Here is a 55,578-nt window from a genome sequence, read left to right as displayed (position 1 = left end):
GCGGCCTTCCAGGGCGCCTACACCTGCTGACGCGGGGCGAAGGGCAGCGGACCCGGCAGGTTCTGCGCCGCGCCGATGCCCTGCCGACAGCCCGGCCGTCCTCGGTGACCGGCTCCCCCGCGGGGGAGTGAGCGGGTCACCGCCCACGGAGGGCCACCCGGCCCGCCTTCGAGGCCGTCGGCACGATCGGAACGACACGTGGGGTGGTCGAGGAGCACCTCCCTCGGCTGCCCCACTCCGCACCACATCACGCACCGCACCACCGCCCCGCACAGGGCCGCCCTCACCTCAGCGCCCCCGCACGCCGGTCAGCTTCCCCCACACGACGAGCCGGTACCGGGAGGTGAACTCGGGCGTGCACGTCGTCAACGTCACATAGGACCCGGCCGCCCGGTACCCGACGTACGGCTTCACGTTGCTGCGCGGCACGGCGGCCACGACCCCGCCGTCCCCCGCACCGGTCTGGGCGAGGGTCTTGTCGACGGTGTACGTGTAGACGGTGTCCCGGGTCTCGACGGTGACCCGGTCGCCGCGGCGCAGCCGGTTGATGTAGCGGAACGGTTCGCCGTGGGTGTTGCGGTGCGCGGCGAGCGCGAAGTTCCCGGAACCGCCGGGCTGCGCGGTGCCGGGGTAATGGCCGACGTACCCCTTGTCGAGGACGCCGCTCCTGCTGATGCCCTGCGCGACGGGTGCGGTGAGCCCGATGCGCGGGATCCGGATGACGGCGTAGGCCTGGGACCGGCGGGGCGCGGTGGCGTCGGCGGCCGGGGCCGCACTCCCGGCACCGCCCTTCCCGTCGTCCGTCGACACGGCGGGGCTGTCGTCCGCGGGCCGCTCCGGCTCCGCGCCCGCCCCCGACGGCTCGGGCGCCGGATCTCCCCAGTCCCGCTGGAGGGCCTGCACGGTGTGGGCGGCGCCGGCGCGGGCCTGCCGGTTGGTCCACCACAGCTGATGAGCGACGAGAAGCAGGAGAACGACGCCGAGCGTCACCACCAGCTCGGCGCTCGTCCACAGCCCGCGCACAGCGGCCTGCCGCCCTCGCGAGTTCCGCTGCACCACCACAGGTATCCGCTCACGCACGGCCCGCACGATAGGGCCAAGCCCGGTAACTCTCCAGAGCTGGGACAGCTCTCCGTCCCGCGGCCGTACAGCAGTACGGTGTGTTTCATGCGCCCCGACACGCCTGCCGACCACACCACCGAAGCCGAGCGCCTGCTGCGCACCGCGGCGCAGTACCCCGAGGACCACGAGCCGTTGCTCCTCCAGGCAGCCGCCCATCTGGAGCTCGCCGGCGACCGCGCCCGCGCCACGACGCTCTACGACGAACTGCTCAGCGCCCCCGGCACCGAACACCCGCACCTGGTCAAGGCGCTCAACGCCGCCAACCTGTGGGAGTACGGCCATGAGGCCGAGGCCCGCGCGATCATCGACGGCATCCGCGCGGCGGGCCCGCTGGAGGCGGCTCCCTGGGAGATCGCGGCGGAGACCCTGGAGGCCCACGACGAGCTGCGGGCGGCCCACGACTACTTCTCCACGGCCCTCACCCTGCTCATCGCACCGGGCGAGGAAGTCCCGTACGCCACCCAGTCGTTGCTGACCGGCCGCCACCGGGTACGCCGCCTGATGGGCGTCCGGCACGACGCCTGGGACGAGCTGGCCGACGCCCTGCACACGGCGGCCGTCCCGCTGGACGAACTCCACGACCCGAAGCGCCTGTGGGCCCTGGGCTCCTCCGACCCGGGCGAGCTGCGCGCCGAGATCACCCGCCTCCGCGCCGAACTCGGCACCTACCGCACCGCGCTCTCCCGCCCCTTCCCGGTGGCGGTGCTGCACTGGCCGGAGGCCGAACTGAACGAGCTCCTCACCGCGTACCCGAGCCTCGGCAGCGAGTACGCCTCCCACCCGGACCACCTGGCCCGCCTGGAGACGGCCCTGCGCGACCTCCACGCGACGGGCACCCCGAACCTCGGCATCGTGACGGGCACGGTCCCGTCGTACGAGGCGTTCGCCGCCTCGGAGGCCGCCTCCCCGGCCGACCCGGACCTGCTCCCCCAGTACGCCACCACCCTCGCGGCCCGCGGCCGCGCGGTCCCGTGGCCCCCGGCGAGGAGCGCGGCCTGCTGGTGCGGCACGGGCCGCCCGTACCGCGACTGCCACGGGGGCGCACTGTAGGAGGCGGGCCCCGGGGCAGCACGACCGCGTCAATTACCGGATGCCGGGGCCGGGCCCGGTTGTGTACGGTCCCGCCATGCCCACCACGCCCTCCTCGATACCTGAACTGCAGCGGCTGCGCGCCGATCACGCCCCGGCCCTCCTCACGTTCGAGCGGGAGAACCGCGCGTTCTTCGCGGCCTCGGTACCGGACCGCGGCGACGCCTACTTCACCGACTTCGCCGTCCGCCACGAGGCCCTCCTCACCGAGCAGGCGGCCGGCACCTGCCACTTCCACCTCCTGATGGCGGAGAACGGCGAGGTGCTGGGCCGCTTCAACCTGGTCGACGCGGAGAACGGCACGGCCGAACTGGGCTTCCGCCTGGCGGAGAGGGCCACGGGCCGCGGCCTGGCCACGTCGGCGGTCCGCCGCCTCTTCACCCTCTGCACGACGACGTACGCCCTGACCACGCTCCGCGCGTCGGCCACCGTCACCAATACCGCGTCACGATCCGTCCTGACGCGGACGGGGTTCGTCGCGACGGGCGAGGAGGTGCTGCTGAACGGGAAGCGGGGGTTGGGGTACGTACGGGAGCTGCCCCCGGAAGCAACGGCGCCCGCACCGGGACCCGCGTGATCGGATGGGAAGTGGCCGACTTACCTGTAGCCAAACGCGCACCGCCCGCCGATCATGGTCTCCTGAACTGTGGACCACTTCGGGGGAAGGCCACCAGATGAGCACGGACGACCCGGGCACGCCGGACAACACACGGGCCGACGGAGACCAGGCCCCAGGAGAAGCACTCCGCCCACCCGGCCCCGGCAGCGCCGGCAGCACTCCTCCTCCCGCCGCCGGTCAGATGCCCGGCACGGTCAGCGGCCTGCGCGTCATGATGATGACCCTGGCCGGCCTCCAAGCCGTACTCGGCCTCGCCCTCATCACCAACAGCGCCGACGTCGCGACCTCCCTCTGGAACGAGGCGCGCTCGGGCAGGGTGATCTCCACCGGAGTGCTACTGGTGGCGCTGGCCGCCTGGGGCATCATCACCGCCCTTAAATTCCCCACACGCCACCCCCGCGTACGCACTTCAGCCGTCGCGTACAGCTGGACGGGCCTCCCCTTCGCCCTGACCGCCTTCCAGGTGACCCCGATCCTCGGCGCGCTGGTGCTCATCCTGGCGATCCTGCTCACGGTCCGGCCGAACCAGCCGGAGAGCCGGGCTTGGTTCGGGGGGCGGGGGGTCTGAATCATGGCCACGCGATCAGGATCTGTCAGTCCCCCTTGATACAACTGCGTACATAGGTACCGCAATGAGGGGGACTCGGCCATGACCAACCAGGTTGCAGGGGAAACGGCGCCAGTTGCGGGACTGTACGAAACGTTGATCACCCAACGTCTCGAAGAGCGAATGAAGCAGCTCGACGCTGTGGGCTGGCGCGCCATCGACGCGGTGGTGGGAGGCGAGTCCACGCCTCACGTTTTGTCCCGCCACATCGCAAGCATCGTGCGCCGAGTGCTTCAGGGGCTGACACCAGCCGAGCAGGTGCTCGCCGCCAACCACATCCTGGAGTCCCTCAACACCCTCGAAGGCGCGACCGAGTGGGTCGACTTGGTTGTCGATGGACCGCGACAGCTTCTGGCGGTTGCAGAGCAGGAGGCGCCGGGTGTCTATGCCATCCGCCCCGCGACCCCGCTCTCCGAGACAGCGCTCATCACCAACTCACCCGAAGACCCCAGCTTGGGCTTCGAGCTACGAGCGGAACTGGCCACGGCGGACCGCGTCGACCTGCTGTGCGCCTTCGTGAAGTGGCACGGTCTGCGAGTACTCGAACAATCTTTGACATCTGCCCGCGATCGCGGTGTCCCCATCCGGGTCCTCACGACGACATACATCGGCGCCACAGAGCGTCGGGCACTCGACCGGTTGGTTCGCGAGTTTGGCGCTGAAGTAAAGGTCAATTACGAGCTCCGCTCGACTCGCCTACACGCGAAGGCATGGCTCTTCCGCCGCGAGAGTGGCTTCGACACTGCGTACGTCGGTAGCTCCAACCTGTCGAAGGCAGCGCTCCTCGACGGTCTCGAATGGAACGTACGCCTGTCATCGGTGGCGACCCCCTCAGTCCTGCGCAAGTTCGAGGCCACCTTCGACGCCTACTGGAGCGAGCGCTCCTTTGAGACGTACGACCCCGATAGCGACGCACAGCGACTAGATGAAGCCCTCTCCCACGCTAGTGGGGCTTCCGGTCCGCAGGGGCGTAACATCATCACCCTCTCTGGGCTGGAAGTCCGCCCGTACCCGCACCAGCGCGACATGCTGGAACGCCTTGAAGTCGAGCGCACTGTCCACGGGCGGAACCGCAATCTGCTCGTCGCGGCCACTGGTACGGGCAAGACGGTGATGGCAGCCCTGGACTACAAGCACCTGTGCAAGAAGCTGGGGCGGGACCCCCGTCTACTCTTCGTGGCCCATCGCAAGGAGATCCTGGAGCAGTCGCTTCGCGTCTACCAGAACGTACTGGTTGATGCGAACTTCGGTGAGCTCTTCGTAGGAGGCGAAGTGCCCGACGACTGGAACCACGTCTTCGCGAGCGTCCAGTCACTCAAGCCGCGGGCTCTGGAGCGCCTCGCCCCGGACCACTTCGATGTCATCGTGATCGATGAGTTCCACCACGGCACCTCGCCGACTTATCGACGGATCATGGACCACTTCACCCCGCAGGATCTGCTCGGCCTCACCGCCACACCCGAGCGGATGGACGGGCTCAACGTTCAGGATGAATTCTTTGACGGCCGGATTGCAGCCGAGATGCGGCTCTGGGAGGCCCTTGAGAACGAGCTACTGAGCCCGTTCCACTACTTCGGTGTCACAGACAACACCGACATGAGTGCCATCACATGGAAGCAGGGAGCGTACGACGTAGGCGCTCTCAGTAACCTCTTCACGGGCAACAACGCGCGGGCTCGACTCGTCGTCAAAGCCGTGAGGGACAAGGTCACCGACCCCGGGACAATGCGGGCTCTGGGCTTCTGTGTCTCGGTGGCGCATGCCCATTTCATGGCCGACTCCTTCCGACGCTCAGGCCTCAACGCCGTAGCCCTGTCCGGTGAATCCTCCACGCACGAGCGTAAGTCCGCGCTCGACGAACTTCGCGCCGGAACACTCCAAGTCATCTTCTCCGTCGACTTGTTCAACGAAGGGCTCGACATCCCAGATGTCGACACCCTGCTCCTGCTTCGGCCGACCTCAAGCGCCACGGTCTTCCTTCAGCAGCTGGGACGCGGCCTCCGCCGCACAGAGGACAAGGCTGTACTCACGGTCCTCGACTTCATCGGCCAGCACCGTAAGGAATTCCGATTCGAGGAACAGTTCCGCGCCCTGACCAACCTGACGCGAAACCGTCTCCTGACAAACATTGAGCAGGACTTCCCCCAGCTGCCCTCTGGCTGCCAGATCATCCTTGAGTCCAAGGCCAAGGCGATGATCATCGACAACATCCGGAACCAGATCGGCGTCAACGTCACCCAGCTCGCTCGCGAGGTAGCCGCGTACGCAGAGCCACGGCTAGCGGACTATCTCAAGGAGAGCGGTCGAGAGCTCAAAGAGCTCTACCGCGGCAACGGGAACTCGTGGACGGGTCTGCTACGCCGGGCCAAACTCCTCGACCCGACCGCACCCGACGGCGAGGCATCGCTCCTGAAGCGGGTATCGGCATTCCTCCATGTCGATGACCCGGCCCGCGTCTCCGCGTACACCAAGCTACTCAGCGACGACGGCCCCATGTACGACCAACTGACCACCCAGGAACAGCTGTACGCCCGCATGTTCTTCTTCTCCCTTTGGCCCCTGGGCGGAGAATTCACGAGCTACCAAGAGGGCTTCGACACCCTGCAAACTCAGCACGCGTTCCGAGACGAACTCCGCCAGGTCCTGGCCCACGTCCTCAACCTGGCCGACCACCTGCCGATCCCACTCCTCGGTATGCACGCCGGCCTGCCGCTGTCAGGCCACGCCTCATACAGCCGCGAAGAAATCCTCCCCGCGCTGGGACAGTCCACCGTGGACAGCTTCATGCCCGGGCACTTCCGCGAGGGCGTGAAGTGGTGCGAGAACATCCAGACGGATGCCCTTCTCGTCACCCTAGAGAAGGATGAAAAGGACTTCTCTCCGGAGACGCGCTACAAGGACTACGCCTTGAACGAGTCTCGGTTCCACTGGGAATCACAGAACCAGACGTCAGAGACGTCTCCGACGGGCCGTCGTTACCAGACCCACAAAGAGGACGGCTCGCATGTGCTGCTCTTCGTACGTCGCTACAAGAAGACCGACATCGGTGGCCCACAGCCCTGGATGCTGCTGGGCCCGGCTGAGTACGTCGAGCACAAGGGCAGCAAGCCCATGGGCATCACTTGGACACTCCAGCACGAGATGCCGGCTGACGTCTTGACATACTCAGCGATCACAGCCTGATGGCTCGGCGGCTAAGTGTCCATATTGACTCAGAAGGATAAAAACATGACAGACGCTAGCAATAGCGACGAAAACGGTTACGACGACCTTGACGGCGAAGAGAGCGAGTCCTCGGGCGACGTTTCCTCGAGTGACGTTCAGAGGGCAGTCGTTACCGACACGGACTGGACAACCGAGACGATCCTCAGCCAATTGCGCCGAGGGAACATTCAGCTTAATCCAAGGTTTCAACGACGCGACGCATGGGACAAGGCCCGCAAGAGTAAATTTATTGAATCCCTAATTCTAGGGCTCCCGATCCCTCAGATCGTCCTCGCAGAAGACAAGAAACGGCGGGGAAAGTTTATTGTTCTCGATGGAAAACAGCGACTTCTCGCCCTTCGCCAGTTCGCAGCGGGTTCTACTCTGGCCGCATCAGACGAGGAAGAAGCTTTCAAAGGTTTCGCCCTTACAAGCGTCGATGTTAGGCATGACCTAGCACGTAAGACTCTCGCGAAAATGGAAACCGACAGCGAACTTGATGACGATCTCAACGCGTTTCTTAACGAAACAGTTCGGACCGTTGTTGTTCGCCGGTGGCCGAATGAAGAGTTCTTGAACCTGGTCTTTCTTCGTCTCAATACAGGAAGCGTTAAGCTCTCCCCCCAGGAGTTGCGTCAGGCACTCCATCCAGGTGAATTCACAGACTTCTTGGACGATGCGGCATCTGATGGCGAGTGGCTACGCAAGGCATTGCGAATCAAAAAGCCAGATTTCCGCATGCGTGATGTCGAGATAATGCTAAGGTACTTCGCTTTCCGATACCGACTCAACGAATACACGGGGAATCTTAAAGCATTCCTTGATGGCACAGTGAACCACCTCAACGATGAGTGGGAGGACCGTGCGGAATATATCAAAACAAGTGCACTCGATTGCGAAGCAGCAATCAAGGCCACCTTCGATATTTTCGGAGAGAACGCATTTTACCGCTGGTCGCCTGGCGGGTATGAAGGACGATTCAACCGCGCAGTATTCGACATCATGACTTACTACTTCTCGAACGCGAAGACCGCCGCCGCTGCCGTTCAGCGAAAGGATGCTGTCGAGGCAGCCTTCCGGGAACTTTGCGAAGAGAATCGCCAGTTCGTGGAGTCGATCCAGACAACAACCAAGACACCCATCGCAACAAGTAGGAGGTTGACACTGTGGGGAGAGCGACTCCAATCAGTGATTGACGAGCCGGTGAAAACTCCGAAATTCAACGACAACCGTTTCTTCGTGTAAGGAGACCACAATGTCATCCTTGCGCTATAAGACGCTGTCCCGAAGGATTTCTGAACTCAGAGAGAACCTCCTCCCTCGCGCATTCGACGAGCTCGGCTTGTACTCAGACCGCGTGTACGAGCGGACTCGTGGATTCAGGGTTCTCGCGCACGCCGAATTCGAATCATACGTCGAGGATCGCGCAATCGAAGTCGTACATAAAGCCCACCTATCATGGAAGAAGAAAGGGGAGATCCGCCCCTGCCTGCTGGCATTGATGTCTCATCGCGAATCGAAAATGAACATCCCAGATTCGATCGCAGACCTTACCGACAGAACATCTTCTAGATTTCCGACACTCAACGCCCGGATCGAAGATGCAAAAGGCAGTTACACAACGTACGCCAAGAAGAAGAATCACGGAATCAAAGAGCGCAATCTACTACAACTACTACTACCTCTCGGTGTAACGAAGAGCGAAATAAACACTTCCTGGTTGAGTACGACTGAAAGCTGGGCTTCTGAAAGAGGAGAAATCGCACACACCTCCGCCAAGATGCAAGTTCAAATAAATCCTCGAACCGAATTGACTACCGTTCGGGAGATCCTCAGAGGATTCAAGAAAATAGACGATATCCTGAACACTAAATAATCATCTGAGAGCTTCCAGGACCGTCGACTTTCACGAGACACCTCCGTATTCAGGAATTCTGGCCGTAGCGAATACATGCCTGCCGTGTTACGTCAATTCTTCGCAGCTGCGACGGTCAAGCGTCTCATCAGTGTCGGTCTCATGAGCCTTCAACCAGAGGAGAAGTTCAGCGATCAAGCCCATAGCTGCTTCTGCGTTTTCAGAGTGGCCACCGCCGGGGTGACGGCGGCGAGGGCGGCACGTACGAGGTGCTCTGGCCGTTGAGGTAGGTGTAAGAAGCCTCAACCCATCAGCGCAGGAGCATCGTTGGCCTCCTCTCCTGCCGCAGCGGTTGTCAGGGCAGCCTGCCTACGCACGAGCGAATGCAGAGCTTGAAGACCTGCGGCACTGGTGAGCGCCACAGGTGACCAGGAATGGTCGCAGAGATACGCCCACGATCGTTTACGAGACAGCCGTTGGCGCGTGCCCAGAGGCGTGTGCTTACCGGTCGGACGAGGACCGAGCTCGCGGCACTCAGCAGGCTTGCCAGGGCCTCAAGTGAACCCGCGGCTTCCGGTCTCAGAGCACGAGATCGACTATCGGCATCGCCTCCTTAAGCCCCAGGTCAGCGGCCGGGGGACCCTTGCGGCCTGCGGGTTTAGGCAGACACTGGCACGCCCCGACTCCATAGCTCCTCGGCGTGTTCGGCGAACCGGTCAAACATCCCACCGTCACCCTGACGCCGAAGGTGAAGCAACGGCGAATCGTGTCCGACAAGTCGCGCAAGGTGCGGAGTGACCAGCGCCTGCTGATCGAATCGGAACACGGACAGCGACACGTGGTTGACAGCGTCCTCATGGCTGCTGAAGCGAGCCTCCACGCGGCTCGCGGCACCCAGGCGCCCCAAGTGCTCAAGGGTGATCCGGACACGCGTCGAAACACTCAGAGCGACATCCTCGACCACCTCGCGCTGGCGGGTCACCTCATCGTCTGGATCCCCCAACAGGAACCGGACGCGGCAACCCGTATCGATCTTCCTGCGAAGGGTATCGACGAAGGCCGGCTGCTCAAGCCAAAGGAAGTAGTTCGTGTATCCGGCCAGGAAAATCTGCTCCGCAGCCCCTTCGATCAAATCACCCCAAACGGTCGACGGACACGCGGACCGGTAGGGGTAGGCCTGAACGAGCTCCCGGTCATGGCCCGACTTCACCCGGTCCTGCACAGCCTTCGGCCAGATCATCTGTTCATCCACCTTCAGTGCCTGACAGGCGTCAACACGGTTTCTTGCGTGGGGTACCAGCTCAGCATCGGCCAACCATCGCTCAACAGTCTTCGGCGCAACCCCAATACGAGCCGCGAGCCTGCGAGGCGACAACTGGGCATCCGACATAGCTGATCGTAGAGCGGCATTCAAGACTTCCCCCTGCGACGTTTGGGCCTTCTTGGACGATAGCGACAGCCCGCCCAACTGTCCCTACAGTTGGCGGAGATACGTCCCATAGGGGCGGTCATCCTTCCGCCATGAAGACCCCGAAGCCGGGAATCACCCAGCCCTTCGAGCTCCCCGTCCCGTCTGCACCACCGGAACCGTGCGACAACTGCAGCGTCTGCTCCGACTTGGCCGAGCAACGACGGGCAGCCAGAGGCGCGGGAGACTACTCGCGCGCTACTGACGCTTCCGTAATGATCCGCAGGCACCCTCATGCGCCCCAAGGAAGCCGGTGACCGGTGTTGCCCGCCCCGGGGGGCCGGAGGGCTACGCAGCAGCCCTGGCGGCAAGCGAAGGCCTAAGGGCGGCTCTTGCGGGGCTGGGCCTCCCCGAACGCAGCTACCGCAGCATCCAGCCGGTGATGACTTCCACCGGCAGGCCGTACGTCTACGTTGGAATCTTGAACGCAGCGGCCGTCGAGGCGCTCACTGCGGTACTGCAGCGTGAACCCACCAGTGTGAGCCGCCCTGACGAGACGGCCACTATTTCAAACGCCCGACCGCCTCAGCAATCGCAGCGGGATGATGTGGCACACCCCCTCCACGCCAACACCCCCAAGCGGACGTCAGCCGGCCAGGGCGTGCGCCCCTCACCGCCACTCGACGCCACATACCCGCCCTCCATCCCGCAATACAGCTGCTCACGGAGGGAAGAACGTCCGGGGCCGGTAGAGCAGTAGTCCGCTGCGGATCGTCTACACGCCTGGAGTGGCGCGCCCTCGTCCAGGGCGAACCGCGAGCCAAGCCCTGATGGTGCTCTCCCGCCAGGCGGGAGAGCGGCCGAACTGATTGTCGGGGAGAGGGAAATCCGCGGGCCTGACGCGTAGATCTTCGGTCACGCGCTTGCGGGTGCGTTTGAGGTACAGGCGGACGGTGGCTGCCGTAATTCCCGCAACTTCCGCGACACCCCCGGTGTCGAGCAGTCGCTCGGATGGCGTGTCCATCTCTCCCCTTTACCCATGTCGTGGAGGCAAGGATACCGAGAGGTCGGCGGACGAAAGAAGCTCCGCCCCTGTCGTATCTTCTTGATTCGCCACATGTTTGACCCCGTCATGGGATCATATTTGGGTCTGAACCCTTCCATGCCCCACCCGTCTGCCATACGTCCCGCCATGTGCCCGGCGCTTCTGCCGTGGCCTGCCCTCCCTCCATTCCAGGACTGTGATGCGTCGTGTTCTCGACGCGGCCCCGTGCCGCGTCTCTCAGCCATGCCCGGTTCCGGATTGGCGGCCCGTCCCTGGCCCGTTGCAGGAGGCGGACGCGACGAGCGCCCGGCATGCGCAGCCCCGGGCGTGGTTGCGAGCTGTGGTGTCGCTGGTCGAGGAGGCCGGGCTCCATCCGAGGACCGGGCAGGCGACGATACGCATCGCACGAGACCTGGCCGGGCGGATGGATTACACCGCGGGCACCGTTCTGTACGACCTCGACGGAACGGCCGCGCGCTGCTCTCTGTCGAGGGCAACGGTCAAGCGTCACGTCGGATATCTGCGGGAGTTGGGGGCGCTGGTCTGGGTGCGGCACGGGTCGCGACGCAATCTGCGGCTTCCGGGGCGTCCATACGCGGGTACGGCCACGATCTACGCGGCCACCATCCCGTACGTCTACGACCGGGCGCACGGCAACCGGATCGAGGGTCAGGGGTTCGGGGCCCGGGTGGTCGGGGTGTCGGTGCCGCTCGTGCACACCTCAGCGGCGGACGGTTCTCGCTGTCGGACGCGTGAGCCCCAATCTCTCACTGCCCGCCCACGCAAATCTGTAGCTGAGGCAGACGAGAAGTGTAGAGACACCCCGCGCAGGCACGCGAGGGCACGGACCATCTCCCGCCCCGAACACTCGACGCCAAGAAGCCCGCTACAGGTCGCCGCCGACATCCGGATCGCCGCTCAGGTCCGGCCGCACGTCCCTTGGACCCAAGGCGAGGGGCTGCGTCGACTCGCTTACGCGCTGCGGCCGTTGATCGACCAGGGCCTCGCTGCCCACGACATCGCCGCCGAGCTGACCTCTTGGTGGATCAACTGGCGTCCCGCGCGGCCCGCCGCGTACATCTCCGCGCAGCTCCGTAACCGGACTGCTGTCGCTCCGTCCGAATCCCTATTGGCCGAGGCTGCCCACCCGCACACCGCTGAGCCCACCGGTAATCCCGCGTGGCAGGAATGGCTACGACAACGCGCCACGGCAACGGAGTTCCGCGAACCGCAGCGCACCGACCACGACCGCCGCCACGCCCGCCTTTACAGCTGGGACCGATGGGCGGAGATCGCCGACCACTACGCCACAGACCCCGACGACGCCCTGGACCTCTACGGCACCCGCCTGTGCGGCTACGCGGCCAAACGCGCTTCGGCCGCCACCGGCGACCTCATCGAGGTCGAACAACGCCGGCTCGACACCTACGAGCGCCCTCCCGCGTGAGCGGAGGGGCGACGCTCGTCCGGTACGGCGCTCCACCCCTGCGTCGGAGCCGACGCCCGGAGCACCAGGGGCTGGCGCCCAGGGCACCAGCGAAACCAAAGCGTCATCACGAAATATCGAGACTAGGCACACAGGATCCCCATATAAGTCTTAAGATCTCACCCGTCCGGCGCTCTGGGTGACTCACACCTCACGACCGGCGTGCATCCACGGCGCACCAGCAGACGTGGGACGGCAGCAATGATCGAGAACAGGAATCAGGGGCGGCATGTCTCTTCGGGATGCTCCGAGATCTTCGATATCCAACGGTGCCCAGGGCATGAAGAACGGAAGAAAGGCGCGCCGGGCCTACGGAGCCCTGGTGGTCGGGCTCATGGCCCTCTCCGTCAGCATCTCAGCGTGCTCCGGTGGGGACCAGGGCACGTCTTCGGCTGCGGCGAGCACATCGACTTCACCTTCCCTCACGGCCTCGGCCTCCCCTTCGGCCACGGTGTCGACGTCCCCGTCCGCCAGCGCTTCGACGTCCACGGCCGCGACCCCCTCGAAGAAGCCAGTCGTCATGGAGACGGTGAGCGACTACGCCGGGTGGAACCTCCGGAAGGCCGTGGCAGACGCTCGCGGACACCACGTCACGTCCGTGTCCTACGCCGATGCGAGCGAGCTGCGGCGTTCCGTGGTGCACACCTCCAACTGGAAGGTGTGCTCGCAGAGCCCATCCCTCGGCACCGACAGCACGCCCACCAAGCTCGCATTCAAAATCGTGGAGACAGGCGAGTCATGCGCGCACCCGCCGCGCTCCTCGTCCAGTGGTACGTCCAATAGTGGCGGGTCGTCGTCCAGTGGCAGCAGCGGAAGCGGCGGCGCCAGCTCGGGTGGAAGTACGTCGGCGGGCGGCAGCAACGCCACGACGCAGCTGTGCAGTATCCGGTCCAACGCCGGGAACTGCTACCACGCCGGACAGTTCTGCCGGAAGGCCGACGTCGGGGCGACGACCACGGACGCCGCCGGGCGAAAGATCGCGTGCGGCTTCGAAGCCGGCGCGAACCGGTGGCATTACTGAGTACGCCTGCAACGCGCCGGGCACGCACTTCGTCGCGCACCGACGGCCGCTGGTGCGTCGCCCAGCGCGCGGCGGCGGTGATGCGGAGCAGCACCGCGTCGTGGTAGCGACCGGCGAAGAACTGGTGCGGACGAGGTTGCCCCTCCCGCGAATCCCAGCCTGCGACAGAGTGCGAGGGAGGCGTCGTTGATGCGTAGACCTCGATCTCGCATTTGTAGTGGTGCTGCTCGGCGAACATGTAGGTGAGGACCAGTTCTGTTGCCTCGGCCGCATAGCCCTTGCAGCCGCTGTCCGCCGTGCGTGTCACCTGCGGCTCACTGCGGCACGTCCTAGTAGTGCGATGCCACCACGATGTAATAGCACGCGATAACCACGGCTATGCCGACAACTGCCGAGGCGACCAGCGCGCAGCCAAGCGACCCCGTCGCGGCGGCGATCGTCGCCCAGCCAAATCGCGTCGCGCGCTCGGCCCGCCGGACCGCGTCTTGGTACTCACTGTCGTCGTACCAGTCTCTGTCAGTCATTGCTCCCCCTCGACCGGAACCTACAGTCCGGTCATCGGCCTGGAATCCGAGGGTGCCGCTACTTCTGCCGTTCAAAGCGCTTCGCCGCGGCAGCATCTGCGTCGGGCGGCGCCCCGTGGACGTTCGATGCCTCGCAGCCGGGTGCAACTGAGTTGGCTCCGGGCGGTGTTGCTCCCAGATGGGGCGCGCTGCATGGAATCCAGTCATCGACGTACTGGGGGGACGAGAGTTGCAGTTGCCCCTGCTCAGCCGGCCTCCACGTACTCCCCGTCCACCACCGTGCAGTCCTCCAGCTCCTCAAGCCTGTCGTTCAGGTAGCCGATGAAGTCGGGTGCCGTGGGGCCACTCGGGCCCGTCTCGTGGTCCATGTCGATGATCTGGCCGACGGTTCCGTCGGGACCCGGTGACAGGTCCAGGGCGGAGCCGTTTCCGCTGCCGTCCGCGTCCAGCGACAACCAACCGGTGTTCCGCCAGCCGGTCTTGAGCGCCTGGGCGTTCTCGTCGTTCGCGTTGAAGTCCGCCAAGTCGTCGAAGGTGCCGTCCGCGAGTAGGTCCCGCCAGACCGTCGTCTCGCGGATTATCCCGGCGCAGGACAGCAGTTGGCCTGCCGGCCAGCCGCTCTCCATCGACCCGTTGTGTCTCCGGAGCGACAGCGTGACCGCCTCGGGCAATGAGACACCCAGCTCCGTCTCGACCGCCGTTATGTCCTCCGCGGTGGCCGGGGGCAGCAGGAAGTGGGCGGCGTCGCGCTCGACGTACCACTCCTCGATCCGTGCCCAGATCGACGAATCGGTTTCGGGGGCCTGTTCGGACATGGGAGTTCTCCTGATGTGGTGTGACGGTTCGGTCGGTCATTCATCGAGCCGTGGTTCGGGACGCCGTGGCGTTCAGGCCTGCGCCACCGCAGGGGAATCCAGCACCCTCGCGGTGAAGGCTGCCAGTTGGGCACGCATTCCCTCGCGGGTCGTGCGCTGTTGACCGACGAGGTGTTCGACCAGGTCGGCGCGGACGGCGGCCAGCAGGGCGTGGGCGGTGAAGTCGGCGTCGTCGAGTCCGGCGATCTGCTCCAGTGCGGCCCGGAGCGTGTGGTGCCACAGCTCGTAGTGCTCCGCCTCGTACGGGCTGTCGCGGCCGGTTCCCTCCAGCGCCAGTGCCAGGTGCCGGTTGTCGAGCTTGAAGCACAGGACGGCATCGAGGACAGCGGGTACGCGCTGGAGCGGTGGGGTGGTGGGCCCCAGGGGCGGCGCGCCTTCCTCGGTCGCCAGCCTGACCGGTGCGAGCCGCGCTTCGTACAGCGCGTGGATGAGGCCGGTTCGGTCACCGAAGCCGCGGAAGAGGGTCGCCTTCCCGACGCCTGCCGCTGCCGCGATGTCGGCCATGGTGACCGCCTCGGGACTCTCACAGCGGGCGAAGAGCGTGTCGGCAGCCGCAAGCACGGCCTCCCGGTTGCGAGCGGCGTCCACCCGCGGCTTGCGGTCGGTCATCGTTCCTCCGTTTTACAAAGCGGACCACAGGTCCGTATCGTGGAAGCGAAACGGACCGTCGGTCCGTATCGTACGGGACGGAGTCACCCATGAGCGCGAATCCCACACCTGTGGACCTGTACCGCCGCGGCCTGCGACTGCTGCTGGAGAAGGACATCCCCGCCTGGATCGACCTGTGGGCCGAGGGCGGGACCCTCGAATTCCCCTTCGCACCGGAAGGCTGGCCGAAGCGGCTGGAGGGCAGGGCGGCCGTCGCCGAGTACATGCGCGACTACCCCGACCACATCGACCTCCACGACTTCCCCTACGTCGAGATCCACCAGACCCTCGCCCCGGAGACCATCGTGGTCGAGATGCGAGGGGTGGGCCGCCTCGTGGACAGCGACAGCCCCTTCGACATGTCGTACATCGCCGTCGTCACCGTCGAGGACGGCCTCATCACCCACTACCGCGACTACTGGAACCCGCTCGCCCTCCAGGACCCCGCCACCCACTTCGCCGGGAGCAACCGATGACGGATTCAGCGAAGTTCACCCTGGTCGTCGGGGCCACCGGAACCACCGGCAGCCGCGTCGCCGCACGGCTGGTCTCCGCCGGCGTGCGGGTGAAAGCCGCCAGTCGGCGTGCCACTCCCGTGGACGGGGCCCGCCCCGTGCGGTTCGACTGGGACGACCCCTCGTCCTACGCGGGCGCCCTCGACGGAACGGACCGGGTCTACCTCATTCCGCCGCTGGGATCGTCGGACCCGGCAGCCGTCATGCTGCCCTTCCTCCGGCAGGCCCGGAGCGCGGGAGTCCGGCGCGCGGTGCTGCTCAGCTCGTCGGCGATCCCCGCCGGCGGCCCCGCCGTGGGGCAGGTGCACCAGGCGCTGCCCGGCCTCTTCCCCGAGTGGGCGGTCCTGCGGCCCTCGTGGTTCATGCAGAACTTCACCGGCGACCACGCCCACGCCCGCACCATCGAAGCGGACGGCACCATCCGCACCGCAACCGGTGAGGGCCGTGTCGGGTTCGTCGACGCCGACGACATCGCCACCGTCGCCGTACACGCGCTGACCGGGACACCCGCCCCGAACACCGACCTGATCATCACCGGTCCCGAAGCGCTGAGCTACGGCGACATCGCCGCCATCGCCTCCCGGGTCACCGGCCGGACCATCACCCACCACCAGCTGACGTACGAGCAGATGCGCGACCGCCTGGCCGCCGACATCCCCGCCGAGTTCGCCGCGATGCTCGCCGGGATGGACCGCGCCATCGCCGAGGGCGCGGAGGACCGCACCACCGACACGGTCCTGCGTCTCACCGGCCGCCCGGCACACAGCTTCCGGGCCTTCGCGGAACGGGAGATGGGCGGGCTGCCCAGCTGACAGCCTGACTCAGCGGGCAGTCGGAGCGTTGTGGAAGTCGACCATGGTCCGGACGGGGGGAGGCAGCCAGTCTTCGGACTTCTGGCGGATCCGCGTGAGCCGTTCCAGAACCTGAGTGCAGTTCGGGCGATGGGCAGGATCGTGCTTGAGGCAGCGGGTGATGACATCGACGAGGGTCGATGGCAGCAGTTCCAGTACCGATTCAAGGGTTTCGCCGTCCGGGAAGGGAACGGCGCCGGCAGCGTGGCACAGCACCATGCCGTAGGCGTAGAGGTCGCTGGCAGGTGTGGGTGCCTGCCCCGCGAGTTGCTCCGGGGCGAGGAAACCCTGCGTGCCCACGACGAAGTCGGTCCGGGTGAGCGAGGTGCTGTCCAGGGCTCGCGCGATGCCGAAGTCGATGACGCGTGGGCCCGCGGTGGAGACGATGATGTTGCTCGGCTTGAGGTCCCGGTGGATGATGCCGCAGGAGTGGATTCCCTCAAGGGCCTCGGCGATACCGAGAGCGAGAGAGTTCAGGGTTCTCGGCGGCATCGCGCCGTGCTGCCTGAGAACATCGTGCAGCGAGGGGCCGGGAATGTACTCGGTGACCAGCCAGGGGTTCTCGCCTTCCGCGTCCGCGTCGACCACGGCCGCGGTGTGGAAGCCGCCCACACGACGTGCGGCCTCGATCTCGCGGGTGAATCGCTGCCGGAACGTCGGATCGGACGCGAACTCGGCGTGGATGACTTTGACTGCGACCATCCGCTCGCCCGGGGACCGGCCGAGGAAGACCGTTCCCATTCCTCCCCGGCCCAGCCTCGCCACGAGGTCGTAGCGGCCGATTCGGCGGGGGTCCTCCTCCCGTAGCGGCTGGTGGCCGGGAGGCCGAGCCGACGGGGCGGGCAACGGTTGTGCCGTACGAGCCGCCTCCGCCCTGCCGGCGAGGATCGCCGCCACGTCCCGTTCCGTCTCCGCCTTCATCACCGCCTCCGCCCGGGTCGCCTCGGCGCGCAGGATGGCCGCCTTCTTGTCGAAGTCCGCGCGCATCTGCCCCTCCATCGATTCCTGGATGGGGATGGGCAGCTCGATCGACTTGAGTTCGAGGCGGTGGACCTGGATGCCCCACTTGCCGGTGTCCTCTTCGAGGACTCTGCGCAGAGCGGCGGCGATCTCGTCGCGGGAGGCGACCACCTTCGCCAGGCTCATGCCGCTGATGACGGTGCGGAGAGTCACGATGAGGAGGTACTCCATGGCGTTGGTGTAGCTCGCGACCTCGTACGTCGCCGCCCGAACGTCAGTGACGGTGAAATAGATGACGGTGTCGATGTTGACGACCAGACTGTCCTGCGTCGTCATCGGCTGCGGTGGGAAGGGAATGACCTGTTGACGGCGGTCGATCCGGTTACGGACGGAGTCGATGAACGGAAGGACGATGTGCAGGCCCTGGTCGAGGGTGCGGTCGTACCGGCCGAGACGCTCCACGACGGCGCTGCTGGACTCCGGGATGAGGTGAATGGCTTTGATCAGGGCTGCGACCACGAGCAGCCCCAGCACGATCGCACTGATGATCAACGCTTCCACGGTTGGCCCCTGCCCTCGTTCATCCCCTGCGCCCCGCCGGGCGCTCTCCCGGTCGGAGTCTCCCAGAATCCGCTTCACGGGGGTCAGTGAGTCGGGTAAGTGGCCCGCAATCATTGGCTTGTTGAGCGGAGACAGCCGGCGCGGCCCCTCATACAGGCCGGTGACGGCTCCACCGGGCGGCCGGCAGGCAGGGGCCGGCTCGCCCGGTGGACAACGAAGCCGGGAACCCTCAGCTCAGGCCGTTTCCGCAGCCACAACAGAACCTGGACGCGGCCGGGTTGACGGTGGAGCAGGAGGCGCACGTCTTCTCCTGCCGCAGCGAGGAGCCGCACTCGCCGCAGAAACTCCCGCCGAGCGCCTGCGCCCCGCAGGACGGGCATCGAGGCTGCGCCTGCTGACCGACGTTGAGGCCCTGCGTGAGGTTCGTGGTCTGGAGCTGGTCCGCGATCTGGCGGCGCCTGGCCTCGGCCTGGAGCTGGGCGATCTCCTCCGTGGCGATGGGGGAGCAGCGGGCGCACTGGCCGACCTGGCCGTTCCAGCAGATCTCTCCGCAGACCCAGTCGCCGCACCCTCGGCACTGGTTGAAGCGGTCGGCTATCTCGTTGACGGCCGTGCGCATCGCCTTGTCCTTGGCGGCGGAGTTCGTCCCGCGGTCCAGCAACCGGTCGGCGGCGTTGCTGATGTTGGAGAGCGACCCGCCGAAGAGGCTGCTCACACCGCGCACGAGGTTCTGGCCGGTTTCACGGAGGTCACGCTCGAAGGCGGACCGGTAGCCGTTGCCGCAGCGCTCGCAGTGGAACTCGAACTGGTAGCCCTGGGTGTTGGAGAGGTCGCGGATGTTATCGGTGAACGGAACGGCTTCAGACACGTCTTGTTCCCATTTCTACTTCTACTCTCTGTCTCGATCAACGGGTCGACCCGTCGTCGGCCTCGGCGTCGGCCCCGGCGTCGACGTCGTAACGGGCCGCTGGTCAGGAGCCGAGGACCAGCTCCGTGAGCGGTTCGAAGCCGTGCCGGGCGGCATAGCGGGGACCTTCCATGAGCAGCAGCGTGTTGATCAGCATCCCGCGGCCCATGAATCCGGCGATCTCCGGTTCCGTCGCGCCCGACGAAACCAGGAGCTGGTGGATCTCGCCGAACAGGCGTCGCGATTCCTCCCCGATCACCGGTTCGCCGGCGGCTGCGGAGAACGCGTGCGCGAAGACGAGCACGGCGGGCCCCTGTCGCAGGACGAGTTCCCGGTAGGCCGATCCAATGCGGGACGGGTCGAAACCCCCGTCCGCGAGACCGGTACGGAAGGCACGCAGGACCTTCTCGCCCGAGAACCGGTGGGTCAGCACGAAGAGGTTCCGTTTCGAACGGAACGCCTGCATCACGTAAGGCTGCGACACCCCCATCTCAGCAGCCACTTCGGCCGTCGAGGTCCCGAAGTAACCACGCCTCGCGAACGCGCGCTCCGCTGCCGCGAGGAGCTCGTCCGAGCGTGCCGGCAACCGCGCCGCATCGCTCACGCCGTCACCCACCCTGTCTCTCACATTGGCTGAAATATTATCAGGCGATAAGTGCGGACGCATGGCTCGCGAGCCACCGGATGAGACCCCCGCGAACCCCCCAGCGCCGACCGTCGCCACCCGGCGGTCACCGCCAACCCTGCCCGCTCTCTTGACGTGCCCCTGACCGAATGGCTTCATGGGAGCGCGCAAATATGGGAGCGCTCCCATGAAGCCATGGAACGTCTGTCGATGCTCAGCTCTTGATCCGTCCACCCTCTGGAGCCGCAGTGAGAACAGCAAGAAGCACGGCTGAGAACCCAGCGCGCAGGACTCCCGTCACCACCGTTCTGACCGTCCTGGCCACCCTCCTCGGGCTGATCGCCCTCGGCGGTCTCGCCCCGGCACAGGCCGCCACCGCCCCCACGCCCGCCGCCGCCACCGGTCTCCACATCAGCGACGGCCGGCTGCTCGAAGGCAACGGGAACGACTTCGTCATGCGCGGGGTCAACCACGCCCACGCCTGGTACCCGAGCGAGACCCAGTCGCTCGCCGACATCAAGGCGACCGGCGCCAACACCGTGCGCGTCGTCCTCTCCGACGGATTCCGCTGGAGCAGGAACAGCCCGGAGGACGTCGCCGCCGTCATCGCCCAGTGCAAGGCCAACCGGCTCATCTGCGTCCTGGAGGTGCACGACACCACCGGCTACGGAGAGGACTCCGCAGCCGGAACGCTCGATCACGCCGCCGACTACTGGATCAGCCTGAAGGACGTCCTCGCCGGCCAGGAGGACTACGTCGTCATCAACATCGGCAACGAGCCCTGGGGCAACACCGATCCGGCCGGCTGGACCGCTCCCACCACCGCCGCGATCCAGAAGCTGCGCGCCGCCGGATTCGCCCACACGATCATGGTGGACGCGCCCAACTGGGGGCAGGACTGGGAAAACGTCATGCGTGACAACGCGCAGGCGATCTACGACGCCGACTCCACCGGCAACCTGATCTTCTCGATCCACATGTACAGCGTCTACAACACCGCCGAGAAGGTCACCGACTATCTGAACGCCTTCGTGGACGCCGGACTCCCCCTGGTCATCGGTGAGTTCGGCGGTCCCGCCGATCAGTACGGCGATCCGGACGAGGACACCATGATGGCCACCGCCGAGCAGCTCGAGCTCGGTTACATCGCCTGGTCGTGGAGCGGCAACACCGACCCGGTCCTCGACCTGACGATCGGCTTCGACCCCACGCGGCTCAGCCCCTGGGGTGAGCGCATCTTCCACGGCGCCGACGGCATCGCCCAGACCTCCCGCGAGGCCACCGTCTACGGCGGCGCCCCGGAGGACGACACCGAGGCCCCGACCGCCCCCGGCGCTCCGGCCGCCTCCGCCGTGACGGCCACCTCCGCGACCCTCAGCTGGGCCGCCGCCACCGACAACGCCGCCGTCACCGGCTACGACGTCGTCCGCGTCAGCGGTGGCTCGGAGAGCAACGTCGCCTCGACCACCACCAACTCCGTCACCGTGACCGGCCTCAGCGCCGACACCACGTACACCTTCGCCGTCTACGCCCGCGACGCGGCCGGGAACCGTTCGGTGCGCTCGGCCACGGTCGGCGTCACCACGGAGGCGGGCGGCACAACGCCGGGTGTCGGCTGCTCCGTCGGATACCACGTCGTCGGCGAGTGGCCCGACGGTTTCCAGGCCGAGATCACCATCCGCAACACCGGCACCACCGCCATCGACGGCTGGACGCTCGGGTTCTCCTTCGCCAACGGCCAGACCGTCACCAACATGTGGGGCGGAACCCCCACCCAGACCGGCGGTTCGGTGAGCGTCGCCCCCGCCTCGTACACCTCTACGATCGCCGCCGACGGATCGGTCACGGTCGGGTTCACCGGCAGCCAGAACGGTACGAACACGGCACCGACCGCGTTCACCCTCAGCGGCGCCACCTGCACCGCGGCCTGACGCGGCCTCCTGACACGGCCGCCTCACTCCGCGTCACAGCAGCACAGCAGTAAGCAGCACAGCGCCGACCGGCCGGGCCACCGCCCCGTGCCGGTCGGCGCGCGAAACCTGCTGGCACTCCCCCGGCGCTCCTGATCCACTGGCCCTTCACATCCCGGAGGCCCGTATGTCCTGGTCCGAGCGCACGGTGATGCGGGACGGTGTCCGGCTCGTCTGCCGGGACCGGGGCGGGCCGGGACAGCCCGTCATCCGGCTGCACGGCCTGGCCGGCCACGCCGGTGAATGGGACACGGTGGCCCGGTCCTTGAGCCCCGGACTCCGGATCGTCGCGGTCGACCAGCGCGGGCACGGCGCCGCCGAGCGTCATCCGCAGGACGTCTCCCGCGCCGCCTACGTCTCCGACGTCGTCGCCGTGGCGGTGTGGGCGCCCAGCGGGAGCTGCACACCCCGATCCGCGGGTTCCTGGACGCGGTGATCGACCGCGCTCACTGAGGGACCTTGCCGCACCAGGTCTCCGCCCAGGCGGAGGCGCCGTACTTATTGGCCGCGCGCACCGAGACGCAGATCTCGTCGTCGGAGTACGGGCCCTTGATCGTGTAGTTGGTGCCGCTCGTGGAGTAGATGGTGTCGACGTTCTTCTTGGTGAAGACGCTGCCCTTGTTGGTGTAGTGGACGTCGTACCGAGTCGCTCGGGACACCGGTGACCAGCTCACGTTGAGCGGCATGTCGCATGCCCCGACACAGGAGTTGGTGTAGCGGAGCTCGTAGCCCTTCATGGCCGGCGGCGGGGAGCCGGTGGACGAGCCGCCCGAGTCGGACGAGCCTCCACCGCTGCTGCCCGAGGAGCCCGTGGACGAGCCGCTGGAGCCGGAGGCGTCACCTGTCTTCGAGCCCGAGGTGCCCGACGTGCCCGAGGAACCCGACGAGCCCGAGGACGAGCTGCCGGAGGCGGACGAGCCGCCTGTCTTCGCGCCCGCGGAGTCCCCGGAATCGGACGCCGCGTCGCCGCGGCCGGCTGAGGCCCCGCCGGACTTCTCCTGCTTCTCGCCCCCCTGCTCCGTGGCTCCGCTCTTGCCGCCTCCGCCGCCCTTGTCGTCCTTGCCCTTCCCTTGCGCGGACGGCGAACCGCCTTGCCCACCCGGTGAGTTGCTGCCTCCAGAGGTGGGGCTCACGCTGCTGCCCGGCGTCTGGGCGTGCACCCCGTCACTGCCGCCGCTCCAGGGCTGGAGGACGGCCACCGTGCCTCCCCCGGCGGCGAGTACGACGAAGACGGGCACCGCGATGATGGTCCGGCGACGGCGGGGACGTTTGTCGGGTCCCGCCTTCGTCTCGGGGCCCGCGTCGGCCGCCGGGACGACGGCGTCCGGCTCGGCGGCACGGACGACGGCGCCCGGCTCGGCCGACTGGACCACGGCGCCCGGCTCGGCCTGCGGGCGCAGGCCGACGGTCGCCCGGTCCGCAGGCCCCTCACGCAGTGGCTGTACCTCGGCGTCGAGCAGCCTGGCGGTCTGCCGGGCGATGTGGGTGAGTACGTCGGGCGGCAGCCATGCCCGTCCGGCCGCCACCGGCCCGACCCGGCCGGGGTCCGCCAGCAGTTCGTCCACACTGGGGCGCTGCTCGACGTCCTTGGTCAGGCACCGCGCGATGAGCGAGCGGAGGGCGGGATTCCCGACCGCCTCCAGGTCCGGTTCCTCCTGCACGATCCGGTACATGACGGCGTGCTGGTTGGTGGCCCCCTGCCCGAACGGCAGCCTCCCCGTCGCCGCGTACGTGAGCACGCACCCGACGGTGAACACGTCGCTCTTGGGCACGGCGCCGTCCCCGCGCAACTGCTCCGGTGCCATGAAGCCGGGCGACCCGATGATCATTCCCGTACTGGTCAGCAGCGCCTCGACGGAGGTCTCCATGGCCCGCGCGATCCCGAAGTCGATGACCTTGGTCCCGTCCGCGGTCAGCATGACGTTCGAGGGCTTCAGGTCGCGGTGCACGATCCCCGCGTCATGGATGTCCTTCAGGGCACGCAGCAGCCCGTCCGCGAGGGTGTGCAGCGCCGAGGCGGGCAACGGCCCGTGCCGCCGTACGACTTGCTCCAGCGAGAGGCCCGGCACATACCCGGTCGCCACCCACGGCGGGTCCTCGTCGGGCCCGGAGTCCAGCACCGGCGCGGTGTACCGCTCGGAGACCCGCCCCGCCGCCTCGATCTCCCGCCGGAACCGTGCCCTGAACCGCTCGTCGGACACGTGCTCCTCGTGGACCACCTTCATGGCCACGGTGCGCCCGCTGTCCGATCGGGCGAGGAACACCCGCCCCATGCCCCCGGCGCCGAGCCGGCCGAGCAGCAGGTACGGCCCGATACGCGCCGGGTCGAAGGCGGTAAGCGGTTTGAGGCCCCCGTCGACGTAGTCTTCCGGCCCGCTGCGGCCGTCCCCGTCCCCGTCCCCGTTGGCACCGCTCATGCTGATACGCCTCCCCGAACTCATATCAACTGATTGCCAGTTGGCCATCAGTTCAATGACGTTGAGAATAGGCGCATGGAGGTTCCGGCGAAGTCGAGGACGTGGGTGGGCGGCCGGACGGTTCTGTCAGTCGGTGACGGAGATTGTCACGGATGTGGTGGCGCATTCGTACGTCAGGAACAGTGCCCCGCTGTCCAGGACCTTGTGATCCGTGAGCGTCCAGCTCAACGGGTCGAACGTGGCCCGGTCGGAGAAGAGCGGGATGCCCGCGCCGAGGGTCACCGGGCTCAGCTTGACGATCAGCGTGTCGATCTCGGAGTACAGCGCGCCCGCCAGCTCTCCCCCGCCGACCAGCCAGATGTCCTTGCCCTCCTCCTGCTTCAGCTCCCTGACCCGCGCCACCGGGTCGCCGGACACGATCTCCACCTCGGTGTCCGGGCTCTCGCCCAGCGTCCGGGAGAACACGATGTGCCGCAGATGCGGGTAGGCGTCGGCCAGGCCGGCCCTGAGGCCGATCTCGTAGGACCTGCGCCCTTCGACGACCGTGTCGAAGTGCGTGCCCTGCGCCGAGATGGACAGCGCGGTACGGGCGGGGCCGGGCAGGGTCTCCGGGTACTCGGCGATCAGGTGCCCGATGTAGTCCTCCGGGACCGGCCAGAATCCGTCCGGTCCGCTGGGGTCGTCGCCGTCCGGACCGGCTATGAAGCCGTCCAGGGTGGAGGCGATGAAGTACACGAGCTTGCGCACGGAGGGCCTTTCGTCCACGTCGGCCGCCACGGGGTGGGCGGTCCTCGGCCGCCAGGATCAAACAGACTCGTCCAGCACGCAACGGGAAACCCGGCTTACACGCGCTCCCCTCCCCCTGCGGCCCCCGCACTCGGTTCGAACGTCCGTTCAGGCGCACGTCGACCGTCTGCACGACCTGCTCAAGGCGCCCTGACGCTCTGAAGCCCGGCGGGCGGGTACGGCACGGAGCGCCGTCAGCAGTGCGGAAGGCCGGGCGCCGGGTCCACGTTGGTGAAGACGCGGGACGCGGGGATGTAGCCGTAGTTCCCGCTGTCGTCGCCGTTGGTGTAGTACCAGACGTTGTTGTCGCCGCTGTGCTTCTCGCCGCGCACGTAGCACTTGAACCAGCTGTACGTGGTGCTCAGGGTGTCGACCTGGAGGACGCGGTTGCCACAGGTGGGCGACGGCTCGAAACAGGAGTGGTTCAGCAGTGCGGACGGGGCGTAGTTGCCGCAGTTCATGCCCGAACTGCCCCCGGAGCAGGTGTCGGCGTGGGCCGCCGGGGCTCCGAGGACGAGTGTTCCGGCGATCAGTGCGGAGCCTGCGGCGAGTCGGCTGGGGTTCTTGAGCGTGAGCATGGTGTCCCCCGTTTGCTCGGGTCGGTCAGTGATTGCGTCAACCCTGAAGCCGTGGCCACGCCCCCCGGCCGTAATTTCGACGAGCACGCAATGAGAGCGACGGGTTCCGGACGACGGCAGACCGCCCCCGGCCAAGCCCAGTCCAGCCGGGGCGGGCCGGGCCGGGCCGGGCCCTACAGTCTGCGCGCTGCGATCTTCTCCCCATGGGATCCACGGACGACGAGGTTCTGGGCCTTCCCGTCCCCGTCGTCCCCGTCCCACCACTCGACGAACTCGGCCGACATCTCCTCGGCGTCGAACCTGTCGGCAGCGCTGGGCCGGTAGTCCGTCGTCAGCTCGACGTCGAAGTCGAGCCCTGGAGTCCCCAGTTCCACGACCGTGATCGCGCTGACGTGGGTCGCGAGCGCGCGATCGTCCTCGTCCCCGAGCCATTCCAGGAATTCGGGAAGGAGGCCCTTCTCCCGCGTCCTCACGGTCACCGGGCCGTCAGGCGGGTCCTCGGCGCGCTCGCTCACCCCGTCCAGGCATCCCCCGACCCAGGCCCCCCGGTCCGCCTCGGCCGGCGGCCCCGCGTCGAGGGCCCGTCGCGTGCAGCCGCCCCATACGACTTCGGCGATCGACGCCCCCTTGCCGCTCGACTCCCGCACGGCCCGGCCCTTCTCGTACCCACCCGCGTAGGCGTCCCGTGCCGTCTGCTTCTCGTTCCTGACCGGCGCCGGCACCGTGCAGGACGACACGGTCGCGGCCGCGAGCACGCAGCAGGACAGGGCGAGACACCACAGGCGACGCGATGAATGCACAGTTCCCAGTCCTCTCCCGGTGCACTTCCGGTCTTCCGCCGGCCTTCTGCCGGTCTCTGATACAGATGGCGGGGAGAGCGGATCGGTGCCAGGACGGCGCGGCCTTCTCTTGCGAATCTCATCGGGGACCGCGGTGTTTCCCGCCCGGCCGGGGCAACGGCCGCGCAGAGTAGTGCGTATGACGACACCCGCAGAGCTGCTCCGCTCCTTCGCCCGCACCCGCGCCTCGCTCGACGGCGAGGAGGTCACGTACTGGTGGTCCGGAGACGTGTACGCCTGGTCCCCCGACGAGCCCTACCAGCGCGTCTTCGGCTTCGAGGGGCTCAACGTCGCCCGCCTGGTCCAGGATTCCGAAGCCGGACCGGACGCCTACCAACTGCTCACCCGCGAGGCCGCCTTCTACCTGGACCCCGCGAGCCGCGAGATCCTGGAGACCTGGCAGGACCTGCCGGTGGTGCACGTCTGGAACGACCCGGCGAACCAGAAGTGGCGCCCCTTTCCGATCCCGACGACCGAGCTCGGCGGCCAGGTCTGCTTCAGCCTGGAGATCCCGCTCGCCTACCCCTCGCCGCTGCCGGTGGCCCAGTACCCCGTCCACTCGTCCGGTGACACCTACAAGGCCCTGGAGCTCTTCCAGTTCTTCGCCGGCCGCGCCGACCTGGCCGGCCCGGCACCCAGCGTCCCGGCCACCATGTCGTGGACCCGGATGTCCCCGTGGCTCCCGTGGATGGCCCGCGGCCAACGGCCCGGCGGCCTCACCTTCCACTGCCGGGGCCGCAAGCTCGGCTCGTACACCGAGGTCCCCGGGCGGACCCGTGCCTACATCCGCGACCACCACCCGGAGTTCGCACGGGCCCCGGAGAAGTGGAGCGAGCCGAACGAGACCAGCTGGACGTACTTCCGCAGGCTCAACCCGCCCGCGTAGCCGCCGCGCCGCCCCCGGGCCCCGGGCCGGGTGGGCGGACCCGGGCGTGGAGGTGTACGTCGTGTACGGGGCATCTGGCCCTTCTGACGTACCAGAGCCACTCGCCCCAGGACTCGCCCAGCACGTACATGACAGTGGACGTGACCGTCCGGCGCAACGCGGCCGGATGACCGGGCGGGCGCGGGTCCATGCCTACGCCTGCTCCCCGTTCAGCAGTGCACGCTCCACATGGGCCGTGACCACCCAGTTCGGCGCGTCCACGATCTCGGAGATCCTCAGGTCGGCCGCCACGCTCGCCAGCAGGTACGCGTCCTGCGGAACGAGCCCCGTACGGGCCGAGATCTCGTCGATCAGCGCGCGGACGGCGTCCTTGGCCGCCTCCATCAGGTCCGGCCCGATGCCCGTCGTGGCCAGGGCCGCGCCGGCACGGGCGCTGACCGGGTCCGTCTCGATGACCGGGGTGCGGGGCGCCGCGCCCTTGCGGACGTCCACCCGCAGCCGCACCGTCGCCCGCGTCTCGATGCCCGTGCCGCAGACCTCGCCGTCACCCATCGCCGCGTGCGCGTCGCCCGCCGAGAGCAGGGCGCCCGCGACCCCGACGGGCAGGATGAGCCGGGCGCCGGGGCCGATGTGGCGGATGTCCATGTTGCCGCCCCAGCGGCGGGGCGGGATGACCGAGTGCGGTCCGGGCTCGGGCGGGGCGACGCCGATCGTCCCGATCATCGGCACCACCGGGATCCGCAGGCCGGGCAGCAGGTCGGCGTATCCGCCGGCGATCGCCGAGACGCGCAGGTACGGGTCGGGGAAGTCGTCGGCGAGCAATCCGAACCCGGGCAGGCAGGCCGTCCAGCCCCACTCCCCGACCTGTACGTCGAGGATGTCGACGACCAGCGCGTCACCGGGCTCTGCCCCGGTCACGTACAGGGGGCCGGTGACGGGGTTGAGGGTGGCGAAATCGAGCTCTTCGAGGTCCGCGGAGGTCGAACCGGCGGTGAGCTGGCCGCCGCTCGCGTCCTGGAACTCCAGGACCGCTTCGTCACCGGGGGCGAGCGTGGCGACGGGCTTGAACGTCCGGTCCCAGGCGTGATGCACCTGTCCGCGGTGGATGCTGAAGTCACTCATGAACGGCGGGGCCTCCAGGTCGAGTTCAGCGCGGTGCGGGAAGGGCGGTGCGCTGGGTGCGGTGCGGTGCGGTGCCGATCCTGGCGCGGCCGTGCGGGTTGCACAACACAGTCGGTTTCGGGGCGGTCCGTCCGGGGCGTGACCCACATGGCCGACAGCGAACCGATTCGGCGGTTCCCGTATGGGTGAGGCGTACAGCGTGCGAGTGAATCCGTGGTCCGGCGCGGTCGGTGCCGGGCCGGACCCGGGTCGGAACGATCTTGACCCGTTCCGCCCGACCTCGAATGAACCGTGCGACAGGCGGTCGCCCTGCTCGACCCGCCGAGCCGGGAGTGCGTCACCCTGCCCGGACTGGCCGGCCCGGAGACCTCGGACCCGGCCGACACGCCCTGGAACAACACCGGTTCCACCGCGACGGTCTTCACCGGCCCGGACTGCGACGGCGACCACTACACCCTGCGGCCCGACCGCGGCCACGCCTCCAGCCGGCTGAAGCTCCGGTCGGTCGTCTTCAGCTGATCCGGCTCCGGGGCGCGGCCGTTCACCGTTCCGTCAGGCCGTCGCCGGCCGGCCGGGGCTGTCGGGCAGCAGGGGGAAGAGCCTGGTGACCGCGGCCACGGCCACGGCGTCCGCGGGGCGCGCCCCGGGGTGCTGGTCCCGGTCGCGGTAGCCGGCCATCAAGTGGCGTACGGAGGCGGCGAGTTCGGCTGCCTCTGCCGGAGTGAGGTGGACCACGGCGCTGAAGGACTCGTCCTGCTGCCACTCGGCCGGCGCCTGGTCGCGATGGCTCAGCCAGTGCCGGTAGCTCTCGTCCTCCAGTCCGCGTGCGAGCGCGTCGAACTCCTCCGGCGCCTCCCCGCCCGGCTCACCGGAGGGCTCCCAGCGGAGCCGCCACGGCCGCACCCGGCCGCCCGTGTGCGGCGCCTCCTCGATGAGGCCGTGCGCGGCGAGCTGGCGCAGATGGAAGGAGCAGAGGCCGGAGCTGTGGCCGAGGCGGGCGGCGGCCTCGGTGGACGTCACCGTGCCGGCGTCGGCGAGCAGGTCCAGCAGGGCCACGCGCACGGGGTGGTCCGGGAGCGGTTTACGGGCGCGGTGGGGCAGGGGGCCCGTGGGTGCGGATTGGCGCTTCTCATCGCTCATTTTGCAAAGAGTGCTACTTTGCAAAGCGTTCGGTCAAGCCGGTCGCCCCGGCCGACTCCCTTATGCCCGGAAGGCGTTGGTACTCCATGGCCACTCGGTCCGACGACAGCTCGCAGGACCGCCGGGTACGCGTGCAGGGCGTACCCGTCGACTCGTTCCCCCGGTTCGCGCCGGAGGCCGAACGGGGTGCGGTGCGCCGGATCACCGTCGTCGGGGAGGAGATTCTGCGCCGGCCGTGCCGGGAGGTATCCGAGTTCGGCACCCCGGAGCTCGCGCGGCTGGTCGACGACATGTTCGCCACCAACCAGGTGGCGGAGGGCGCCGGACTCGCAGCCAACCAGGTCGACGTGGACCTGCGGCTGTTCATGTGGGACATCACGGACGAGTGGGGGGTGCGCCATGTCGGGCACATCGCCAATCCCGTCCTGGACGAGGTGGCACCCGAGCAGCGCCGGCTGGTCGAGGAGTCCGAGGGGTGCCTGTCCGTCCCGGGCCCGTACCGCATGGTGCCCCGCCTGGACCGTACGGTCGTGCGCGGCCGGGACAAGGACGGCGGTCCGCTGGTGATCGAGGGCCGCGGCTACTTCGCCCGCTGCCTCCAGCACGAGACGGACCACCTGCGCGGCCACCTCTATCTGGACCGGCTCGGCCGGCGGGAGCGGAAGACGGCCCTGCGCGAGACGGCCGCGTCCCAGGACGAGATGTTCGCCCGGCGTGCCGCGCTGGCCGCGAAGCTGGGCAAGTGACCCCGCGGCCGGGGCCCGGTCGGGGGCTCCCGGGTCAGCGGTAGTCCTCCGGGTGGTCCTGCATCCAGGTGTTGACGCGGTCGCGCGTGCCGGTCAGGTCCTTGAAGTGCTTCTCCAGGTTGGCCGTGGAGGTGTCACCGGCCAGCGTGGTGCGCAGCGCGGCCGTCCACGCCAGGGGCTCCTCGAAGCGGCCGGAACCCCGCTGGTCGGCCTTCATCGACGCGTCCAGGCCGGTCAGTTCCTCGTTCACCCGGCCCAGGAAGTAGGCGCAGTCCCCGGCGCCGGGGGTGCAGGTGTCGTCGAGGGTGGCCTGGAGGCCGGCGAAGGCGTCCCGGACCTTCTCGGCTCCGGGGGGCGGTGCCCCCTGCGCGTCCCCGCCCGCACCCGCCGTCTCCGCGGCGACTTCGGTCGTCCCGGCCCGGTCGGCCGACTCGTGCACCGACGGGGCCCCCTGCGGGACATCGCCCCCGGGGCCCTGCGGCGTGGCCGCCTCGGAGCAGCCCGCCAGGGATGCCACCAGAGCGGCCGCCGCGGCGAGTGCCGCCGCGTTTCTGCGGGTGCGGATACGGACAGACACAGGAGGCCCCCTCGTCGGATGGCCAAGACCCTACCCCGGCCGCTCAGCCGGTGATCAACGTCTGGAGCGCGGGCGCGTAGAGGTCGGCGATGCGTTCCGGGGAGGCCAGGGCGCCTGCTCCCTCGCGGTGGAGGCTGAGCGTCGCGCCGAGGCCGAGGAGGTGTCCGGCCAGGAGCTCGGCGCGCAGCGCGCGGTCCCGGCCGGAGAGGCGGGCGGTCAGGGCGTCGGTGACCTGTTCGTGGAACCGGTCGCGCAGGAGCGAGCGTTCGTCCTGGTTGCCGAGGGAGAACACCACGCGCAGGAGCGGGTCGGACTTGAGCTCGCGGCGGCGGGTCACCAGCGTGACGACCATGTGGCGGCCCAGCAGCCCGAGCGGGGCGTCGAACAGCTCCGCGGCGGCCGGGCCGAAGTCGGCGACGGTGTTGAACAGCTCTTCCTTGCGGCCGAAGTGCTTGACCACGAGGGCCGGGCTCACCCCGGCGTCCGCGGCGATCTGGCGGATCGTCACCTCGGCGTACGGGCGCTGGGTGAACGCCCGCCGCGCCGCGCGCAGGATCGCGCCCCGGCCGGTGCCCGCGTCCGCGGACCCGGGGGCCGGTGCGATGGCCTGGCCGCCGGTCATGCGCCCTCCTGGATCTGTGCTGTCCGTACACCGCCCTCGCGGATGCCCGGCGCCTTGCGGCTCTCCCCGACCGTACCCGCCACGGCCGGCTTCCCGCCCGGCAGGAACAGCGTGACGGCCAGGGCCGCGAGCGCCGCTCCCGCCGCGATCACGAAGACCAGCTGGTACGCGTGGAGGGTCGGGGCCGTCCTGCCCCCCGCCTGGAACGTGATGTTGGCCAGCACCGCGGCCACCGTCGCGCTGCAGAAGGCCTGTCCGATCGACCGCATGAGGGTGTTCAGACCGTTGGCGGCCCCGGTCTCGCTGACCGGGACTCCGCGCATCACCAGGGCGGGCAGGGCCGAGTAGGCGATCGCGGTGCCCGAGGCGACGACCGTGGCGCCGGCGATGATCAGCCACAGGCTGTGGCTGGTGAAGTACCGCACCCCGTAGCCGACGGCGATGATCCCGGCGGCCAGCGCCAGGCTGACCTTCGGCCCGCGCTTGGCCGATATCCGCGCCGATACGGGCGAGAGCGCCACCATCGCCACACCTCCCGGCAGCAGGCACAGCCCGCTGACGACGAGCGAGACGCCGAGCCCGTACCCCGTGGCCTTCGGCTCCTGCACCATCTGGGCGGTGACCAGCGAGTTCGCGTAGAACGCGAAGCCGATCAGCAGCGCCGCGACGTTGGTGAGCAGTACGGCGGGGCGGGCCGAGACCCGCAGGTCGACCATGGGCGTCGCGACGCGGAGCTCGTACGCGCCCCAGAGCAGTGCCACCACGACGGCCGTCGCGAGCAGGCCGACCGTCCGGACCGACCCCCAGCCCCAGTCGGCGCCCTGGGTGACCGCGAGCAGCAGGCAGACGAGCGCGACGGACAGGCCGAGCGCGCCGACGGCGTCGAAGCGGCCGCGGCTGCGCAGCGGGGACTCCGGCACACAGCGCAGGACCAGCGCGATGTCGATGAGACCGATCACGCCGGAGACCCAGAACATGGTGTGCCAGTCGAAGTTCTCGATGACCAGGGCCGCGACCGGCAGGCCGATGGCCGCGCCGATCCCGAGCGTGGAGCTCATCAGCGCGACGGCGGACAGGACACGCTCGGGCGGGAGCTCGTCGCGCAGGATGCTGATGCCCAGCGGTACGACGGCGATCGCCGCGCCCTGAAGCGCGCGGCCGGTGATCAGCACCCCGATGTGGGAGCTGACCGCGCAGAGCACCGAGCCCACCACCAGCACCGCGAGCGAGGCGACGAGCACCCGCCGCTTGCCGTACATGTCGCCGACCCGGCCCAGGACCGGGGTGAAGACCGCGCCGGTGAGGAGGGTGACGGTGACCAGCCAGCTCGCGGCGGCGGGGGTGGCGCCGGTCAGCGCGGGGATGTGCGGCAGCAGCGGGACGACGATCGTCTGCATCACCGCTACCACGACACCGCAGAACGCCAGCACGCCGACGGCGAAGCGGGGGTGCTGGGCCTGGACGGCGGGGGGCGCGGGATCGACGGGGACCGGTATGTCCGCGGGCATGTTTCTCCGTACGGTGCTCGGCGTCAAGGCAGGGGTGTACGTGCGTTCACCCCCAGGGTAAACGCACGTACACCCCCTCGGCGACGGGTCACCCGAACGTCGCGTTAGCCTCGGTTCCGAGAAGCAGATCCGGGAGAGCGGGTCCGCACGACGGACGAGCACAGGTGGAGGTGGCTGCGATGGCGAGGATTCCGGCAGCGGCGGTGGCGGCGGGCGGACTGGTCGGCGGCTACGCCGTCGCGCGGTGGACCAGGAAGCGCCCGCTGGGCGGGGTCGCCCTCGCCGCCGCGGGCACCGCCGCGGCGTACGAGTGGAACCGGCAGGCCGGGCCGCGCGCCGCCGCCGGGCTGACCACCGCCTATGTCGCCGCCTTCGCGGGATCGCACCCGCTCGCCAAGAGGATCGGCGCCTGGCCGGCGGTCTTCACCGTGGCGGGCACGGTGGCCGCCGCGTCCTGGGCGGTCACCCGCCGCGCGGCCTGAGCGCGGAGCCCTCCCCGCCCCGCACCACCGGGCATGTACCCGAACAACTCCCGTACGGCGGCGGTGCGTCATAGGGTTGTGGGCAGAAGACGGGGAGGTCCTACGTGGTGGAGCCGAAGCCCGACGGAAGGTTCGCTTGCGAACTGGTCCTCAACGGGGACGCACGAGCGGAGACCACCGCCGCTCTGGGCCGCAAGCTGTCCGAGAACGGGGCCGAGCGGGTCGTGCCCGCCTACGCCTCACGGCCCGCGCCCGGACGGCGCTCGGGCGGCGTCGCCGAGGTGGCCACCCTCGTGGTGACCTGGGCCGGAACCCTGGTCCCGATCATCGACACGGTGCGCGGCTGGCTGATCGAGGGACGTAACGCCCCTCCGGGCAACGGGGGGACCGGGACGGGCCCGGCGGACGGCACCGGCCGCGTCACGTCGATCACGGTCGTCATCGGCGACGACCAGGTGGAGATCATTCAGCCCTCCACCGCGTCCGAGGAGCGGCTCGTCGAGGCGTTCATCCGTCGGCACAGCCCGTCATGAGCGAACCGGACACTCTGAACGTCCGGGTCACCACGCAGGGCATGACCGTGCGCTACGAATACGAGCTGCGGGCCGGCGGTCCCGTCGGCGACAGCGCTCCGCTCGAAATGGAGTACGTGGCCGAGGTCGACCCCGGACTGGTGAGGGACTGCCGCGCCCGGATCGACCAGGCCCTGACGAGGGCAGCCGCCGGGGAACCGGGCCCCGGGCCCGGCCCGGCCAAGGAGCTGGCCAACTGGGGCAGGCTGCTCCACAAGCAGCTGTTCCCCCGGGTACAGGGCGGTGTGGCCGAGCTGGTGTCCCGGCTGCACGCGTCGTCCGGCCCCCTGCTGATCCGTACGAACGAGCAGGAGGTCCCGTGGGAACTGCTGCACGACGGTGCGGACTTCCTCGGTCTTCAGCACGACCTCGGGCGCCGGCTGCTGGCCAGGCGCCCCGTCGTCGGCGGGCGCGGCATCGGCCGGGTCGCCCGCGCGCTGATCGTGGGCGACACCCTCGGCGACCTGCCCTCCGCCCGCGAGGAGGTCGCCAGGGTCGCGGCGTGGCTCGGTGACCGCGGCATCGAGTGCACGGTCCTGCTGGGGCAGGAGGCCACCCAGCTCGATGTCCTCGCGGAACTGGCCTCGGAGGAAACGCCCTACGACCTCTTCCACTTCTGCGGTCATGTGGCGACCGGCTCCGGCACGACCGGGCTGATGATGCACGACCGCCAACTGCTGGGCGAGGTCGCCCTGCAGACCCTCTCGTCGCGTGGCGCGCCGCCCGTGGCCTTCATCAACGGCTGCGCCTCCGCCGGGGAGGGCACAGTGGCCGGCATGTGCGTGTCCTTCATGGTCCTCGGCGCGAAGACCGTCGTCGGCACCCGCACCGACGTGGCCGACGAGGGCGCCTGGCAGTTCGCCGCCGAGTTCTACGGGCGACTGCTCGCGGGCGTGCCGGCCGGTACCGCGGTCCGGACGGCCCGCACCGCGCTCCGTGACCGGCCGGACGCGGCCTGGGCGTCCTTCGTCCTGTACGGCGACCCGGCCGCGGGCATCGCCGGGAACGTGACTCCGGGGAGCCCCCGGCCGCCCGAACCGCCCGAGGACGACCCGACGACCGCGCTGGCCCCCGACGCCCAGGAGCTGATGCGGCGGGTGCACGCGGCCTGCGCCGACCGGCGCGGAGTCGCCTCGGTCGATCTGCTGCGAGGGCTGCTCGGCGAGGCGGACATCAGGCAGCGGATCGAGGAGAGCATCGGGCCCAGGACCATGGAAGCCCTCGACCGGGTGATCGATCAGGTTCTCAGCCGCGACTCCGGCCCGGACGGCGGCTCCGGCCCGGACGGCAACTCCATCCCGGACCACGACGGCAGCATCCGGTCCGACACGGTCAACCGGGTGTTCGCGGACGCGGCCACCCGCGCCGCCGCGGACGGCCGGAGCACCGTCACCACGGCCGACATCACCGAGGCCTTCGTCGCCGTGGGCGGCGGCGTCGCCTCCCGGTTGCTGGAACTGTGCGGGGTGCCGCTGGCCCGGCTGCTGCCGGACAGCGACACGGACAACGGCGACGAGCGGCTGCAGATGGACGACTTGAGCCGCGGCGCCGTCGGCATCGTGCGGCTCGCGAACCTGCTGGCCGACACCCGCGGCGAGGTGATCGGCACCTACACGCTCCTGCTCGCGTTCGGCGCGATGGGCAGCGAGGTGCTGCAACGCGCCCTGCACGAACAGGGGGCGGCCGGGGAGCTGGCCTTCCGGAAGCTCTCCGGGATGCTCACTCCCCGGCGCCGCGACCTGTCCCCGCGGGTCCATGACGTGCTGGACCGGGCCCGCCGGCACAGCGCGGCCGGGCACGCATCCGCCGGCCTCGTCGGCGAGGCCGCCATCCTCCTCGCCCTGCTCCAGGACGAGGAGTCGTCGGCGCGCGAGCTGATGCGCAGGAGCGGCGTCGACCCCGATCTGCTCATCCGGTCCCTGGGCCGGGACCGCTGACTTCACCGGACCCGCTGACGTCGGGGAGCCCGCTCACTGTCGTGCACCAGGTCGTTACGCTCCCAGCGCCCGTGACACCGTGTAGATCGCCAGCCCGGCCAGCGCACCCACCACCGTGCCGTTGATGCGGATGAACTGCAGGTCGCGGCCGATGTGCGCCTCGATCTTCTTCGATGTCTGGTCCGCGTCCCAGCCGGCCACCGTGTCGCTGATCAGCGAGGTGATCTCCGCCCGGTACGTCGTCACGACGTACACCGCCGCGTCCTCCAGCCAGCCCTCCAGTTTCCCCTGGAGACGGCCGTCCGTCGCCAGGCGGGCGCCCAGGGACATCAGGGAGGCACGGGCGCGCAGGCGCAGCTCGCTCTGTTCGTCCTCGGCCGCCGCGATGACCATCGTGCGGACCGAGGACCAGGCGGACGCGATGACGTCCTGGACCTCGCGGCGCCCCAGGACCTCCGACTTCAGCCGTTCCACCCGGGCCCTGGTCTCCGAGTCCGTCTGGAGGTCGGCCGCGAAGTCCGTCAGGAACGTGTCGATCGAGCCGCGCGCCGGGTGCTCCGGCATGTCGCGCATCTCCGTGATGAAGCGCAGCAGCTCCTTGTAGACCCGCTCTCCCACCCGCTTGTCGACGAACCGCGGGGTCCAGCCCGGCGCACCGCCCTGCACCGCGTCCATCACCGAGTCGCCGTGCAGCACCAGCCAGTCGTGGGCCCGGACACAGACCAGGTCCACCACCTTGCGGTGACCGCCGTCGGCGACGACCTTCTCCAGCATCTTGCCGAGGCCCGGCCCGATCTCCGCCGCGTTCGCCCGCCGGGTGATCGCCTCACCCACCACGGCCTGCACGTCCGAGTCGCGCAGCACCGTCAGCGCACCGCGCAGCGCGGTCGACAGCTCGGCGGTGACCCGGTCTGCGTGCTCCGGTTCGGCGAGCCACGCACCGAGCCTGCGGCCGATGCCGAGGGAGTGGATGCGGTCCCGTACGACACCGCCCGACAGAAAGTTCTCGCCCACGAAGGAACCGAGGGAGGCTCCGAGCTGGTCCTTCTTGGTGGGAATGATGGCGGTGTGCGGAATCGGCAGGCCGAGCGGACGCTTGAAGAGTGCCGTGACGGCGAACCAGTCGGCCAGCGCACCCACCATGCCCGCCTCGGCGGCCGCGGCGACGAAGCCCGGCCAGCCGCCCACCCCCTCGTTCTTCGCCCAGGTGGCGAGGACGTACACGAGCGCGACCAGCAGAAGGAGGCCGGTGGCCATGGTCTTCATACGGCGTACGCCGCGACGCTTCTCCTCGTCCGCGGCGGTGTACGAGAACGAGGCGAGGGAGGCGGAGCGGCGGGTGCCCGCACCCCTGCCCCCCGCGCCCGCGCCCTCGTCCGCCTGCGCACCGGCACCCCGCTCGCCGGGTCCGCTGCCTTCGGTCCGTTCCATCCGCTCCACCCGTCCGCGTACGCGTCACCCACGACGCCCCGTACGCATTGTCCTTGCCTGACCTACTCCCGGGCCGCACGTTGAGTTCCCCGCGCGCTGCCGCATCATGGAACCGGCCCACGAACAGAGGAGACACACCGCCCATGCCCAGGCGCCAGGGGTACGCCCTGCTCATAGCCCTCGTGGCCGGCACCGCCGCGCTCGCCGCCGTCGTGGCGTTCACCGGCTCCCTGCTGTTCTCCGGGCCCCGGGCGAAGGCCTCCGCCACCACCGGGCCGCAGGGCACGGCCCGGACGCCCGCGGCACCGGCCCACTCCGCCGGGCTCTGGCTCGCCACCTGGGCGGCAGCCCCCGTCCTCGGAGCGGCCGACCCGAACCACGGCCAGGACCTGGTCCACCGCACCATCCGTAACGTCGTACACACCAGCATCGGCGGCGACGCGGCCCGCATCACCCTCTCCAACCTCTTCGGTACGCAGCCGCTGCTGATCGACAACGTCACCGTGAACACCCGTCCGGTGACGTTCCGCGGCGCTCCGGCCACCACCGTCGGCGCCGGCCGGAGCATCGTCAGCGACCCCGTCGTCGTCCCGGTCGCCGCCGACGCCGACCTCGTCGTCACCCTGCGCACCCCCACCGCCCGCGGCCCGGTCACCGTGCACCCCAACAGCCACCAGAGCTCCTACGTGGAGACCGGACGGGGCACCTGGCGCAGCACCGCCTGGCGCTATCTCACCGGGGTGGACGTACACAGCCCGACCGCCACCGGGACCGTCGTCGCATTCGGCGACTCGCTGACCGCCGGCACCGGCTCCACCACCGACGCGAACAGCCGCTGGCCCGACGTCCTGTCCGACCGGCTGAACGGCCGGTACGCGGTGGTGAACCAGGGCATCGGCGGCAACCGCGTCCTGCGCCACGGCGTCGGGCCGCGCGCGCTCGACCGCTTCGAGCGCGACGTGCTGGGCGTCACCGGCGCGAAGACCGTCATCATCGCCCTCGGCATCAACGACGTGCAGGGCTACCCCCAGGAGAAGGACCCGCAGCGGATCACGGACGCCCTGCGCACCCTCACCGAGCGGGCCCACGCACGCGGGCTGCGGGTCATCGGCGCGACCCTGATGCCGTACGACGGCTACCGCAGCTGGACCGCCGCCCAGAACGCCGTGCGCGACCGGGTCAATGAGACGATCCGGGCCGGCGGGGTCTTCGACCAGGTCCTCGACTTCGACCTCGACATGCGCGACCCGGCCCACCCGGACCGGCTGCATCCCGCCTACGACTCCGGTGACCACCTCCACCTGAACGACGCGGGCTACCAGCGTCTGGGCTCCCTGGTGGACCTGGCCGGCCTGGTACGCGTCCGGCCGTCGTCCGACGCGCTCTGAGGGCCGTCGGGCGGGGCGGACGCGCCGTCAGTGGTGGACGCGCTCCGTCACTTGTCCCGGTCGCCCTTGTCCAGCCGGTCACCCTTCTCCAGCCGGCCGCGCGAGCGCTCCGCCTCCCGCAGCCGCTGCTTCTCGGCCTTGCTCCGCTTGCGCTCCACACCGACGCCGCCCATCAGCGCGAAACCGGTGACCCGGACCCGGGGGGAATCCGGTGCCGGGATGCCCTCGTCCTTCGTATTCTCCCCGAATCCGCCCATGATGCCGATGCCCTGGACCTCGACATTCAGGTCCGGCGGGACCGTCACCTGCATGCCGCCCATGATCGTGAAGCAGCGGATGACCACCTCGCGGTCCTCGAAGTTCGCCTCGCGCAGATCGATCTCACCGCCGCCCCACATGGCGAACGCGGTGAACGTCCGGCCCACCGTCCAGTTGCCCCGGCGGTGGAACCCGCCCCAGAACGCGAAGGCGCCGCCCGATGTCGCGGGCTTGCCCACCCGGTCCGACCAGCGGGCCATCGAACCGGTCCGGGGCTGCCCCGCGGCCACCGGCGCCACCGCGGCACCGACGGCCGGAAGGTCGCGGACGATCGGTTCCAGCTCCCCGCGTGTACGGGCCTTGTAGGTGGCGTCGAGGCGCTGGTCGAACTCCTCCATCTCCAGCCGGCCCTCCGCCACCGCCTCGCGCAGAATCTCGGCGATGCGTTCACGCTCGGCGTCGGAGGCGCGCATTTCGGGAAGTTCACTAGTCATACCGCGCAGCCTATTGAACGCGTAGGCTTCCGTCACCGACCCATGTGCCCGTGGCCGACGCGTACATCTTCGCGATCACGGCCTCGATGTCCGGCTCCCGCACCGAAAGATCCACCATCGGGTACTCCGCGGCGATCCGCGCCACCAGCGGCGCCGCCGACGCGGACGCCGGGAACGCCAGCCACTGCCGCGGCCCCTCCACCTTCACCGTACGCACCGAGGGCTCCGACTCCAGCCGGATCGGCGGGAGTTCACGCTCCAGATCGACCACGAGCGTCCGCTCGCTCTCCCCCACCGCGTGCAGGCCGGACAGCGCCCCGTCGTACATCAGACGGCCGTGGTCGATCACCATCACCCGCTTGCACAACTGCTCGATGTCCGTCAGATCATGGGTCGTGAGCAGCACCGTCGTACCGCGCTCCGCGTTCAAGTCCCGCAGAAATCCACGCACCTTGGCCTTCGACACCACATCCAGGCCGATCGTCGGCTCGTCGAGGTACAGCACCTCCGGATCGTGCAGCAGCGCAGCCGCGATGTCGCCGCGCATCCGCTGCCCCAGCGAGAGCTGCCGCACGGGTACGTCCAACAGCTCCTTCAGGTCGAGGAGTTCGATGCAGCGGTCCATGTTGGCCCGGAAGCGGGCGTCGGGGACGCGGTACATCCGGTGGACCAGACGGTACGAGTCGCGCAGCGGCAGGTCCCACCAGAGCGTGGTGCGCTGACCGAAGACCACACCGATCCGGTGCGCCAGCCTCGTACGCTCCCGGGAGGGATCGATACCCGCCACCCGCAGCGAACCGCCGCTCGGGGTGAGGATGCCCGTCAGCATCTTGATCGTCGTCGACTTCCCCGCCCCGTTCGGGCCGATGTAGCCGACCACCTCACCGCGCGCCACCCGGAAGCTGATGCCGTCGACGGCCCGCACCTCACGGCGTTCGCTGCGCATGAAGCCCGTCCGGCGGCGGACGTCGAAGACCTTCTCCAGCCCGTTCAGTTCGATGAAGCCGCTGTCCTCGCCGGTCTCCGCACCCATGTCCCGTACCCCGTCCCGCTCGATGTCCGTCAACTTCCCGTACTCCGGTACGACCGCAGACCCGCGCGCCAGGCCAGGCCGGCGACCGCCCAGCAGCCGGCCGCCACCACCGGCGGCAGGAACGCCACCCACTGCGGCAGGCCCAGCGGATACTCCCGGCCCAGCACGTACAGCGCCGGCAGCCAGTTCACGAACGCCAGCGGCACGACGAACGTCACCCCGCGCACCAGATCCTTCGCGAAGACCGTCGGCGGGTACTGGAGCAGTGTGTTGCCCCCGTACGTGAAGGCGTTCTGCACCTCCGAGGCGTCCTGCGCGAAGAACTGGAACGCCGCCCCGACCACGAACACCGCCCCGAAGATCGCCGCCCCGCTCAGCAGCATCAGCGGCACCATCGCCACCTTCAGAAGGGTCCACTCGATGTCCAGGGTCACCAGCGCGTAGCCGAGCACCAGCAGCCCCTGCGTGATCCGCCCGAGCCTGCGCAGCGCGAACCGGTCCGCCGCCACCTGCGCGATCACCGGAACCGGCCGCACCAGCAGTGTGTCCAGCGTCCCGTCCCGCACCCGCCGGCCCAGCCGGTCCATCGACCCCATCACCAGATCCGCCAGGCCGAACGCCGTACCCGCCGCCCCGTACAACAGGGCGATCTCCGGCAGCGTGTAACCACCCAGCACGTCCACGTGCGAGAACATCAGCATGATCGCGACGAAGTCGAACGCCGTCGCCGCGAAATTGCCGACCGCCGTCATCACGAACGACGCCCGGTACGCCATCGTGGAGCGCAGCCACATCGCCGCGATCAGCCCGTACGCCCGGAATCCCTCGACCACCCGCGAGCGCGGCGCGAACACCACCGCGGGCCCGCCCGCCACCTCCACCGCCACCGGCTCAGCCACCCTGGACCACCACCCTCCGCGTCGCCGCCGACTGCAACAGCCGCCCCGCCAGCAGCAACGCCAGCGCCCAGCCCGCCTGGAACCCGTACGCCCGCACCAGACCCCACCCCGTGTGCCTGCCGAGGAACACATCGGCCGGCACCTGGAGCAGCGCCGACCACGGCAACGCCCGCGCCACCTCGCCCAGCAGCCCCGGGAACAGGTTCAGCGGCAGCAGCAGCCCGGAGAAGAACATCCCCGCCAGGAACGCGACCTGCGCCGCACCCGCCCCGTCCATCAGCCAGAACGCGGACAGCGCGACCAGATAGCGGATCGCGAAACTCACCACGGCCCCCAGCGCCACCGAGACCAGGAACGCCGGCCAGATCCCCGGCGACGTGGGCAGTGCCAGATCGAAGGCAACCGAACCCAGCAGCATCGGCACGATGCCGCGCCCCAGCAGATGGAACGCCGCACGCCCCAGATCCCCTGCCATCCACCACAGTTGAAGGTCGATCGGCCGGTAGAGATCGACCGCGACGTCTCCGGTGCGGATCCGCTCGATCAGCTCGTCCTCGAAACCGCCGCCCATCATCGCGCACGTCATCAGCAGCGCCTGCCCCAGCCACACGTACGTGAGCGCCTGCGACATGTCGTAACCACCGAGCTGCGGACGCTCGTCCCACAGCGCCACATAGGTGTACGCCATGATGAAGCCGAAGACGGTGTTGGTGAACACCCCCGCGACCGTCGCGATCCGGTACGTGGCATAGCGCCGGAACCCGCCCGCCGCCACCACCGCGTAGAGCCGCACAGCACCCGCCCCCCGACACGTGGGCGCCGTACCGACCGTCGACACCAAAGCGCACGAGCGTAGTCCAGTCGGGGCAGCCGCCGCGACCGCTTTTCGGGGGTCGATCCGGTGCTTATTCCGGAGAAAAGTGCACTATGGGGGAACTGACCTCGGCCGAGGAGTCTGCACCGACATGAGCGACGAGCCACAGCAGCGGAGTGGGGACCCCGACCCCCGGGGCTGGAACCCCAGGGACCTGCCTGCCGACGCCGCCGCCCCCGGAGAAGAGGGCGCCCCGGCCACGGACACCACCGGGAAGAAGCGGAAGAAGCCCGAACGCCCCAAGCGCACGGGCTGGCGCCGCGCCGTCCCCACCTGGCGGATGGTGCTCGGCGGCATCCTCCTCATCGCCCTGGTCCTGGTCGGCGGCTTCATCGCCGGGTACCAGCTCGTCGACATCCCCTCCGCCAACGCCAGCGCCACCGCCCAGTCCAACGTCTACCTCTACGAGGACGGCAGCGTCATCGCCCGCGACGGCGAGATCAACCGGGAGAGCATCAGACTCGCCCAGGTCCCCCTCACCGTCCAGCACACGGTCCTCGCCGCCGAGGACCGCGACTTCTACTCCGAACGCGCCGTCGACATCAAGGCGATGTTCCGGGCCGGCTGGAACACCCTCACCGGCAAGGGCACACAGGGCGGCTCGACCATCACCCAGCAGTACGTCAAGAACTACTACCTGGGCCAGGAACAGACCGTCGGCCGCAAGATCAAGGAATTCTTCATCGCGATCAAGCTCAACCGCGAGGAATCCAAGAACCAGATCTTCGAGGGCTACCTCAACACCAGCTACTTCGGCCGCAACGCCTACGGCATCCAGGCCGCGGCCCAGGCCTACTACAGCAAGGACGTCGGCGACATCACCACCGCCGAGGGCGCCTACCTCGCCTCCCTGCTCAACGCGCCCAGCGCCTACGACGTCGTCACCCACCCCGAGAGCAAGAGCGCGGCCGTCGCCCGCTGGAACTACGTACTCGACGGCATGGTCAAGGAGAACTGGCTCGGCGCCGGCCAGCGCGCCGCGATGACGTTCCCCGTGCCCGGCCGGGTCAAGCCCGCCAACAGCCTCTCCGGCCAACGCGGCTACATCGTCCAGGCCGTCGAGGACTACCTCGTCCAGAACGACATCCTCGACGAGAAGACCCTCGCCACCCGCGGCTACCGGATCACCACCACGCTGCAGAAGAAGAAGCAGGACGCCCTCGTCGCAGCCGTCGACGACAACGTCATGTCCAAGACGAGCACACAGCGCGAGGGCGACCGCAACGTCCGCGTCGGCGGCGCCTCCATCGACCCCGCGACCGGCCACGTCGTCGCCATGTACGGCGGCATCGACTACACCAAGCAGTACGTCAACAACGCGACCCGCACCGACTACCAGGTCGGCTCCACCTTCAAGCCGTTCGTCTTCACCTCCGCCGTCGCCAACGGCTCCACCACCCGGGACGGCCGTCGCATCACCCCCAGCACCGTCTACGACGGCACCAACAAGCGCATGGTCCAGGGCCCCGACGGACCCACCGGATACGCCCCGTCCAACGAGGACGACGTCAGCTACGGGCCCGTCACCGTCCGCACCGCCACCGACAAGTCCATCAACGCCGTCTACGCCCAGATGGCCGAGGACGTCGGCCCCGGCAAGGCCCGGCAGACCGCCGTGGACCTCGGCATCCCCAAGGACACCCCCGACCTCACGGCATCCCCCTCGATCGCGCTCGGCCCCGCCACCGCCAGCGTCCTCGACATGACCGACGCCTACGCCACCCTCGCGGGCCACGGCAAGCACGGCGCCCACACCCTCGTCGTCAAGGTCACCAAGGACGGCACGGCCGTCAAAATCCCCGGACGCAGCACCAAGCAGGCCGTCGACCGCCAGGCGGCCGACACCACCACCTCGATCCTCCAGAGCGTCGTCGACGGCGGCACCGGAACCGCCGCCCAGCGCGCGGGCCGCCCCGCCGCCGGCAAGACCGGCACCGCCGAGGAGGACAAGGCCGCCTGGTTCGCCGGCTACACCCCGAACCTCGCCACCGTCATCGCCGTCATGGGCCAGGACCCCACCACCGGTGTACAGAAACCGCTCTACAACACACTCGGACTGCCCCGCATCAACGGCGGCGGCGCCCCCGCCGAGACGTGGGCCCAGTACACCGGCGCCGCCCTGCGCGGCACCCCCGTCAAGAACTTCGACCTCGACCTGGAGAGCGGCAGCGACGACACCGAACTGCCCAGCGAGGAGAGCACCGCACCCGGCAGCAGCACCGGGCAGCCGACCCGGTCACCCTCCAGCACCGCCCCGGGCACCCCCTCCACCACCCCGCCCACCACCCCGTCCGCCCCGGACAGCCCACCCGCCGCCACCGGCGGCACCGACACCGGGGGCAGCACGGACGGCGGCACGGGCGGGGACACGGGCGGGGTCACGGACGGCGGCACCGACACCGGGGGCGGCGACAGCGGCGGAGGGGACAACGGCGGCGCGAACAACGGCGGCGGCACCAACGGCGGCCTCCTCGAAGGCGCCCGCGGCACCCGCGCCCCGGGCCGCCTGTGAGCGCTGCCCCGCGGCCCCCGGACGGTGATGCTGTACTCTCGGGCGGCCTCGGGGCTCATCCCGGCGGCGCGCCGGCGAGCCTCGGCCAGGAGCTGGTCACCGGAGGAGTCGGAGCTGCGTGAAATCGATATGGGGCATGGGTTTCGCCGTGGGCGCGGTCCCGGTCGTCGTACTCGTATGGCACTTCGGCAGCCGGACCGGCCAGCTGCGCCCCTGGGGCGAATCCCTCTGCGTGGGCCTGGGAATCGGCGCACTCCTCGGCGTGCAGATCTGGTGGGGATCGCGACGCGGGAAACCGGCCCCGGACAAGACCGGCCAGGACCCGGGGCCGGGCACCACCTGACGCGTCAGTGACCCGACGTCGCCTTCAGCCCCACGACGGCCACCAGCAGCAGACACACGAAGAAGATCCGGGCCGCCGTCACCGGCTCATGCAGCACCACCATGCCCAGCACCGCCGCACCCGCCGCACCGATGCCCACCCACACGCCGTAGGCCGTACCGATGGGCAGCGTCCGCGCCGCCTGGGACAGCAACACCATGCTCGCGACGATCCCGAGACCCGTGAACACACTCGGCCACAACCGGGTGAACCCCTCGGTGTACTTCATCCCGATCGACCAGGCCACTTCCAGCAGACCGGCGACCAGCAGCAGAACCCACGCCATGACAGCACCTCCGACGACACAGAACACGTGAACAACACGGGGTGCGTCGTCTTTGCGGAAGCCCGGTACGGCGCGTCTCGTCGGGGTCCCACCACCGTAGCAAAGAACATGCAAAAAGCCTGGTGACAACGGCCACCAGGCCACACCACCACGGTCACACGGAGGTACGACAGGCACCGACCGACTACAGGTACAGGCCCGTCGAATCCACCGAACCCTCGAACCGGTCCGCGGCCACCGCATGCAGATCCCGCTCCCGCATCAGCACGTACGCCACCCCCCGCACCTCGACCTCGGCACGGTCCTCGGGGTCGTACAGCACCCGGTCCCCCGGCTCCACCGTCCGCACGTTCTGCCCCACCGCGACCACCACGGCCCAGGCCAGCCGTCGACCGACCGCAGCCGTCGCCGGGATCAGAATGCCCCCGCCGGAACGCCGCTCGCCCTCGGGCGAATCGGACCGGACCAGCACACGGTCGTGCAGCATCCGGATGGGCAGCTTGTCGTCCGCGTTCTCGCTCACGCCCCGCAACCTACCTGGCCGACCCGGCACCGCACGCCCGAGGGGGCACCCTGCGACCCGGGTCCCCTACTTCCTGCGCCGCCGCGCCGACACGGTGAGCAGACCCACCACGCCCACCGCGAGCAGCGCCGCCGGGATCACCCGCTCCAGCCGCGGCGCGCCGTCCTCCGTCACGAACTGCGCCCGCACGTCCGACACCGCCCGGTTCACCGCGACGAACGCCCGTCCGGCCGTCCGGTCCACGGCCTCGGCGGCCTTCGCTTTCGCATCACCAATGATCGTCTGCGGGTGCACCCGCACCCCGATCTCATCGAGCACCACCGCGAGCTGCTCACGCCTGGTGATGATGTCCGCCTCGATCTGCGCAGGGCTCCTGGCATCCGACACTGCGCCGCCTCCGTGGTCCTCGTCCGGTAAACCTTCATCGACAGTCTGTCAGCTCGGCCGCCCCCGCACCCGGCGGCACCCCCTACTACTCTCGGTCCCGTACACCCCGCGTACCCACGAGGAGAACCATGAGCGAGCGACTCCAGCCCGGCGACACCGCCCCCGCCTTCACCCTTCCCGACGCCGACGGCAAGGACATCTCGCTCGCCGACCACACGGGCCGCAAGGTCATCGTCTACTTCTACCCCGCCGCCCTCACCCCCGGCTGCACCAAGCAGGCCTGCGACTTCACCGACAACCTCGGCCTCCTGACCGACGCCGGATACGACGTCATCGGCGTCTCCCCCGACAAGCCCGAGAAGCTCGCCAAGTTCCGCGAGAAGGAGAACCTCAAGGTCACCCTCGTCGGCGACCCGGCCAAGGAGACCCTGGAGGCCTACGGCGCCTTCGGCGAGAAGAAGCTCTACGGCAAAACGGTGACGGGCGTCATCCGCTCCACGATCGTCGTCGACGAGAACGGCAAGGTCGAGCACGCGTTCTACAACGTCAAGGCCACCGGCCACGTCGCCAAGATCATCAGAGACCTCGGCATCTGACAGCCCCGGATTGGGCCGAATGGCCGAAACAATGTGATGGACATCCCAATCTCTCGCCGATTCGGTTTGCGACTGCCATGACCGCGCAGAAGCCTTCCCTGGAACACCCACCGAGGAAAGGACCCGGCCATGGCGGCCTCCGACCCCCACCAGGCGGCCGATCCCGAAGCGGTCAAACGCCACCCCGCTCTCTTCCGGGCCATCCACAAGCGCAAGAACCCCAAGCTGCGCCTGACGGACATCACCATCACGGACGACCAGGCCGTCAAGCGGGCCGTCAAGGCGGCCTCGCTCGGCAACGCCATGGAGTGGTTCGACTTCGGCATCTACTCCTACATGGCCGTCACCCTGGGGCACGTCTTCTTCCCGTCGGGGAGCGACACCACCCAGCTCCTCTCCTCCTTCGCGACCTTCGCCGTCGCCTTCCTCGTACGCCCCCTCGGTGGCATGTTCTTCGGCCCCATGGGCGACAAGGTCGGCCGCAAGAAGATCCTCGCCCTCACCATGATCATGATGGCGATCGGCACCTTCGCGATCGGGCTCATCCCCTCCCACGGCTCCATCGGCGTATGGGCCCCGGTCCTGCTCATCTTCTTCCGGATGCTCCAGGGCTTCTCGACCGGCGGCGAGTACGGGGGCGCCTCCACCTTCATCGCCGAGTACGCCCCCGACAAGCGACGCGGCTACTTCGGCAGCTTCCTCGAATTCGGCACGCTCGCGGGCTACGTCGGGGCCTCGGGACTGGTCACCCTGCTCTACGCACTCCTGGACACCGGGCAGATGGAGACCTGGGGCTGGCGCATCCCCTTCCTCGTCGCCGGCCCGCTCGGCCTCGTCGGCCTCTACCTGCGGCTGCGCCTCGACGAGACCCCCGCCTTCCAGAAGCTGGAGGGCGGCACGGCACACGCCACCGAGGCGGCGGACGGCGTCGAGGTGACCGCGAAGGGCGACCTCGCCAAGATCTTCCGCGACTACTGGCCGACGCTGATCCTCTGCATCTGCCTGGTCGGCGCGTACAACATCACCGACTACATGCTGCTGTCGTACATGCCGACCTACCTCTCCGACGAGCTCGGCTACAGCGAGACCCACGGACTGCTCATCCTGCTCGGCGTCATGGTCTTCCTGATGCTGATCATCAGCCAGGTCGGCAAGCTCTCCGACCGCTTCGGCCGCAAGCCGCTCCTGATGACGGGCATGCTCGGCTTCCTGATCCTCTCCCTCCCCGCCTTCCTGCTCATCCGGCAGGGCAGCATCCCGGCCGTCACCATCGGCATGCTGATGCTGGGCCTCTCCCTGGTCTGCATGCTCGGCACCATGTCCGCCGCCCTCCCGGCCCTGTTCCCCACCCAGGTCCGCTACGGCTCCCTGTCGGTGGGCTACAACCTGTCGGCGTCGATCTTCGGCGGCACGACCCCGTTCGTCATCACGGCCCTGATCAGCGTGTCCGGCACCAACCTGATGCCGGCGTACTACGCGATGGGCGCGGCCGTGGTCGGTGTGATCGCGGTGGCCTGCATGAAGGAGACCGCGAACCAGCCGCTGGCGGGGTCGCCGCCGTCGGTGGAGACGAGCGCGGAGGCGGAGGAACTGGTCGCGGCGCAGACGCCGGACCCGAAGTTCTGACCCGTCCCGTCCTGTACGGGGAATGGCCCGTCCCGCTTCGGTTGTCGCCGAAGCGGGGCGGGCCATTCCGCATCTTGTCGGATATCGGACGTGACTCTCCGATAAACGGTTCATTACTCCGTGCGAGGCCGCGAACGGGCGGCCGGATGCGGAGGGGAACGTGTCGGGTCAGTACGTGTACGAGCGGGAGCGGCTCGCCAGCGCCGTCGTCGAGGCGAAGAACTGGACGGACCTGATGAGTCGGCTCGGGCTCAAGAAGAGTGGGGGCCGGCGACGCGTGTTGCAGGGGAAGGTAGCCGAACACGGTCTGGATACGTCCCACTTCAAGAAGCGCAGCCCGTGGCAAAAGTACCCGGACGCGGCCATTGCAGCGGCCGTCGCGTCCTCTTCGTCGCTACGCGAAGTCGTCACCAAGCTCGGTGCACCACCCGCCAGCGGCACGCTCTCCCACATCAGCCGCCGCATCGCAGCCGCGGGAATCGATGTCAGCCACTTCCCTGGCATGAACCGCCCGCATCTGGACCTGGTGTTCACCACAGAGGAGCTACAGACGGCCACGGCCGCCGCCGACAGCATCCGAGGAGTGGCGCGCGGCCTGGGAATGGGTGACGACAGCCAGTCACGCTCAGCACTGGCGTGCCTACTGCGCAGGAGAGGCATCGATACCTCACACTTCCGTAATGCGCGCCTCACCATTCCAGAGGCCGCCCTGCGGGACGCCGTTCCACGAGCCAGCAGTTACGCGGACGTCATGCGTGCGCTCGGCCTTGAGGTAAAGGACTCGAACCACCGACGCGTGCGACGCAAGGTCCTTCAGTTGAAGCTCGACACGAGCCACTTCACGCGACGCCCTTGGGCTTCGATCCAGGTGAGCGAGCCCAAGGCGATCGCACCGACGACCTTGGTTGTCAAGCCGCAGGGGTCAGCACGCACGAACCGGAACAGCCTTCGTCGCGCTCTACAAGAGATCGGGGTCGCGTACCGCTGCGAGTCCTGCGGAAACCGGGGGAAGTGACTGAGGCAGTCCTTCACCCTTCAGATCGACCACATCAATGGCGATTGGCTCGACAACCGGGCTGAGAACCTTCGCTACCTCTGCCCCAACTGCCACGCGCTGACCGAGACATGGTGCCGCAACCGACGCCCCAAGGAGCCGGGCTCGCAATAACTGCTCGGGCCTGTGACGCCTCCCCTTGTAGACTGCCGGAGACGCGCGAGTGCTGGAATTGGTGAGACAGGCTGGTTTTAGGTACCAGTGCCCTAGCGGCGTGAGGGTTCGAGTCCCTCCTCGCGCACCCCGGCGACAGGCCCGGCTCACTCCAGCAGTGAGCCGGGCCTGCGGCGTTCACGGAGGAACGTCACCCCACCAGTTCCCGCACCACCGGCACCAGCGCCCGGAACGCCTTCCCCCGATGGCTGATCGCGTTCTTCTCCGCCGGGGTCAGCTCCGCGCACGTCCGGGTCTCGCCCTCCGGCTGGAGGATCGGGTCGTAGCCGAAGCCGCCCGAGCCGGACGGGGTGTGGCGCAGGGTGCCGAGCAGGCGGCCCTCGACCACACGTTCCGTGCCGTCGGGGAGGGCGAGGGCGGCGGCGCAGGCGAAGTGGGCGGCGCGGTGGGGGGCGTCGATGTCGGAGAGCTGGGCCAGGAGCAGGTCCAGGTTGGCCCGGTCGTCGCCGTGGGTGCCGGCCCAGCGGGCGGAGAAGATGCCGGGGGCGCCGCCGAGCACGTCGACGCAGAGGCCGGAGTCGTCGGCGATGGCGGGGTGGCCGGTGGCCCTGGCCAGGGCGTGGGCCTTGAGGAGGGCGTTCTCGGCGAAGGTGACGCCGGTCTCCTTGACGTCGGGGATCTCCGGGTACGCGTCCGCGCCGACGAGTTCGTGGGTGAGGCCTGCGTCGGCGAGGATCGCGCGGAGTTCGGTGATCTTCCCGGCGTTGCGGGTGGCGAGGATGAGGCGGGTCATGGCTCGATTATCGCCGCCCGTGCCGCCGGGGATCACGGGGTGCAGACCTTGCCGATCTCCTTGGCCGCGTCAGTGACCGGGCTGATGTCGGGGGTGTCGTCGCCCTTGTCGATGGAGTCGCGGACGTTGCCGACGCCGTCCCGGAGGTCGCCGACGGCCTTGCCGAGGTCGGCGTTGTCGGTCTTGTCGCCGAGGTTCCCGAGTTCCTTCTCGATGTCGTCGAGGGCTTCGGAGGCCTGGCCGGGGTCGTTCGCGGCGTCGGAGACGGCCTGCTGGAGGTTGTCCACGCCGGTGGCGATGGCGTCGGCGGTCTGCACGCAGTCGATCGCCTTGTCGAGGGCGCCGCAGCCGGCTGCGGCGGCAGCGGTGAGCAGTGCGGTGGTGATGGCCAGTGCGGTGCGGTGGCGTCGGTGTCGCGCGGCCATGGTGTGGTCCCTCCCCGGGGGCGGATACGCGGACGGGCGCACGGTTCGGCCCGTGCGCCCGTATTCGTATCGACGCTGTGGGGCGGGTACTTGGTTGCTTCTTCGCCCGGCCCCGCGCCCGGCCCTACGCGCCGAGGGTGCGGGTGAGGGCGTCGTTCTGGAACGCGGTGAGGTCGACGCAGCCCGCGGTGGCGAGGTCGAGGAGGGCGTTGAGCTCCTTGCGGTCGAAGGGTTCGGCCTCGGCGGTTCCCTGGACCTCGACGAAGCGGCCGTCACCGGTGCAGACCACGTTCATGTCGGTCTCGGCGCGGACGTCCTCCTCGTAGCAGAGGTCGAGGAGGGGGGTGCCGTCGACGATGCCGACGCTGATGGCGGAGACGGTGCCGGTCAGCGGCTTGCGGCCGGGCTTGATGATCTTCTTGCCCTGGCCCCAGGCGATGGCGTCGGCGAGGGCGACGTAGGCGCCGGTGATGGCGGCGGTGCGGGTGCCGCCGTCGGCCTGGAGGACGTCGCAGTCCAGGACGATGGTGTTCTCGCCGAGGGCCTTGTAGTCGATGACGGCGCGCAGGGAGCGGCCGATGAGGCGGCTGATCTCGTGCGTGCGGCCGCCGATCCTGCCGCGTACGGATTCGCGGTCGCCGCGGGTGTTGGTGGAGCGGGGCAGCATGGAGTACTCGGCGGTGACCCAGCCTTCGCCGCTGCCCTTGCGCCAGCGCGGGACGCCTTCGGTGACGGAGGCGGTGCAGAAGACTTTGGTGTCGCCGAAGGAGATGAGTACGGATCCTTCGGCGTGCTTGCTCCATCCGCGTTCGATGGTGACGGGGCGGAGCTGGTCGGGGGTGCGGCCGTCGATACGAGACATGGCGTCGACTTTATCGGGTGCGGGGAGTGGGCCGTTCCGGTGCGGTGAGTGGGACGTTCCGGTGTGCGGGGGGTGACTGTCGCCGGGTGCGCCGCAGGCCCCGTCCTGGTGGGGGCGGGGCCTGCGGGTGTCGGGCCGGCGGGCCCGTACGGGTTCAGCGGTGGGTCACATCATGTCTTCGATGTCGGCGGCGATGGGGTCCGCGTCGGTGCCGATGACGACCTGGATCGCGGTGCCCATCTTGACGACGCCGTGTGCGCCGGCGGCCTTGAGCGCGGCTTCGTCGACCTTGCTCGGGTCGATGACCTCGGTGCGGAGGCGGGTGATGCAGCCTTCGACCTCTTCGATGTTGTCGATTCCGCCGAGCCCGGCGACGATCTTCTCAGCCTTGCTGGCCATGGCCTTCTCCCTGGTTCTTCACGTACATGTGACGGCCCACCATGGGTCCGTTTCGTCACGGTAACGCACGGTTGGCCCAACTTCGCGAGCGAGCAATCGAGTCATCGCCAATGATGACGATCACCGGCGCCCTGTCTTCCGGGCGGGCTCCGCACCGTACCGCAAGTGGTCTACACCAGTCTGCAACGACCCCCAATTGCGCTTTGTTCCGGGAGGACGCCAATGAGCTCCAGCAGCGCAGCGATCCCACAGAAGCAATGGTGGAACGGCCTCTTCCAAGGCCTCCAGAAGATGGGGCGCAGCCTTCAGTTGCCGATCGCCGTGCTGCCGGCGGCAGGCATTCTCAACCGGCTCGGTCAGCCGGACGTCTTCGGTGACGAGGGTCTCGGCTGGAACAACATCGCCAAGGTGTTCGCTGCCGCCGGTGGTGCGCTGCTCGACTCGGGGCTCGGTCTTCCCCTGTTGTTCTGTGTCGGTGTCGCGATCGGCATGGCGAAGAAGTCGGACGGTTCGACCGCTCTGGCGGCGGTGACGGGCTTCCTCGTCTACTACGCGGTGCTGCACGCCTTCCCGGTGGACTGCGAGGGCGGTTCGACGTTCGTGTCGGGCGGCACCTGGTTCGGTACGTGTGTCACGGACGGCGCGCAGGTGACGGCGGCCGCGTACCAGAACCCGGGGGTGTTCGGCGGGATCGTGATGGGGCTGATGTCGGCCTGGTTCTGGCAGCGGTTCCACCGGGTCAAGCTGGTGGACTGGCTGGGCTTCTTCAACGGCCGGCGGCTCGTCCCGATCATCATGGCGTTCGTCGCGCTGCTCTTCGCGGCGCTGTGCGCGTGGCTGTGGCAGCCGATCGGTGACGGTCTGACGAGCTTCTCGAAGTGGCTGGTGGACCTGAACTGGCTGGGGTCGGGCATCTTCGGTGTGGCCAACCGCGCCTTGCTGGTGATCGGTATGCATCAGTTCCTGAACACGTTCGTCTGGTTCCAGTTCGGTGACTTCACCAAGCCGGACGGGACGGTCGTGCACGGTGACATCAACCGGTTCCTGGCGGGTGACCCGACGGCCGGTCAGTTCACCACGGGCTTCTTCCCGATCATGATGTTCGCCCTGCCGGCGGCCGCGCTGGCGATCTACCACTGTGCGAAGCCGCATCGCCGCAAGGCGGTCGGCGGCATGATGGTGTCGGTCGGTCTGACGTCGTTCGTGACGGGGATCACGGAGCCGATCGAGTACTCGTTCCTGTTCGTCGCGCCCGTGCTGTACGCGATCCACGCGGTGCTGACGGGTGTGTCGATGGCGCTCTCGTGGGCGCTCGGGGTGAAGGACGGCTTCAGCTTCTCGGCGGGCCTGATCGACTACGTCATCAACTGGAGCCTGGCCACCAAACCCTGGCTGATCATCCCGATCGGCCTGGCCTTCGCCGTCGTGTATTACGTGATCTTCCGGTTCGCGATCACCAGGTTCAACCTCCAGACCCCGGGCCGCGAGCCCGACGAGGTGGAGGAAGAGATCGAGAGCAACCTCACGAAGTAGCCGCTGAACGGGGCCGCAGCCCCGTCAGGCCAAGGCCCTCGGACCACTCGGTCCGGGGGCCTTCGGCATGTCACCGTGCGTGGACGGTGGCTACTGCGAAGTAGTCGGAAATTGCAGGTTCCTTATCTAACCCTCACCGTGCTAGAACTGGTCTACACCACTCAGTGGTCCAGACCACGTGGCGTTCTGCCACGTTTCTCGAGTCGCCGCCCACCAAAAATCCTGTTCCTGGCGGCGCCTTGCCTACTGGAGGAAGTTGATGAGTACGGCCACCGCCACGGCGGCCCCCGCGAAGAAGCGGGGCTCCGGCCTGTTCCAGGGCCTGCAGAAGGTGGGACGCAGCCTCCAGCTGCCGATCGCCGTGCTGCCGGCCGCGGGCATTCTGCTCCGTCTCGGCCAGCCCGACGTCTTCGGTGACGACGGCCTCGGCTGGCACAAAGTCGCCTCCGTGTTCGCCACCGCGGGCGCAGCGGTCTTCGACAACCTTCCGATGCTCTTCTGCATCGGTGTCGCCATCGGCTTCGCCAAGAAGTCGGACGGCTCCACCGCGCTGGCCGGCCTCGTCGGCTTCCTGGTCTACAGCAACGTCCTGAAGGCCTTCCCGGTCACCGAAGCGGTGATCCAGAAGGGCGAGGACACCGCCGCGACCTACAACAACCCAGGTGTCCTCGGCGGCATCCTGATGGGTCTCGTCACGGCGATCCTGTGGCAGAAGTTCCACCGCACCAAGCTGGTCGACTGGCTGGGCTTCTTCAACGGCCGCCGTCTCGTCCCGATCATCATGGCCTTCGTCGGCGTGATCTTCGGTGTGTTCTTCGGCCTGGTCTGGGAGCCCATCGGTGACGGCATAGCCAACTTCGGCGAGTGGATGACCGGCCTCGGCTCCTTCGGTGCCGGACTCTTCGGCCTGATCAACCGCGCGCTGATCCCCGTCGGGATGCACCAGTTCGTCAACACCGTCTCCTGGTTCCAGCTGGGTGACTTCACCGACGCCGCGGGCGCCGTCGTGCACGGTGACCTGAACCGGTTCTTCGCCGGTGACCCGACCGCCGGTCAGTTCATGTCGGGCTTCTTCCCGATCATGATGTTCGGCCTTCCGGCCGCCGCCATCGCCATCGCCCACGCCGCTCGCCCCGAGCGCCGCAAGGCCGTGATGGGCATGATGGTCTCCCTCGCGCTCACCTCGTTCGTCACCGGTGTGACCGAGCCGATCGAGTTCTCGTTCATGTTCATCGCGCCGCTGCTCTACGCGATCCACGCCGTCCTGACCGCCATCTCGATGGCCGTCACCTGGGCGCTCGGCGTGCACGCCGGGTTCACGTTCTCGGCGGGATTCATCGACTACGCGCTGAACTGGAACCTGGCGACGAAGCCGTGGCTGATCATCCCGATCGGTCTCGTCTTCGGAGCGCTCTACTACGTGCTCTTCCGCTTCGCCATCGCCAAGTTCAACCTCACCACCCCGGGCCGTGAGCCCGAGGAAGAGGTCGAGGACCTGACGATGTCGGCGGGCAGCGCCAGGTCTACCGGGTTGCTCGCGGCCGGCTTGACGACGGTGTACGTCACCGTGACCGTGTCGCCGACCTTCGGGGCCGCGTTGTCGAC

At 68.8% G+C, this 55,578-nt stretch carries 55 protein-coding genes, 1 tRNA gene, 5 pseudogenes and 1 riboswitch (1 of these 62 only partly in view); of the genes and pseudogenes, 29 read left to right on the top strand and 32 right to left on the bottom strand.

Features of this window, described 5'->3' with window-relative positions:
• On the top strand, window positions 1-30 hold the 3' end of the coding sequence (locus AB0I52_RS28525; RefSeq protein ID WP_363077364.1) for a hypothetical protein. The gene continues 279 nt to the left of window position 1, outside the view; only the last 30 of its 309 coding nucleotides appear in the window; the start codon falls outside the window, past its left edge; it ends in the stop codon at window positions 28-30.
• 258 nt (window positions 31-288) lie between these two features.
• On the opposite strand, the gene AB0I52_RS28520 is transcribed toward AB0I52_RS28525, so the two are convergent.
• Window positions 289-1,080 (bottom strand): class E sortase, encoded by a 792-nt coding sequence (locus tag AB0I52_RS28520; protein WP_363077362.1) that lies wholly within the window; start codon window positions 1,078-1,080, stop codon window positions 289-291.
• An 87-nt stretch (window positions 1,081-1,167) separates the two neighbouring features.
• Between AB0I52_RS28520 and AB0I52_RS28515 the strand changes: the two genes are divergently transcribed.
• The 6 genes from AB0I52_RS28515 to AB0I52_RS28490 all read left to right on the top strand — a co-directional run bounded on the left by AB0I52_RS28515 (window position 1,168) and on the right by AB0I52_RS28490 (window position 8,517).
• A complete protein-coding gene (locus tag AB0I52_RS28515; RefSeq protein WP_363077360.1) occupies window positions 1,168-2,172 on the top strand; it encodes an SEC-C domain-containing protein in 1,005 nt (334 codons plus the stop codon).
• Window positions 2,173-2,269: 97 nt separating this feature from the next.
• Complete coding sequence (locus AB0I52_RS28510; RefSeq protein ID WP_363077384.1) at window positions 2,270-2,788, top strand: GNAT family N-acetyltransferase; 519 nt, start codon at window positions 2,270-2,272, stop codon at window positions 2,786-2,788.
• A gap of 97 nt (window positions 2,789-2,885) precedes the next feature.
• The gene (locus tag AB0I52_RS28505; RefSeq protein WP_363077358.1) at window positions 2,886-3,398 is read left to right on the top strand and encodes a hypothetical protein; all 513 of its coding nucleotides are present in this window, start codon (window positions 2,886-2,888) and stop codon (window positions 3,396-3,398) included.
• Window positions 3,399-3,479: 81 nt separating this feature from the next.
• Window positions 3,480-6,620, top strand: coding sequence for a DUF3427 domain-containing protein (locus tag AB0I52_RS28500; RefSeq protein ID WP_363077356.1), 3,141 nt, complete (start codon window positions 3,480-3,482; stop codon window positions 6,618-6,620).
• 45 nt (window positions 6,621-6,665) lie between these two features.
• On the top strand, window positions 6,666-7,886 hold the full coding sequence (locus AB0I52_RS28495) for a DUF262 domain-containing protein (protein WP_363077354.1): 1,221 nt from the start codon (window positions 6,666-6,668) through the stop codon (window positions 7,884-7,886).
• Between the two features lie 10 nt (window positions 7,887-7,896).
• Window positions 7,897-8,517 carry a HEPN domain-containing protein gene (locus tag AB0I52_RS28490; protein WP_363077352.1) on the top strand — a complete coding sequence of 207 codons (621 nt, stop codon included), beginning with the start codon at window positions 7,897-7,899 and terminating at the stop codon, window positions 8,515-8,517.
• Window positions 8,518-9,154: 637 nt separating this feature from the next.
• Here the strand turns inward: AB0I52_RS28490 and AB0I52_RS28485 are convergent.
• Window positions 9,155-9,886, bottom strand: coding sequence for a DUF5919 domain-containing protein (locus tag AB0I52_RS28485; RefSeq protein WP_363077350.1), 732 nt, complete (start codon window positions 9,884-9,886; stop codon window positions 9,155-9,157).
• Window positions 9,887-11,292: 1,406 nt separating this feature from the next.
• Here AB0I52_RS28485 and AB0I52_RS28480 point away from each other — a divergent pair.
• Window positions 11,293-12,396, top strand: a complete 1,104-nt coding sequence (locus AB0I52_RS28480; RefSeq protein ID WP_363077348.1) for a hypothetical protein — start codon at window positions 11,293-11,295, stop codon at window positions 12,394-12,396.
• A gap of 348 nt (window positions 12,397-12,744) precedes the next feature.
• Here AB0I52_RS28480 and AB0I52_RS28475 read toward each other — a convergent pair whose 3' ends face one another.
• The gene (locus AB0I52_RS28475) at window positions 12,745-12,957 is read right to left on the bottom strand and encodes a hypothetical protein (protein ID WP_363077346.1); all 213 of its coding nucleotides are present in this window, start codon (window positions 12,955-12,957) and stop codon (window positions 12,745-12,747) included.
• Between AB0I52_RS28475 and AB0I52_RS28470 the strand changes: the two genes are divergently transcribed.
• The gene (locus tag AB0I52_RS28470) at window positions 12,956-13,456 is read left to right on the top strand and encodes a hypothetical protein (protein WP_363077344.1); all 501 of its coding nucleotides are present in this window, start codon (window positions 12,956-12,958) and stop codon (window positions 13,454-13,456) included. The genes AB0I52_RS28475 and AB0I52_RS28470 overlap by 2 nt on opposite strands.
• A gap of 34 nt (window positions 13,457-13,490) precedes the next feature.
• Here AB0I52_RS28470 and AB0I52_RS28465 read toward each other — a convergent pair.
• The 4 genes and pseudogenes from AB0I52_RS28465 to AB0I52_RS28450 form a co-directional block, all read right to left on the bottom strand.
• Window positions 13,491-13,736, bottom strand: a pseudogene (locus AB0I52_RS28465) (GNAT family protein); the annotation flags it as partial.
• 49 nt (window positions 13,737-13,785) lie between these two features.
• Window positions 13,786-13,980, bottom strand: coding sequence for a hypothetical protein (locus tag AB0I52_RS28460; RefSeq protein WP_363077342.1), 195 nt, complete (start codon window positions 13,978-13,980; stop codon window positions 13,786-13,788).
• A 245-nt stretch (window positions 13,981-14,225) separates the two neighbouring features.
• Window positions 14,226-14,795 (bottom strand): SMI1/KNR4 family protein, encoded by a 570-nt coding sequence (locus tag AB0I52_RS28455; RefSeq protein ID WP_363077340.1) that lies wholly within the window; start codon window positions 14,793-14,795, stop codon window positions 14,226-14,228.
• A gap of 72 nt (window positions 14,796-14,867) precedes the next feature.
• The gene (locus AB0I52_RS28450) at window positions 14,868-15,464 is read right to left on the bottom strand and encodes a helix-turn-helix domain-containing protein (RefSeq protein WP_363077338.1); all 597 of its coding nucleotides are present in this window, start codon (window positions 15,462-15,464) and stop codon (window positions 14,868-14,870) included.
• 89 nt (window positions 15,465-15,553) lie between these two features.
• Here AB0I52_RS28450 and AB0I52_RS28445 point away from each other — a divergent pair, with 89 nt between their 5' ends.
• Window positions 15,554-15,979, top strand: a complete 426-nt coding sequence (locus AB0I52_RS28445) for a nuclear transport factor 2 family protein (RefSeq protein WP_363077336.1) — start codon at window positions 15,554-15,556, stop codon at window positions 15,977-15,979.
• Window positions 15,976-16,830 (top strand): NAD(P)H-binding protein, encoded by an 855-nt coding sequence (locus AB0I52_RS28440; protein ID WP_363077334.1) that lies wholly within the window; start codon window positions 15,976-15,978, stop codon window positions 16,828-16,830. The genes AB0I52_RS28445 and AB0I52_RS28440 overlap by 4 nt, the downstream gene beginning before the upstream one ends.
• Before the next feature lie 9 nt (window positions 16,831-16,839).
• Here AB0I52_RS28440 and AB0I52_RS28435 read toward each other — a convergent pair.
• From AB0I52_RS28435 to AB0I52_RS28420, 4 genes and pseudogenes are all read right to left on the bottom strand, one after another.
• Window positions 16,840-17,631: pseudogene (locus AB0I52_RS28435) on the bottom strand (serine/threonine-protein kinase); the annotation flags it as partial.
• Between the two features lie 99 nt (window positions 17,632-17,730).
• A pseudogene (locus tag AB0I52_RS28430) lies at window positions 17,731-18,390 on the bottom strand (SPFH domain-containing protein); the annotation flags it as partial.
• A 229-nt stretch (window positions 18,391-18,619) separates the two neighbouring features.
• Window positions 18,620-19,258, bottom strand: coding sequence for a zinc ribbon domain-containing protein (locus tag AB0I52_RS28425; RefSeq protein ID WP_363077332.1), 639 nt, complete (start codon window positions 19,256-19,258; stop codon window positions 18,620-18,622).
• 103 nt (window positions 19,259-19,361) lie between these two features.
• Window positions 19,362-19,901, bottom strand: a complete 540-nt coding sequence (locus AB0I52_RS28420) for a TetR/AcrR family transcriptional regulator (protein ID WP_363077330.1) — start codon at window positions 19,899-19,901, stop codon at window positions 19,362-19,364.
• A 269-nt stretch (window positions 19,902-20,170) separates the two neighbouring features.
• On the opposite strand from AB0I52_RS28420, the gene AB0I52_RS28415 reads away from it, so the two are divergent.
• Together AB0I52_RS28415 and AB0I52_RS28410 are read left to right on the top strand one after the other, a co-directional pair.
• Window positions 20,171-21,853 carry a cellulase family glycosylhydrolase gene (locus tag AB0I52_RS28415; protein ID WP_363077328.1) on the top strand — a complete coding sequence of 561 codons (1,683 nt, stop codon included), beginning with the start codon at window positions 20,171-20,173 and terminating at the stop codon, window positions 21,851-21,853.
• Between the two features lie 166 nt (window positions 21,854-22,019).
• Window positions 22,020-22,268: pseudogene (locus AB0I52_RS28410) on the top strand (alpha/beta fold hydrolase); the annotation flags it as partial.
• Window positions 22,269-22,338: 70 nt separating this feature from the next.
• Here the strand turns inward: AB0I52_RS28410 and AB0I52_RS28405 are convergent.
• The 4 genes from AB0I52_RS28405 to AB0I52_RS28390 form a co-directional block, all read right to left on the bottom strand.
• Window positions 22,339-24,309, bottom strand: a complete 1,971-nt coding sequence (locus AB0I52_RS28405; protein WP_363077326.1) for a protein kinase — start codon at window positions 24,307-24,309, stop codon at window positions 22,339-22,341.
• Between the two features lie 126 nt (window positions 24,310-24,435).
• On the bottom strand, window positions 24,436-25,056 hold the full coding sequence (locus tag AB0I52_RS28400) for a dihydrofolate reductase family protein (protein ID WP_363077382.1): 621 nt from the start codon (window positions 25,054-25,056) through the stop codon (window positions 24,436-24,438).
• Window positions 25,057-25,289: 233 nt separating this feature from the next.
• Complete coding sequence (locus AB0I52_RS28395; RefSeq protein WP_363077324.1) at window positions 25,290-25,673, bottom strand: hypothetical protein; 384 nt, start codon at window positions 25,671-25,673, stop codon at window positions 25,290-25,292.
• A gap of 173 nt (window positions 25,674-25,846) precedes the next feature.
• Window positions 25,847-26,473 carry a hypothetical protein gene (locus AB0I52_RS28390; protein WP_363077322.1) on the bottom strand — a complete coding sequence of 209 codons (627 nt, stop codon included), beginning with the start codon at window positions 26,471-26,473 and terminating at the stop codon, window positions 25,847-25,849.
• A gap of 178 nt (window positions 26,474-26,651) precedes the next feature.
• On the opposite strand from AB0I52_RS28390, the gene AB0I52_RS28385 reads away from it, so the two are divergent.
• Window positions 26,652-27,398 (top strand): DUF1838 family protein, encoded by a 747-nt coding sequence (locus tag AB0I52_RS28385; RefSeq protein ID WP_363077320.1) that lies wholly within the window; start codon window positions 26,652-26,654, stop codon window positions 27,396-27,398.
• Window positions 27,399-27,590: 192 nt separating this feature from the next.
• Here the strand turns inward: AB0I52_RS28385 and AB0I52_RS28380 are convergent, their stop codons facing one another.
• Entirely contained in the window at window positions 27,591-28,520 is a 930-nt protein-coding gene (locus tag AB0I52_RS28380; RefSeq protein ID WP_363077317.1) for an acetamidase/formamidase family protein, read from the bottom strand.
• Between the two features lie 291 nt (window positions 28,521-28,811).
• Between AB0I52_RS28380 and AB0I52_RS28375 the strand changes: the two genes are divergently transcribed.
• Window positions 28,812-29,039, top strand: coding sequence for a hypothetical protein (locus AB0I52_RS28375; RefSeq protein WP_363077315.1), 228 nt, complete (start codon window positions 28,812-28,814; stop codon window positions 29,037-29,039).
• Window positions 29,040-29,072: 33 nt separating this feature from the next.
• On the opposite strand, the gene AB0I52_RS28370 is transcribed toward AB0I52_RS28375, so the two are convergent.
• On the bottom strand, window positions 29,073-29,660 hold the full coding sequence (locus AB0I52_RS28370; RefSeq protein WP_363077313.1) for a helix-turn-helix domain-containing protein: 588 nt from the start codon (window positions 29,658-29,660) through the stop codon (window positions 29,073-29,075).
• Window positions 29,661-29,746: 86 nt separating this feature from the next.
• On the opposite strand from AB0I52_RS28370, the gene def reads away from it, so the two are divergent.
• Window positions 29,747-30,406 carry a peptide deformylase gene (def, locus tag AB0I52_RS28365; protein ID WP_363077311.1) on the top strand — a complete coding sequence of 220 codons (660 nt, stop codon included), beginning with the start codon at window positions 29,747-29,749 and terminating at the stop codon, window positions 30,404-30,406.
• A 34-nt stretch (window positions 30,407-30,440) separates the two neighbouring features.
• Here def and AB0I52_RS28360 read toward each other — a convergent pair whose 3' ends face one another.
• Genes AB0I52_RS28360 through AB0I52_RS28350 form a run of 3 tightly spaced genes read right to left on the bottom strand, consistent with a single transcriptional unit; the run spans window position 30,441 to window position 33,113 of the window.
• Window positions 30,441-30,983: a hypothetical protein gene (locus AB0I52_RS28360; protein WP_363077309.1), complete on the bottom strand. Its 543-nt coding sequence runs from the start codon at window positions 30,981-30,983 to the stop codon at window positions 30,441-30,443.
• Between the two features lie 43 nt (window positions 30,984-31,026).
• Window positions 31,027-31,605, bottom strand: coding sequence for a TetR family transcriptional regulator (locus AB0I52_RS28355; RefSeq protein ID WP_363077307.1), 579 nt, complete (start codon window positions 31,603-31,605; stop codon window positions 31,027-31,029).
• Window positions 31,602-33,113, bottom strand: a complete 1,512-nt coding sequence (locus AB0I52_RS28350) for an MFS transporter (RefSeq protein WP_363077305.1) — start codon at window positions 33,111-33,113, stop codon at window positions 31,602-31,604. Before AB0I52_RS28350 ends, AB0I52_RS28355 begins: the two co-directional genes overlap by 4 nt.
• A gap of 179 nt (window positions 33,114-33,292) precedes the next feature.
• Between AB0I52_RS28350 and AB0I52_RS28345 the strand changes: the two genes are divergently transcribed.
• The 3 genes from AB0I52_RS28345 (at window position 33,293) to AB0I52_RS28335 (ending at window position 36,104) form a co-directional block, all read left to right on the top strand.
• The gene (locus AB0I52_RS28345) at window positions 33,293-33,595 is read left to right on the top strand and encodes a hypothetical protein (RefSeq protein ID WP_362964994.1); all 303 of its coding nucleotides are present in this window, start codon (window positions 33,293-33,295) and stop codon (window positions 33,593-33,595) included.
• 104 nt (window positions 33,596-33,699) lie between these two features.
• Window positions 33,700-34,128: a hypothetical protein gene (locus AB0I52_RS28340; protein ID WP_363077303.1), complete on the top strand. Its 429-nt coding sequence runs from the start codon at window positions 33,700-33,702 to the stop codon at window positions 34,126-34,128.
• Complete coding sequence (locus AB0I52_RS28335) at window positions 34,125-36,104, top strand: CHAT domain-containing protein (protein WP_363077301.1); 1,980 nt, start codon at window positions 34,125-34,127, stop codon at window positions 36,102-36,104. The genes AB0I52_RS28340 and AB0I52_RS28335 overlap by 4 nt, the downstream gene beginning before the upstream one ends.
• Window positions 36,105-36,158: 54 nt before the next feature.
• Here the strand turns inward: AB0I52_RS28335 and AB0I52_RS28330 are convergent, their stop codons facing one another.
• Complete coding sequence (locus tag AB0I52_RS28330; RefSeq protein ID WP_363077299.1) at window positions 36,159-37,535, bottom strand: DUF445 domain-containing protein; 1,377 nt, start codon at window positions 37,533-37,535, stop codon at window positions 36,159-36,161.
• Between the two features lie 143 nt (window positions 37,536-37,678).
• Between AB0I52_RS28330 and AB0I52_RS28325 the strand changes: the two genes are divergently transcribed.
• Window positions 37,679-38,923: an SGNH/GDSL hydrolase family protein gene (locus tag AB0I52_RS28325; protein ID WP_363077297.1), complete on the top strand. Its 1,245-nt coding sequence runs from the start codon at window positions 37,679-37,681 to the stop codon at window positions 38,921-38,923.
• 47 nt (window positions 38,924-38,970) lie between these two features.
• On the opposite strand, the gene AB0I52_RS28320 is transcribed toward AB0I52_RS28325, so the two are convergent.
• From AB0I52_RS28320 to AB0I52_RS28305, 4 genes are read right to left on the bottom strand one after another with little or no spacing between them, the layout of a single operon-like run.
• The gene (locus AB0I52_RS28320; protein WP_363077380.1) at window positions 38,971-39,654 is read right to left on the bottom strand and encodes a DUF1707 domain-containing protein; all 684 of its coding nucleotides are present in this window, start codon (window positions 39,652-39,654) and stop codon (window positions 38,971-38,973) included.
• A gap of 31 nt (window positions 39,655-39,685) precedes the next feature.
• Window positions 39,686-40,708, bottom strand: a complete 1,023-nt coding sequence (locus tag AB0I52_RS28315; protein WP_363077378.1) for an ATP-binding cassette domain-containing protein — start codon at window positions 40,706-40,708, stop codon at window positions 39,686-39,688.
• Between the two features lie 29 nt (window positions 40,709-40,737).
• Complete coding sequence (locus AB0I52_RS28310) at window positions 40,738-41,583, bottom strand: ABC transporter permease (protein ID WP_363077376.1); 846 nt, start codon at window positions 41,581-41,583, stop codon at window positions 40,738-40,740.
• Window positions 41,584-41,599: 16 nt separating this feature from the next.
• Window positions 41,600-42,400 (bottom strand): ABC-2 family transporter protein, encoded by an 801-nt coding sequence (locus AB0I52_RS28305; RefSeq protein ID WP_363077295.1) that lies wholly within the window; start codon window positions 42,398-42,400, stop codon window positions 41,600-41,602.
• Between the two features lie 172 nt (window positions 42,401-42,572).
• Here AB0I52_RS28305 and AB0I52_RS28300 point away from each other — a divergent pair, with 172 nt between their 5' ends.
• Entirely contained in the window at window positions 42,573-44,993 is a 2,421-nt protein-coding gene (locus AB0I52_RS28300; protein WP_363077293.1) for a transglycosylase domain-containing protein, read from the top strand.
• Between the two features lie 118 nt (window positions 44,994-45,111).
• Window positions 45,112-45,336: a hypothetical protein gene (locus AB0I52_RS28295; protein ID WP_362965008.1), complete on the top strand. Its 225-nt coding sequence runs from the start codon at window positions 45,112-45,114 to the stop codon at window positions 45,334-45,336.
• A gap of 4 nt (window positions 45,337-45,340) precedes the next feature.
• Here AB0I52_RS28295 and AB0I52_RS28290 read toward each other — a convergent pair whose 3' ends face one another.
• The 3 genes from AB0I52_RS28290 to AB0I52_RS28280 all read right to left on the bottom strand — a co-directional run bounded on the left by AB0I52_RS28290 (window position 45,341) and on the right by AB0I52_RS28280 (window position 46,571).
• Window positions 45,341-45,661: a multidrug efflux SMR transporter gene (locus tag AB0I52_RS28290; protein ID WP_362965010.1), complete on the bottom strand. Its 321-nt coding sequence runs from the start codon at window positions 45,659-45,661 to the stop codon at window positions 45,341-45,343.
• Between the two features lie 40 nt (window positions 45,662-45,701).
• A riboswitch (guanidine-III (ykkC-III) riboswitch) is annotated at window positions 45,702-45,767 on the bottom strand.
• Window positions 45,768-45,845: 78 nt separating this feature from the next.
• Window positions 45,846-46,184, bottom strand: a complete 339-nt coding sequence (locus AB0I52_RS28285; protein WP_024491022.1) for a co-chaperone GroES — start codon at window positions 46,182-46,184, stop codon at window positions 45,846-45,848.
• A gap of 66 nt (window positions 46,185-46,250) precedes the next feature.
• Entirely contained in the window at window positions 46,251-46,571 is a 321-nt protein-coding gene (locus AB0I52_RS28280) for a DUF3618 domain-containing protein (protein WP_363077290.1), read from the bottom strand.
• 128 nt (window positions 46,572-46,699) lie between these two features.
• Here AB0I52_RS28280 and bcp point away from each other — a divergent pair, with 128 nt between their 5' ends.
• The 5 genes from bcp (at window position 46,700) to AB0I52_RS28255 (ending at window position 50,088) form a co-directional block, all read left to right on the top strand.
• Window positions 46,700-47,167 (top strand): thioredoxin-dependent thiol peroxidase, encoded by a 468-nt coding sequence (gene bcp / locus AB0I52_RS28275; protein WP_363077288.1) that lies wholly within the window; start codon window positions 46,700-46,702, stop codon window positions 47,165-47,167.
• 129 nt (window positions 47,168-47,296) lie between these two features.
• A complete protein-coding gene (proP, locus tag AB0I52_RS28270; protein ID WP_363077286.1) occupies window positions 47,297-48,793 on the top strand; it encodes a glycine betaine/L-proline transporter ProP in 1,497 nt (498 codons plus the stop codon).
• Between the two features lie 160 nt (window positions 48,794-48,953).
• Window positions 48,954-49,808 carry an HNH endonuclease gene (locus AB0I52_RS28265; protein WP_363077284.1) on the top strand — a complete coding sequence of 285 codons (855 nt, stop codon included), beginning with the start codon at window positions 48,954-48,956 and terminating at the stop codon, window positions 49,806-49,808.
• Window positions 49,809-49,961, top strand: a complete 153-nt coding sequence (locus AB0I52_RS28260) for an HNH endonuclease (protein WP_363077374.1) — start codon at window positions 49,809-49,811, stop codon at window positions 49,959-49,961.
• A 43-nt stretch (window positions 49,962-50,004) separates the two neighbouring features.
• Window positions 50,005-50,088, top strand: a tRNA-Leu gene (locus AB0I52_RS28255).
• A gap of 63 nt (window positions 50,089-50,151) precedes the next feature.
• On the opposite strand, the gene rdgB is transcribed toward AB0I52_RS28255, so the two are convergent.
• The 4 genes from rdgB to AB0I52_RS28235 form a co-directional block, all read right to left on the bottom strand.
• Complete coding sequence (gene rdgB, locus AB0I52_RS28250) at window positions 50,152-50,754, bottom strand: RdgB/HAM1 family non-canonical purine NTP pyrophosphatase (RefSeq protein ID WP_363077282.1); 603 nt, start codon at window positions 50,752-50,754, stop codon at window positions 50,152-50,154.
• 32 nt (window positions 50,755-50,786) lie between these two features.
• Window positions 50,787-51,179, bottom strand: coding sequence for a hypothetical protein (locus AB0I52_RS28245; protein WP_363077280.1), 393 nt, complete (start codon window positions 51,177-51,179; stop codon window positions 50,787-50,789).
• A 124-nt stretch (window positions 51,180-51,303) separates the two neighbouring features.
• Complete coding sequence (gene rph, locus AB0I52_RS28240) at window positions 51,304-52,041, bottom strand: ribonuclease PH (protein ID WP_363077278.1); 738 nt, start codon at window positions 52,039-52,041, stop codon at window positions 51,304-51,306.
• Window positions 52,042-52,206: 165 nt separating this feature from the next.
• Window positions 52,207-52,440 carry a PTS glucose/sucrose transporter subunit IIB gene (locus AB0I52_RS28235; RefSeq protein WP_019886687.1) on the bottom strand — a complete coding sequence of 78 codons (234 nt, stop codon included), beginning with the start codon at window positions 52,438-52,440 and terminating at the stop codon, window positions 52,207-52,209.
• A gap of 222 nt (window positions 52,441-52,662) precedes the next feature.
• On the opposite strand from AB0I52_RS28235, the gene AB0I52_RS28230 reads away from it, so the two are divergent.
• Entirely contained in the window at window positions 52,663-53,973 is a 1,311-nt protein-coding gene (locus AB0I52_RS28230; RefSeq protein ID WP_363077276.1) for a PTS transporter subunit EIIC, read from the top strand.
• A gap of 259 nt (window positions 53,974-54,232) precedes the next feature.
• Window positions 54,233-55,480: pseudogene (locus tag AB0I52_RS28225) on the top strand (PTS transporter subunit EIIC); the annotation flags it as partial.
• Between the last annotated feature and the right edge of the window lie 98 nt (window positions 55,481-55,578).

It is taken from the genome of Streptomyces sp. NPDC050423 (genome assembly GCF_040655445.1).
In the GTDB taxonomy this organism is placed as follows: Bacteria; Actinomycetota; Actinomycetes; order Streptomycetales; family Streptomycetaceae; genus Streptomyces.
Note: the sequence above shows the minus strand (reverse complement) of the source record. Positions and strands in the feature narration are given on the sequence as shown.

Excerpts from the sequence above, each read along its gene's own strand:
- AB0I52_RS28380 (WP_363077317.1), bottom strand. The coding sequence starts at position 28,520 with ATGAGTGACTTCAGCATCCACCGCGGACAGGTGCATCACGCCTGGGAC.
- AB0I52_RS28490 (WP_363077352.1), top strand. The coding sequence starts at position 7,897 with ATGTCATCCTTGCGCTATAAGACGCTGTCCCGAAGGATTTCTGAACTC.
- bcp (WP_363077288.1), top strand. The coding sequence starts at position 46,700 with ATGAGCGAGCGACTCCAGCCCGGCGACACCGCCCCCGCCTTCACCCTT.
- AB0I52_RS28315 (WP_363077378.1), bottom strand. The coding sequence starts at position 40,708 with ATGGGTGCGGAGACCGGCGAGGACAGCGGCTTCATCGAACTGAACGGG.
- AB0I52_RS28445 (WP_363077336.1), top strand. The coding sequence starts at position 15,554 with ATGAGCGCGAATCCCACACCTGTGGACCTGTACCGCCGCGGCCTGCGA.
- AB0I52_RS28230 (WP_363077276.1), top strand. The coding sequence starts at position 52,663 with ATGAGCTCCAGCAGCGCAGCGATCCCACAGAAGCAATGGTGGAACGGC.
- AB0I52_RS28245 (WP_363077280.1), bottom strand. The coding sequence starts at position 51,179 with ATGGCCGCGCGACACCGACGCCACCGCACCGCACTGGCCATCACCACC.
- AB0I52_RS28350 (WP_363077305.1), bottom strand. The coding sequence starts at position 33,113 with ATGCCCGCGGACATACCGGTCCCCGTCGATCCCGCGCCCCCCGCCGTC.
- AB0I52_RS28505 (WP_363077358.1), top strand. The coding sequence starts at position 2,886 with ATGAGCACGGACGACCCGGGCACGCCGGACAACACACGGGCCGACGGA.
- AB0I52_RS28455 (WP_363077340.1), bottom strand. The coding sequence starts at position 14,795 with ATGTCCGAACAGGCCCCCGAAACCGATTCGTCGATCTGGGCACGGATC.
- AB0I52_RS28355 (WP_363077307.1), bottom strand. The coding sequence starts at position 31,605 with ATGACCGGCGGCCAGGCCATCGCACCGGCCCCCGGGTCCGCGGACGCG.
- AB0I52_RS28440 (WP_363077334.1), top strand. The coding sequence starts at position 15,976 with ATGACGGATTCAGCGAAGTTCACCCTGGTCGTCGGGGCCACCGGAACC.
- AB0I52_RS28330 (WP_363077299.1), bottom strand. The coding sequence starts at position 37,535 with ATGGAACGGACCGAAGGCAGCGGACCCGGCGAGCGGGGTGCCGGTGCG.
- AB0I52_RS28235 (WP_019886687.1), bottom strand. The coding sequence starts at position 52,440 with ATGGCCAGCAAGGCTGAGAAGATCGTCGCCGGGCTCGGCGGAATCGAC.
- AB0I52_RS28290 (WP_362965010.1), bottom strand. The coding sequence starts at position 45,661 with ATGGCGTGGGTTCTGCTGCTGGTCGCCGGTCTGCTGGAAGTGGCCTGG.
- AB0I52_RS28300 (WP_363077293.1), top strand. The coding sequence starts at position 42,573 with ATGAGCGACGAGCCACAGCAGCGGAGTGGGGACCCCGACCCCCGGGGC.
- AB0I52_RS28385 (WP_363077320.1), top strand. The coding sequence starts at position 26,652 with ATGACGACACCCGCAGAGCTGCTCCGCTCCTTCGCCCGCACCCGCGCC.
- AB0I52_RS28495 (WP_363077354.1), top strand. The coding sequence starts at position 6,666 with ATGACAGACGCTAGCAATAGCGACGAAAACGGTTACGACGACCTTGAC.
- AB0I52_RS28500 (WP_363077356.1), top strand. The coding sequence starts at position 3,480 with ATGACCAACCAGGTTGCAGGGGAAACGGCGCCAGTTGCGGGACTGTAC.
- AB0I52_RS28450 (WP_363077338.1), bottom strand. The coding sequence starts at position 15,464 with ATGACCGACCGCAAGCCGCGGGTGGACGCCGCTCGCAACCGGGAGGCC.
- rph (WP_363077278.1), bottom strand. The coding sequence starts at position 52,041 with ATGTCTCGTATCGACGGCCGCACCCCCGACCAGCTCCGCCCCGTCACC.
- AB0I52_RS28320 (WP_363077380.1), bottom strand. The coding sequence starts at position 39,654 with ATGCGCGCCTCCGACGCCGAGCGTGAACGCATCGCCGAGATTCTGCGC.
- AB0I52_RS28345 (WP_362964994.1), top strand. The coding sequence starts at position 33,293 with ATGGCGAGGATTCCGGCAGCGGCGGTGGCGGCGGGCGGACTGGTCGGC.
- AB0I52_RS28485 (WP_363077350.1), bottom strand. The coding sequence starts at position 9,886 with ATGTCGGATGCCCAGTTGTCGCCTCGCAGGCTCGCGGCTCGTATTGGG.
- rdgB (WP_363077282.1), bottom strand. The coding sequence starts at position 50,754 with ATGACCCGCCTCATCCTCGCCACCCGCAACGCCGGGAAGATCACCGAA.
- AB0I52_RS28395 (WP_363077324.1), bottom strand. The coding sequence starts at position 25,673 with ATGCTCACGCTCAAGAACCCCAGCCGACTCGCCGCAGGCTCCGCACTG.
- AB0I52_RS28515 (WP_363077360.1), top strand. The coding sequence starts at position 1,168 with ATGCGCCCCGACACGCCTGCCGACCACACCACCGAAGCCGAGCGCCTG.
- AB0I52_RS28470 (WP_363077344.1), top strand. The coding sequence starts at position 12,956 with ATGGAGACGGTGAGCGACTACGCCGGGTGGAACCTCCGGAAGGCCGTG.
- AB0I52_RS28325 (WP_363077297.1), top strand. The coding sequence starts at position 37,679 with ATGCCCAGGCGCCAGGGGTACGCCCTGCTCATAGCCCTCGTGGCCGGC.
- AB0I52_RS28475 (WP_363077346.1), bottom strand. The coding sequence starts at position 12,957 with ATGACGACTGGCTTCTTCGAGGGGGTCGCGGCCGTGGACGTCGAAGCG.
- AB0I52_RS28370 (WP_363077313.1), bottom strand. The coding sequence starts at position 29,660 with ATGAGCGATGAGAAGCGCCAATCCGCACCCACGGGCCCCCTGCCCCAC.
- AB0I52_RS28335 (WP_363077301.1), top strand. The coding sequence starts at position 34,125 with ATGAGCGAACCGGACACTCTGAACGTCCGGGTCACCACGCAGGGCATG.
- proP (WP_363077286.1), top strand. The coding sequence starts at position 47,297 with ATGGCGGCCTCCGACCCCCACCAGGCGGCCGATCCCGAAGCGGTCAAA.
- AB0I52_RS28405 (WP_363077326.1), bottom strand. The coding sequence starts at position 24,309 with ATGAGCGGTGCCAACGGGGACGGGGACGGGGACGGCCGCAGCGGGCCG.
- AB0I52_RS28460 (WP_363077342.1), bottom strand. The coding sequence starts at position 13,980 with ATGACTGACAGAGACTGGTACGACGACAGTGAGTACCAAGACGCGGTC.
- def (WP_363077311.1), top strand. The coding sequence starts at position 29,747 with ATGGCCACTCGGTCCGACGACAGCTCGCAGGACCGCCGGGTACGCGTG.